General features: G+C 57.5%; 42 protein-coding genes and 1 pseudogene (2 of these 43 running past the window's edge). 20 read left to right on the top strand and 23 right to left on the bottom strand.

Annotation, left to right across the window (positions count from 1 at the left end):
• Window positions 1-813, bottom strand: partial view of an ABC transporter substrate-binding protein gene (locus tag EC836_RS15395; protein WP_123334618.1) — the 5' portion only. Its footprint begins 453 nt before the window's first position; only the first 813 of its 1,266 coding nucleotides appear in the window; it begins with the start codon at window positions 811-813; the stop codon falls past the left edge of the window.
• A gap of 120 nt (window positions 814-933) precedes the next feature.
• Here EC836_RS15395 and EC836_RS15390 point away from each other — a divergent pair, with 120 nt between their 5' ends.
• Window positions 934-1,869, top strand: coding sequence for a LysR family transcriptional regulator (locus EC836_RS15390; protein ID WP_123334720.1), 936 nt, complete (start codon window positions 934-936; stop codon window positions 1,867-1,869).
• Here EC836_RS15390 and EC836_RS15385 read toward each other — a convergent pair whose 3' ends face one another.
• Both EC836_RS15385 and yieH read right to left on the bottom strand, forming a co-directional pair.
• Window positions 1,870-2,139 carry a PTS transporter subunit EIIB gene (locus tag EC836_RS15385; protein WP_123334616.1) on the bottom strand — a complete coding sequence of 90 codons (270 nt, stop codon included), beginning with the start codon at window positions 2,137-2,139 and terminating at the stop codon, window positions 1,870-1,872.
• Between the two features lie 117 nt (window positions 2,140-2,256).
• Window positions 2,257-2,919: a 6-phosphogluconate phosphatase gene (yieH, locus tag EC836_RS15380; protein ID WP_123334614.1), complete on the bottom strand. Its 663-nt coding sequence runs from the start codon at window positions 2,917-2,919 to the stop codon at window positions 2,257-2,259.
• 209 nt (window positions 2,920-3,128) lie between these two features.
• On the opposite strand from yieH, the gene EC836_RS15375 reads away from it, so the two are divergent.
• Entirely contained in the window at window positions 3,129-4,442 is a 1,314-nt protein-coding gene (locus tag EC836_RS15375; protein ID WP_123334612.1) for an NCS2 family permease, read from the top strand.
• Between the two features lie 44 nt (window positions 4,443-4,486).
• Here the strand turns inward: EC836_RS15375 and EC836_RS15370 are convergent, their stop codons facing one another.
• Complete coding sequence (locus EC836_RS15370) at window positions 4,487-5,230, bottom strand: 4'-phosphopantetheinyl transferase superfamily protein (RefSeq protein WP_123334610.1); 744 nt, start codon at window positions 5,228-5,230, stop codon at window positions 4,487-4,489.
• Window positions 5,231-5,716: 486 nt separating this feature from the next.
• On the opposite strand from EC836_RS15370, the gene EC836_RS15365 reads away from it, so the two are divergent.
• The 8 genes from EC836_RS15365 (at window position 5,717) to EC836_RS15330 (ending at window position 13,701) form a co-directional block, all read left to right on the top strand.
• The gene (locus tag EC836_RS15365) at window positions 5,717-6,595 is read left to right on the top strand and encodes an ABC transporter ATP-binding protein (RefSeq protein ID WP_123334608.1); all 879 of its coding nucleotides are present in this window, start codon (window positions 5,717-5,719) and stop codon (window positions 6,593-6,595) included.
• Window positions 6,592-7,485: a branched-chain amino acid ABC transporter permease gene (locus EC836_RS15360; RefSeq protein WP_123334606.1), complete on the top strand. Its 894-nt coding sequence runs from the start codon at window positions 6,592-6,594 to the stop codon at window positions 7,483-7,485. Before EC836_RS15365 ends, EC836_RS15360 begins: the two co-directional genes overlap by 4 nt.
• Window positions 7,486-7,487: 2 nt before the next feature.
• On the top strand, window positions 7,488-8,510 hold the full coding sequence (locus tag EC836_RS15355) for a branched-chain amino acid ABC transporter permease (protein ID WP_123334604.1): 1,023 nt from the start codon (window positions 7,488-7,490) through the stop codon (window positions 8,508-8,510).
• The gene (locus EC836_RS15350; protein ID WP_123334602.1) at window positions 8,507-9,259 is read left to right on the top strand and encodes an ABC transporter ATP-binding protein; all 753 of its coding nucleotides are present in this window, start codon (window positions 8,507-8,509) and stop codon (window positions 9,257-9,259) included. Before EC836_RS15355 ends, EC836_RS15350 begins: the two co-directional genes overlap by 4 nt.
• 21 nt (window positions 9,260-9,280) lie before the next feature.
• Window positions 9,281-10,558, top strand: a complete 1,278-nt coding sequence (locus EC836_RS15345; protein WP_123334600.1) for an SfnB family sulfur acquisition oxidoreductase — start codon at window positions 9,281-9,283, stop codon at window positions 10,556-10,558.
• A gap of 45 nt (window positions 10,559-10,603) precedes the next feature.
• A complete protein-coding gene (locus tag EC836_RS15340) occupies window positions 10,604-11,932 on the top strand; it encodes an ABC transporter substrate-binding protein (protein ID WP_233599342.1) in 1,329 nt (442 codons plus the stop codon).
• A 180-nt stretch (window positions 11,933-12,112) separates the two neighbouring features.
• Window positions 12,113-12,382, top strand: coding sequence for a helix-turn-helix domain-containing protein (locus EC836_RS15335; RefSeq protein WP_123334598.1), 270 nt, complete (start codon window positions 12,113-12,115; stop codon window positions 12,380-12,382).
• Window positions 12,382-13,701: a type II toxin-antitoxin system HipA family toxin gene (locus tag EC836_RS15330; RefSeq protein ID WP_123334716.1), complete on the top strand. Its 1,320-nt coding sequence runs from the start codon at window positions 12,382-12,384 to the stop codon at window positions 13,699-13,701. The genes EC836_RS15335 and EC836_RS15330 overlap by 1 nt, the downstream gene beginning before the upstream one ends.
• A 26-nt stretch (window positions 13,702-13,727) precedes the next feature.
• Here EC836_RS15330 and mnmE read toward each other — a convergent pair whose 3' ends face one another.
• From mnmE to rpmH, 5 genes and pseudogenes are all read right to left on the bottom strand, one after another.
• Window positions 13,728-15,092 carry a tRNA uridine-5-carboxymethylaminomethyl(34) synthesis GTPase MnmE gene (gene mnmE, locus EC836_RS15325; protein ID WP_123334596.1) on the bottom strand — a complete coding sequence of 455 codons (1,365 nt, stop codon included), beginning with the start codon at window positions 15,090-15,092 and terminating at the stop codon, window positions 13,728-13,730.
• A gap of 117 nt (window positions 15,093-15,209) precedes the next feature.
• A complete protein-coding gene (gene yidC, locus EC836_RS15320) occupies window positions 15,210-16,853 on the bottom strand; it encodes a membrane protein insertase YidC (protein ID WP_123334594.1) in 1,644 nt (547 codons plus the stop codon).
• A 2-nt stretch (window positions 16,854-16,855) separates the two neighbouring features.
• Window positions 16,856-17,114, bottom strand: a pseudogene (yidD, locus tag EC836_RS15315) (membrane protein insertion efficiency factor YidD).
• On the bottom strand, window positions 17,078-17,437 hold the full coding sequence (gene rnpA, locus EC836_RS15310; protein ID WP_105595320.1) for a ribonuclease P protein component: 360 nt from the start codon (window positions 17,435-17,437) through the stop codon (window positions 17,078-17,080). Before rnpA ends, yidD begins: the two are co-directional and overlap by 37 nt.
• Window positions 17,438-17,454: 17 nt before the next feature.
• Window positions 17,455-17,595: a 50S ribosomal protein L34 gene (gene rpmH / locus EC836_RS15305; protein WP_003023858.1), complete on the bottom strand. Its 141-nt coding sequence runs from the start codon at window positions 17,593-17,595 to the stop codon at window positions 17,455-17,457.
• 638 nt (window positions 17,596-18,233) lie between these two features.
• Here rpmH and dnaA point away from each other — a divergent pair.
• The 6 genes from dnaA (at window position 18,234) to EC836_RS15270 (ending at window position 26,777) form a co-directional block, all read left to right on the top strand.
• Window positions 18,234-19,625 (top strand): chromosomal replication initiator protein DnaA, encoded by a 1,392-nt coding sequence (gene dnaA / locus EC836_RS15300; protein WP_123334590.1) that lies wholly within the window; start codon window positions 18,234-18,236, stop codon window positions 19,623-19,625.
• Window positions 19,626-19,627: 2 nt separating this feature from the next.
• Window positions 19,628-20,728: a DNA polymerase III subunit beta gene (gene dnaN, locus EC836_RS15295; RefSeq protein ID WP_123334588.1), complete on the top strand. Its 1,101-nt coding sequence runs from the start codon at window positions 19,628-19,630 to the stop codon at window positions 20,726-20,728.
• A 170-nt stretch (window positions 20,729-20,898) separates the two neighbouring features.
• Complete coding sequence (recF, locus tag EC836_RS15285; protein WP_123334584.1) at window positions 20,899-21,984, top strand: DNA replication/repair protein RecF; 1,086 nt, start codon at window positions 20,899-20,901, stop codon at window positions 21,982-21,984.
• Between the two features lie 17 nt (window positions 21,985-22,001).
• The gene (gene gyrB, locus EC836_RS15280) at window positions 22,002-24,410 is read left to right on the top strand and encodes a DNA topoisomerase (ATP-hydrolyzing) subunit B (protein ID WP_123334582.1); all 2,409 of its coding nucleotides are present in this window, start codon (window positions 22,002-22,004) and stop codon (window positions 24,408-24,410) included.
• 279 nt (window positions 24,411-24,689) lie between these two features.
• Window positions 24,690-25,499, top strand: a complete 810-nt coding sequence (gene yidA / locus EC836_RS15275; RefSeq protein ID WP_123334580.1) for a sugar-phosphatase — start codon at window positions 24,690-24,692, stop codon at window positions 25,497-25,499.
• A gap of 12 nt (window positions 25,500-25,511) precedes the next feature.
• Window positions 25,512-26,777: a DUF3748 domain-containing protein gene (locus tag EC836_RS15270; RefSeq protein ID WP_123334579.1), complete on the top strand. Its 1,266-nt coding sequence runs from the start codon at window positions 25,512-25,514 to the stop codon at window positions 26,775-26,777.
• On the opposite strand, the gene EC836_RS15265 is transcribed toward EC836_RS15270, so the two are convergent.
• Complete coding sequence (locus EC836_RS15265; protein WP_123334714.1) at window positions 26,758-27,117, bottom strand: YceK/YidQ family lipoprotein; 360 nt, start codon at window positions 27,115-27,117, stop codon at window positions 26,758-26,760. The genes EC836_RS15270 and EC836_RS15265 overlap by 20 nt on opposite strands.
• A gap of 301 nt (window positions 27,118-27,418) precedes the next feature.
• On the opposite strand from EC836_RS15265, the gene ibpA reads away from it, so the two are divergent.
• Window positions 27,419-27,838 carry a small heat shock chaperone IbpA gene (gene ibpA, locus EC836_RS15260; protein WP_123334577.1) on the top strand — a complete coding sequence of 140 codons (420 nt, stop codon included), beginning with the start codon at window positions 27,419-27,421 and terminating at the stop codon, window positions 27,836-27,838.
• A 38-nt stretch (window positions 27,839-27,876) separates the two neighbouring features.
• On the opposite strand, the gene EC836_RS15255 is transcribed toward ibpA, so the two are convergent.
• On the bottom strand, window positions 27,877-29,127 hold the full coding sequence (locus EC836_RS15255; protein WP_123334575.1) for a valine--pyruvate transaminase: 1,251 nt from the start codon (window positions 29,125-29,127) through the stop codon (window positions 27,877-27,879).
• Window positions 29,128-29,490: 363 nt separating this feature from the next.
• Between EC836_RS15255 and EC836_RS15250 the strand changes: the two genes are divergently transcribed.
• Window positions 29,491-30,699, top strand: coding sequence for an aldose 1-epimerase family protein (locus EC836_RS15250; protein WP_123334573.1), 1,209 nt, complete (start codon window positions 29,491-29,493; stop codon window positions 30,697-30,699).
• A gap of 940 nt (window positions 30,700-31,639) precedes the next feature.
• On the opposite strand, the gene mgtA is transcribed toward EC836_RS15250, so the two are convergent.
• On the bottom strand, window positions 31,640-34,351 hold the full coding sequence (gene mgtA, locus EC836_RS15245) for a magnesium-translocating P-type ATPase (protein WP_255416846.1): 2,712 nt from the start codon (window positions 34,349-34,351) through the stop codon (window positions 31,640-31,642).
• 578 nt (window positions 34,352-34,929) lie between these two features.
• A complete protein-coding gene (locus EC836_RS15240) occupies window positions 34,930-36,453 on the bottom strand; it encodes a DUF2235 domain-containing protein (protein WP_123334569.1) in 1,524 nt (507 codons plus the stop codon).
• Window positions 36,454-36,865: 412 nt separating this feature from the next.
• Between EC836_RS15240 and EC836_RS15235 the strand changes: the two genes are divergently transcribed.
• Window positions 36,866-38,191: an MFS transporter gene (locus EC836_RS15235; protein ID WP_123334567.1), complete on the top strand. Its 1,326-nt coding sequence runs from the start codon at window positions 36,866-36,868 to the stop codon at window positions 38,189-38,191.
• A 135-nt stretch (window positions 38,192-38,326) separates the two neighbouring features.
• On the opposite strand, the gene EC836_RS15230 is transcribed toward EC836_RS15235, so the two are convergent.
• A complete protein-coding gene (locus tag EC836_RS15230; protein ID WP_123334565.1) occupies window positions 38,327-40,384 on the bottom strand; it encodes an AsmA family protein in 2,058 nt (685 codons plus the stop codon).
• 196 nt (window positions 40,385-40,580) lie between these two features.
• Between EC836_RS15230 and EC836_RS15225 the strand changes: the two genes are divergently transcribed.
• Window positions 40,581-41,513, top strand: a complete 933-nt coding sequence (locus EC836_RS15225) for a sugar kinase (protein WP_123334563.1) — start codon at window positions 40,581-40,583, stop codon at window positions 41,511-41,513.
• Window positions 41,514-41,625: 112 nt separating this feature from the next.
• On the opposite strand, the gene EC836_RS15220 is transcribed toward EC836_RS15225, so the two are convergent.
• The 9 genes from EC836_RS15220 to bcsA form a co-directional block, all read right to left on the bottom strand.
• Window positions 41,626-42,927 (bottom strand): alginate lyase family protein, encoded by a 1,302-nt coding sequence (locus EC836_RS15220; protein ID WP_123334561.1) that lies wholly within the window; start codon window positions 42,925-42,927, stop codon window positions 41,626-41,628.
• Entirely contained in the window at window positions 42,911-44,401 is a 1,491-nt protein-coding gene (locus tag EC836_RS15215; RefSeq protein WP_123334559.1) for a pitrilysin family protein, read from the bottom strand. Before EC836_RS15215 ends, EC836_RS15220 begins: the two co-directional genes overlap by 17 nt.
• A 255-nt stretch (window positions 44,402-44,656) precedes the next feature.
• Window positions 44,657-45,943 (bottom strand): dicarboxylate/amino acid:cation symporter, encoded by a 1,287-nt coding sequence (locus EC836_RS15210; protein ID WP_123334557.1) that lies wholly within the window; start codon window positions 45,941-45,943, stop codon window positions 44,657-44,659.
• A 149-nt stretch (window positions 45,944-46,092) separates the two neighbouring features.
• Window positions 46,093-48,117 (bottom strand): biofilm formation regulator HmsP, encoded by a 2,025-nt coding sequence (gene hmsP / locus EC836_RS15205; protein ID WP_123334555.1) that lies wholly within the window; start codon window positions 48,115-48,117, stop codon window positions 46,093-46,095.
• 176 nt (window positions 48,118-48,293) lie between these two features.
• Entirely contained in the window at window positions 48,294-49,301 is a 1,008-nt protein-coding gene (locus EC836_RS15200; protein ID WP_123334553.1) for a glycosyl hydrolase family 8, read from the bottom strand.
• An 8-nt stretch (window positions 49,302-49,309) separates the two neighbouring features.
• Complete coding sequence (bcsD, locus tag EC836_RS15195) at window positions 49,310-49,774, bottom strand: cellulose biosynthesis protein BcsD (RefSeq protein ID WP_123334551.1); 465 nt, start codon at window positions 49,772-49,774, stop codon at window positions 49,310-49,312.
• Between the two features lie 2 nt (window positions 49,775-49,776).
• The gene (locus EC836_RS15190; RefSeq protein ID WP_123334712.1) at window positions 49,777-53,820 is read right to left on the bottom strand and encodes a cellulose biosynthesis protein BcsC; all 4,044 of its coding nucleotides are present in this window, start codon (window positions 53,818-53,820) and stop codon (window positions 49,777-49,779) included.
• The gene (bcsB, locus tag EC836_RS15185) at window positions 53,820-56,309 is read right to left on the bottom strand and encodes a cellulose biosynthesis cyclic di-GMP-binding regulatory protein BcsB (RefSeq protein WP_123334549.1); all 2,490 of its coding nucleotides are present in this window, start codon (window positions 56,307-56,309) and stop codon (window positions 53,820-53,822) included. Before bcsB ends, EC836_RS15190 begins: the two co-directional genes overlap by 1 nt.
• Window positions 56,306-57,671 carry the 3' portion of a UDP-forming cellulose synthase catalytic subunit gene (bcsA, locus tag EC836_RS15180; protein ID WP_123334547.1) on the bottom strand. Its footprint extends 734 nt past the window's final position, so only the last 1,366 of its 2,100 coding nucleotides appear in the window; the start codon falls outside the window, past its right edge — the gene reads right to left on this strand; its stop codon occupies window positions 56,306-56,308. The genes bcsB and bcsA overlap by 4 nt, the downstream gene beginning before the upstream one ends.

Genomic DNA, 57,671 nt, shown 5'->3' with positions numbered 1-57,671 from the left:
AGTCAGAACCCAGGCGTACAGCCAGTTGCGCATAAACAGCGCATCACCGTTCTGGAATACCGCGCGTGACTCCTCTTCCATATAGCCCAACGCACCACGCGGCACGATGGTGCCAATCCAGCCCGCGGCTTTATCCAGCGCCTGCGCCGCCTGCGGATTATTGATGGTGATCGCTCCATCCTGAGTAATGAAATCGCCGCCGCGCTGCGAAGCCACCCACTCCAGCGCGTTGCAGGTCAGCCCCTCGTAGGATTTACCCTGAAACACCAGACCCCAGAAGTTTTTATGCCCGGCCTCGCGTTCCTGCTGCTGAATGCGCGCGCTGATGCGAGCCATCTCATCCCAGGTTTTTGGCGGCTGTTCGCCGTAGCGCTCCAGCAGGTCTTTGCGGTAGTAGAGCGCGCCGGTATCCAGAAAAGCGGGAACGGCTTTCACCCGGCCGTTAACGACGTTGTTCTGCCAGGCGGAAGGGAAAAAATCGTCGCGCATCGAACCGACGCGATCGGTGAGGTCCAGCAGGTGCTTGTTCAGTACGCCGATCCACACGGTATCCGCCTGAAACAGGTCGATGGCGCTGCTGTCTTTGGCTGCAAACAGCTGCTGAAACAGCGACAGCTTTTCATCCGAGGCGCGGGGGAGATCGATAAACTCCAGCGTATGGCCGGTCTGCGCTTCAAAGCGCTGCTTGATGTCATGACAGAACTGGCGGCCTTCCCTGCTGGGTGGGCACTCCATGCGCAGGGTATCGGCAAGGGTGGAAGCGGACAGCAGCGCCGCCGCACAGACAAGCAGGCTCGGAATCACTTTTCTCATGACGTCCTCTCAGTTAGCGGCCGGGTGCCGATACCGGACAAACTAACGAAAGCGGATCATTGAAGGAAATCGATTTAATTGGCTATGCTATAGAAAATATCTATGTCACTTGCGGAAAATATGATCGTGGACAAAATTTTACGTCAGTTTATCGAAGTCGCGATGTTGGGAAATGTGAGCCATGCGGCAAACAAACTTTGCCTGAGCCAGCCCACGTTGACCCATAACATGAAGAAACTGGAAGAGAATTTAGGCGTACAGCTGCTGGAACGCACCTCAACCGGAGTGAATACCACAGAATTTGGTGAGCTGCTGCTGGAGCAGGCTCAAATGATGCAGCGTATCTACGATAACACCCTGATTAAGCTGGCTTCGATAAAAGCCCGGCAGGGGCAGAGCCTGCGTATGGGTGCCGGACATGCCTGGTGGTATATGTTCGTGCGCGACAGCTTTAACGCCTATCGCACCCTGCACCCGACAGTCAATATTCATATCGATCTTGGCAACCATTTACGCCTGATGGATCTGCTATTAGGTGGCGATATCGATCTGTTTATCGGACATGAAATCAAAGGATTGAATCCGAAGGCGGGCATCAGTTTCCTGCCGCTGTTCAGCACACGCGACAGCATGTTTGTCCGCAGTGGGCATCCGCTGCTGGGCAGGCCGGTGGAGGAGTACGAGCTGCTGGGATTCCCCTATGTCGAGCTGACGCCGGACGAGAGCCGCTACCAGCATATGATGGATGATATGCAGCACAAAAGGCAGGCGCGGAATCGTCTGCACCTGGCCGAACGGGTGATTTGGTCCACCAGCTCGATGATGTCGGCGGTGGATATGATTAATGATTCTGACGCGATGATGCTGAACTACCCCTCATGCATGGCGGGATATTTTGCGCAATATGGGCTGGAACCGTTGCAGCTGGCGGAGGAAAGCCAGCCGTGTACGGTCGGGATCTACCTGATGCGGGAAAAGGCCGATGCGCCCCACGTCGTGCAAATGCAGGAACTGTTAAATCAGTACCTTGAGCCGGTTCGCCACCGGGTATCGTAGCTACTTCTTGCCGACGAGCTCGACCAGCGCCTGATACAGTGGGCGGGCCTGGCCGGGCCCCATCACCAGCTGAAGCTCAGTCAGCTGCGGGGCGACGGTGACCTCGAGCAGCGCTCTGACCGAGGGCTGTTGTTCAATAAGCTGCCTGTCTAACTGTGCGCTATCATGCAGTCGGATGCGAACGCGGCTGGCGCAGTAGCGCAATGTGGCGAGGTTATCCGCGCCGCCCAGTGCCGCCAGAACGGCGGTAGCAAGTCGTTGGTGTTCCATGATCTCTCCTGACCGGTGCCTGTGCTGTAGCAGCATAGGGTCAGGGAGGGGGCGAAGTGAAATCGATTTATTCCCGCCGGATATAGACCGTTTCTATACCCGGCGCTGGCCGGGCAGTTATCGCGTCAGCCGCCAGCCTTTTTCCTGCCACAGCGCGGGCAGCTGCGCCATATCGGTAAACGCGGTGACCAGCGGATGGTCGATCGCGGGGTTGTGCGCGTCCGCGCAGTAGTAAAATACCGGGATACCGGCGGCGATCCCCGCTTTGGCACCGGCTTCGGAGTCATCGACCAGGATGCAGCGATCGATCGGGATGCCCATCTGCTGCGCGGCGTGGTACATCAGCTCCGGCTCGGGTTTCCAGTGCTGGATATCGTAGCCGCTATAGAGGCGATCGTTAAAAAACGGCAGCATCCCGGTCAGGCCCAGCGAGTGTTGCATTTTCGGTACCGTGCCGTTGGATACCACGCACATCGGCACCTGAAGGCTTGCCACCAGCGCGTTAGCGCCGGGAATTGCCTTCAGCTCCAGATCGAACAGTCTTGCCACTTCCGCCCGGTAGGCCGGTTCCAGCACCTCGACCGGGGTGGTCAGGCCGTGCTGTTCACAGACATCGGCCACGATGTCATACAGTTTTACGCCCTTATATTTCTCAAACATCTCCTGCAGCGACAGCGTGACGCCGAACTGCGCGAAGGTATTGACATAGCCCTGGGTACAGAGCACTTCGCTGTCGACCAGCGTTCCATCACAATCAAAAAATACACACTCCACTGACATCTGCGCGTCCTTCAGGTTGGTTAATTTTTTTCCACTTTGCGTAACTGTAACAGGATTGCGGTCGGGAAATGTCAATTACTGTTAACAGCCGGGATAACAGGGCGAAAACAGCGCAATCGGTTGCGAAAAAACCGGGTGATCCACATCGCAAAATGACAATTATGGGTTAGGATATCCACCGACTATTTTCTCCGCTCTGGAACCCCATAATGACTAATCCCGGTTTGTTACAACGGATTTTTAAACTGCAGGAGCATGGCACCACCGTCCGTACCGAGGTGATTGCTGGTTTCACCACGTTTCTGACGATGGTGTACATCGTTTTCGTTAACCCACAGATCCTCGGCGTGGCCGGTATGGATACGCAGGCGGTCTTTGTTACCACCTGCCTGATCGCGGCTGGCGGCAGCATCCTGATGGGGCTGGTAGCGAACCTGCCGGTGGCGCTGGCTCCGGCGATGGGTCTGAACGCCTTCTTTGCCTTCGTGGTCGTGGGAGCGATGGGCATCTCCTGGCAGGTAGGCATGGGGGCGATCTTCTGGGGCGCGACCGGGCTGCTGCTGTTGACCATTTTCCGCGTGCGCTACTGGATGATCTCGAATATCCCGGTTAGCCTGCGGGTGGGCATCACCGCCGGTATCGGGCTGTTTATTGCGATGATGGGGCTGAAAAACGCCGGGATCATCGTGGCGAACGAAGCCACGCTGGTCAGCGTGGGTAACCTGACCTCGCACAGCGTGCTGCTGGGTGCGCTGGGCTTCTTTATCATCGCGATTCTGGCCTCCCGCAATATTCACGCGGCGGTGCTGGTGTCCATCGTGGTGACCACCGGGATTGGCCTGGCAATCGGTGATGTGAAATTTACCGGCATTTTCTCCGCGCCGCCCCCGGTGACCTCCGTGCTGGGCCAGGTGGATCTCGCTGGTTCGCTGAATATTGGTATGGCCGGGATTATTTTCTCCTTCATGCTGGTTAACCTGTTTGACTCCTCCGGCACGCTGATTGGCGTCACCGACAAGGCCGGTCTGACCGATGAGAAAGGCAAGTTCCCGCGCATGAAGCAGGCGCTGTACGTTGACAGCATCAGCTCGGTGGCCGGTTCATTTATCGGAACCTCTTCCGTGACCGCTTATATCGAAAGTTCGTCCGGCGTGTCTGTCGGTGGTCGTACAGGGCTGATGGCGGTGGTCACCGGCATCCTGTTCCTGCTGGTGATGTTCCTGTCGCCGCTGGCCGGTATGGTCCCCGCGTATGCGGCAGCCGGTGCGCTGATTTACGTCGGCGTGCTGATGACCTCCAGCCTTGCCCGCGTGAAATGGGACGATCTGACCGAAGCCGTTCCGGCCTTTGTCACCGCGGCGATGATGCCGTTCAGCTTCTCGATTACCGAAGGGATCGCGCTGGGCTTTATCTCTTACTGCGTGATGAAGCTGGGCACCGGCCGCTGGCGTGAAATCAGCCCGTGCGTGGTGGTCGTTGCACTGCTGTTCGTGCTGAAGATCGTGTTTGTCGATGCACACTAACCGCAGTGCTTGAGGCATCAGGGTGGCCTTGCGCCACCCTGATCTCAGGAATAGTGGTGCTGCTTCTCGGCAGGCAGGCTGGTTAAACGCAGCGCGCGTGGCCCCATATTCAACGAAAAAACGTTAATACTCTGCAGTGAATTCCACCCTTCTGCTTCGTCATACTCCCACAGCTGTAGCCGATCGGTTCCCGGCGAGAGCGCGCAGGACCACACCATCAGTGCTTCCACATCGCAGATAGCCTGAATATCCGCCAGCGTTGAAGAACGCAGCCTTCCCGAAGCGGGATGCAGACGCAGGGCATCAAAACCGCCGCTCCCTTCCCCGGTCATTTTCAGAATGCTTTGTCGAAGAGTCCAGATCTGGGTGCAGGCTTCTGACGGATCGTTCTGGGCGTTGATCCAGGCTTTCTCACCGGAGGAAAAAGAGTGCAGGTACTGCTCTAAAGTCTGACGGCTGTGCGCGCGAACGATTTCCATATCCAGGCCAGCGCGGCAGCCCTCTTCCGCCAGCAGCACGCCCACCATATTACCGGCGTAGGAAATGCTGAAATCAGGCAGCTCGGGATCGGAAAAAACGGGGCGTCCGCCGTCAGTAAGGCGGATATCGGGGAGCTGAGGGATGCCATACACCCTCAGCATCATTTCCGCCAGCAGCGTTCTGGCTGCAAGATAGCGGCGGCGGCGCTTCTCCGCAAGACTGGCCGAATGTTCTACCAGCTGTAGCGGAAGTCGGTGAACCTGCGCTTTCGTCTGGACAAGAGTCCAGCGTGCAAAATGACTTGCCATCTGTCACTCCATGAAAATGGTCGGGTAATCATCAATGCTATTGTAAGAATAATCTTACGACTTTTCACCCGTGATCCCCTCAATGGGGTGAAATTCGGATTAATATCATTTCCTCTGTGGTTAAACCGAACAGAAGCGCACCGGATAAGAAAAAATCCAGATAACCCTCGTTTTTGATGTCCTTTATACAGCATAAAATCCATAAATAAGCTGAATATTGTTCATTCCCCACTATATCGTCCCGTTAATAGTGTGATGCTGCATTTGCAGCATCACAACAACATTCCTGCTGCAAATGAAGCATATTCAATCATTGATTATCAGCGCAATTCACTGAATTAAAAAGAAAATAACCTTTATCAACATTGGCACACATTCTGCTTACGTTCTTATAACCTAAGTGTTGGTTTCTTTATTTATAAATCGCAAATAGTTATATGAGAAAGCGGCAAAACAACCTGAAACGCTGCTGACCAGGAGAGAATTATGTCGTTATCAGAAGCATCCCCGGCCTCGCTGGCGGCACTGCGGCATGCGTGGATCGCGGAACGATCGGCCGAAGCCGTTAAGCCTGGCGCATCGCTACAGCTTTCGGGCATCGCGCTCTCATTCGGCGGGGTAAAGGCCCTAAGCGACGTCTCGCTGGTGGCGGAGCCGTCATCGCTGCTGGCGATTATTGGTCCGAACGGCGCGGGAAAAAGCACCCTGCTGAATGTGATCTCCGGCCTCTACCGCCCCGATCGCGGCGAGATCGCCCTCGACGATCGTCGCTATCGCGCTCTCCGTCCGCAGCATCTGGCCCGCGCCGGTGTGGCACGCACCTTCCAGAATCTGGCGCTGTTTAGCGGTCTGTCGGTGACGGATAACGTCCTGCAGGGTCTGGCATACAGCCGGAAAACGTCGCTGCTGGGTGAGATATTCGGCCTGCCGCGTGCGCGGCATGAAACGGCAGGTCAGCTGCAGCAGGCGCGCGCGGTCATCAATTTCTTTGGCCTGGATGCAGTCGCGTCCAGCCTGACTTCCAGCCTGTCATACGGCATGCAAAAGCGCGTTGAGCTGGCGAGAGCGCTGGTTGCCCGTCCTCGCCTGCTGCTGCTCGACGAACCGATGGCGGGGATGACGCTGGCGGATAAACAGCAGCTTAGCGATCTTATCCGCGAGATACGCCGCCATTTCGGCACCACCATTTTGCTGATCGAGCACGATATTGCCGTGGTGATGAGCCTGTCCGATCGCGTTGTGGTGCTTGAGTACGGGCGCAATATCGCCACGGGAACCCCGAATGAAATCCGGCGAAACCCGGCGGTGATTGCGGCCTATCTGGGTTCATCGGCGGACACCGCCGCACCGGAGGCCAGAGGATGAACATTGACTGGCTGTTCCTGATTGAAGTCAGCGTCGGCGGCCTGCTGTCGGGCGTGATGTATTCGCTGGTCGCGCTGGGTTTTGTGCTGGTTTACAAAAGCTCCGGGGTCTTCAACTTTGCCCAGGGCTCAATGCTGCTGTTCTCGGCACTCACCTTCGTTTGCCTGGTCGAACGCGGCTGGTCGGTGTGGGCCGTGCTCCCCGTTACCCTGGTGGCGATTTCGCTGCTGGGCATGCTGATTGAGTTCTCCGTGCTGCGGCCGTTGGTGAATCAGCCGCCGATCGTACTGTTCGTTGCCACGCTGGGCGTGTCCTACATCATCGAAGGTGCCGCCCAACTGCTGTGGGGTACACAGGTTCACGCGCTGGATCTGGGCATCGACGACACACCGTTTGAAGTCGGCGGCGTGCTGATCAGCCAGTTCGATCTGTTTGCCGCAGGCGTTGCCGGGCTGATGGTGCTGCTGCTGAGCCTGTTCTTCCGCTATACGCACACCGGGCTGGCGTTCCGCGCGGTGGCGGATGATACCTTTGCTGGTCTGGCGGTGGGTCTGAATATCGGGCGCCTGTGGGCGGTAGTCTGGGCGGCGGCAGGGATTGTCGCGCTGGTCGCCGGGCTGCTGTGGGGGGCAAGGCTGGGCGTACAGTTCTCGCTGTCTCTGGTGGTGCTGAAGGCGCTGCCGGTGCTGGTGCTCGGCGGGTTTGATTCGGTGGCCGGGGTGATTGTTGCCGGACTGCTGGTTGGGCTGATCGAAAAGCTGGGATCGGTGTATCTCGGCCCGCTGCTGGGCGGCGGGATCGACAGCTGGATCGCCTACGCCGTGGCGCTGCTGTTCCTGCTGATTCGCCCTGCGGGCCTGTTTGGCTCCCACCGTTTATCGAGGCTGTAACCATGTCGACTCTCTCTACGACCGCCCTGCCTCGCCGCAATATAGGATGGCTTATTCTGCCCGTCGTGGCATTTATTCTGCTGCCGCTGGTCGGTAACGAATACCTGTTTGATGCGGTGCTGACGCCGTTCCTGGCACTGTCGCTGGCGGCGCTGGGGCTGAACGTGCTGGCAGGCTATACCGGGCAGATCTCCCTCGGCAGCGCCGCCTTTATGGCGGTGGGTGCCTATGCCGCGCTGAACCTGATTGGTCGCCTGGACCTGCCGCTGCCGCTGGTTTTACTGCTGGCGGGCGGCATCAGTGCGCTGCTGGGGCTGATCTTCGGCCTGCCGAGCCTGCGGCTCAGCAGTTTTTATCTGGCGATTTCTACGCTGGCGACGCAGTTCTTTGTCCAGTGGGCGCTGAACAACTTCAGCTGGTTTTCGATGAACAGTGCGTCCGGCGTGGTCTCGGTGGCTCCGCTGCATCTGGGCGCGTGGATCGTCGACAGCTCCGAGCGGCGCTATCTGTTCACTCTGACGGTGGTCAGCCTGCTGACCTGGCTGGTCTGGCGGTTGGTTAACAGCTCGGCCGGACGCAACTTTATCGCCGTGCGCGACAATCCGCTGGCGGCCCGGGTCATCGGCGTACCGGTGTTGCGTACCCGGATGATCGCCTTCGGCTTCTCCTCTTTCATTATCGGTATTGCCGGGGTGCTGTGGTCGTTCACCTATCTGCGCAATGTTGAACCGGCGGGGTTCAATCTGGACCGGTCCTTCCAACTGCTGTTCATTATCATCATCGGAGGATTAGGTACGGTCCGCGGCGCGTTTCTTGGCGCGGCGCTGCTGACGCTGTTCCCGCTGCTGCTCTCCCGCCTCGGAGGATGGCTGTTTGGCCAGCAGGTGGATTCCGGCGTGCTGGAGCTGGTGCAGAACATCATCGTCGGCGTTTTGCTGATCGGGTTCCTGATTGCCGAGCCGAAAGGGCTGGCGGCGCTGACGCAGCGGCTGGCGTCGTTTTTCACCTCGCGGAGAACATCATGACTGACCGTAACGCGCTGCTTGAGGTATCGCATCTCAGCGCCCGCTATCAGCGCCATATCGTCGCGCTGGAGGATATTTCGCTCACCGTGGGCGAAGGCGAAATTGTGGCGCTGCTTGGGCGCAACGGCGCGGGGAAATCCACCACCCTGCAGGCGATCTCACACCTGCTGCCCGCCCGTCGCGGTGAGGTCAGCGCGGGCCGCGTGCTGTGGCGCGGCACGGATATTACCGCCGAAGCCCCGCACCGTCTGGTGAAGCGCGGCATTGTCCCGGTGCTGGAGGGACGGCACTGCTTTGTGTCGCTGACCCTGGAGGAAAACCTGATAGCCGGTGCGCTGGCGCGTTCGGCCTCCCGGGCGGAGATACGTCAGGGGCTGGAGGAGATCTATCAGATTTTCCCGCGGCTGAAGGACAAACGACAGCTGGCCGCCGGGCTGGCCTCCGGCGGCGAACAGCAGATGGCGGCCATCGGCCGCGCGCTGATGGCGAAACCCCAGCTGCTGCTGCTGGACGAACCCTCAATGGGCCTGGCCCCGCTGATTGTTGAAGAGATTTTTGCGGTGCTGACCCGTCTTAACCAGCAGAAAAAGCTATCGATTCTGGTAGCAGAACAGAATTCCACGGTGGCACTACGCCACGCCCATCGCGCTTACGTGCTGGATACCGGCAGCGTGGCGCTTTCCGGCAGTGCGCAGGCGCTGAGCCAGCAGGAAGACGTACAGAGAATTTATCTGGGCTTTGCAGCATAACTTTTACACAGGAGAATACCGATGAGTACGCTTCATACCGACGATGCAGTCACCGCACCTCAGCCACATTCCACCAGCACCGCTCCGCGCGGCGTGCCCGGCTATCCACGCCCGGCGCAGCCCGCGCATGTTATCCAGAGCGATGAAGAGGCTATCCGCGTGGCCACCGAACTGGCCGCGCAGTTCGTTCTCACCGCCGCCGAGCGCGATCGCGATCGCATCCTGCCGATTACCGAGCTGGACGCGTTCTCACAAAGCGGGCTGTGGTCAATCAACGTGCCGAAACGCTTTGGTGGCCCGGAAGTGTCTTATGCCACTCTGGCGAAGGTGGTGCAGATCGTTGCCGCCGCCGATCCGTCCATTTCGCAGATCTCCCAGAACCATCTGGGCGTGGTGGCGGCAATCCGCACGGTCAGCGATGAAGCACAACAACGTGCGCTGTTTGCTCAGGTACTCAGCGGCGTGCGCTTCGGCAATGCCTTTTCCGAGTTCGGCAGCAGGCGCGCGGCGGATTTCGAAACCCGTTTTGTCGACGACGGCGATCATGTTCTGGTCAGCGGCAAAAAATTCTATTCCAGCGGCGCGCTGCTGGCGCATCTGGTGCCGATCGTGGCGCTGGATGACCAGGGGCGGGCATGGTACGCGATTGCCGACCGCGACGCGCCGGGACTGACGGTGATCGACGACTGGTCTGCCTTCGGCCAGCGCACCACCGCCAGCGGCACCGTGCTGCTGGATAACGTGCGGGTGCCGAAAACCCATCTGGTTCCCGGCTATAAGGGCTATGAAGCCCCCAGCGCCGACGGCGCGATTTTCCAGATTGTGCAGGTGGCGATTGATTCCGGCATCGCCGAAGCGGCCATCAACGAAACCATCCGCTTCGTACGTGAGAAATCGCGTCCCTGGGTGGACAGCGGGCTGGACCGCGCGTCCGACGATCCTTATACCATTCAGCGCGTGGGCGATCTGACGCTGCGGCTGCATGCTGCTGAAGCGCTGCAGGAAAAAGCGGGCCTGTGGATCGATCGCGCGGTGGCAGAACCGACGGCGGAGAACGTGGCAAAAGCGCAAATTGCCGTGGCGGAAGCCAAGGTGCTGAGCACGGAAATCGCCATTGAGGCGACCAACCGCCTGTTCGAACTGGCGGGCACCCGTTCCACCCTCGCCGAGCACAATCTCGATCGCCACTGGCGCAACGCCCGTACCCATACGCTGCACGATCCGGTGCGCTGGAAGTACGCCATCCTCGGCAACTACGCGCTGAACGGGGTCAATCCCCCGCTGCACGCCTGGAGCTGACGGCTTCGCCGGGCAAAATAATTCTACTAATAACAGGGCATGAAAATGGTAAAAATGAAGGTGATAACGCTTACCCGGCTTCTCGTCGGGGTTACGCTGCTGCTGGCGCAGCTCTCGCTCAGCGCCAGGGCGGATGAACAGTATTTCCCGCTACAGAGCTATCGCGTCGGCCCCTATGCCGCCGCCGGCAGCGGCTTCTTCGGCGGGTTTATTGACTACTTACAGCTGATTAATCAGCGTGACGGCGGAGTCAACGGCGTCAAGCTCACCTGGGATGAGTGTGAAACCCAGTATGAAGTGGAGCGCGGCGTGGAGTGTTACAAACGCCAGAAAAGTAAGCCCGGCGTTGCCGCGTGGAACCCGCTTTCCGTGGGGATTGCCTATGCGATGATCGATGACGTCACCCGCGATAAAACGCCGCTAATCACTATCGATCATGGCCGTACCGATTCGACCGACGGCCGCGTCTTCCCGTATGTCTTCCCGCTGCTGCTTAACCCGTACAGCGAAACGTCGGGGATCATCAAATTTATCGGTACCCGTCTGGGCGGTCTGGACAAGCTGCAGGGGAAAAAAATTGTCGTGCTGTACCACGGTTCGCCGTACGGCAAGGAAACCATCCCGATCTTTGAGCTGCTGGCGAAAAAATACGGCTTTGAAGTGCAGCAGATTGAAGTGCCGCATCCGGGCAACGAACAGCAGTCGCAGTGGCTGACCATTCGCCGGGCAAAACCGGATTACGTGGTGCTGCGCGGCTTTGGCGTGATGAACCCGGTGGCGCTGAAAACCGCGCAGAAGGTCGGTTACCCGGCGGATCATATTATCGGTAACGTCTGGTCTAACTCCGAAGAGGACGTGATCCCGGCGGGTAACGCGGCGAAAGGCTATATTGCGCTGACCACCCAGGCTTCCGGCTCGGTTTACCCGGTAGTGAAAGAGATTATTGATAAGGTCTACGGTGCCGGTAAGGGTAATCTGCAGGATCGGAAACGCATCGGCAGCGTCTATCATAACCTCGGCATTGTTAACGGCATTCTGAACGTTGAGGCGATTCGCATCGCGCAGCAGAAGTTTGGCCACCGCACGCTGACCGGCGACGAAATCCGCTGGGGCTTCGAGCATCTGCAGCTTGACGCCGCCCGCGTCGAAGCGCTGGGCGCCAAAGGCCTGTTCCACTCGATTAACGTGACCTGCGAAGACCACGAAGGCCAGGGCCGCGTGACCTTCCAGCAGTGGGACGGCAGCCAGTGGAAAGTGATCAGCGACTGGATTTCACCGGACTGGGCATTGTTGCGCCCGATCATTGAAAAATCCGCCAGCGCCTACGCGAAGGAAAATAATATTACGCCGCGTAACTGCCAGACTGAGAATTAATCTTTGATAAAAACCTGCATTAACAGGCCGTTAATGCAGGTCAGTAAATGCTCACTTATGTGCAGGTCTACACGCTATAGCCGGTAATAATCATGCTAACGGCTATAGCGTGTAAATATTGTTTCACCGGCTAAAGCGTGTAATATTCATCTTACCGCCCACAACCGGTAAGGTGCCAAAATGAAGGTTACTAACAGCAAACAGCTGAGTAGTTATCTGAAAGATGTCCGTATCACGCAGAAGCTTTCACAGGGCAAAGTGGCCAATAAGGTGGGTATTCGCCAGGATACCGTATCCAGCTTCGAACAACATCCTGATTCCACCAAGCTGGAAACCTTCTTTAAGATCCTTTCGGCATTGAATTTAGAGTTGACCGTCACGCCCAGGAAAAGCGATGCCGACAGCAATGAGGCTTCCGGGGCAGCATCTTCATGGAAAGAGGAATGGTAATGGCAGCGCTTGATGTTTATATGAATGGCTATCATGTAGGGGTATTAACAAAAACGGGGAGTGGAGCACATCATTTTACCTATGATGCGAACTGGATTGAGCTGCCGGGCAGTCGTCCTGTCTCACTCTCTATGCCGCTGCGCCATCAGCCCTATCAAGGTGATGAAGTTTATAATTTCTTCGACAATCTGTTGCCTGATAACCCGGATATCAGAAGACGAATTGTTACCCGGCATCAGGCAGATTCTACCCAGCCGTTTGATCTGCTGGCCAAAGTGGGCCAGGACAGCGTTGGTGCGTTGCAACTGGTACCCCAGGGAAAATCCGTCAGCGATATAAAACAGATCGAATATAAGTCCCTGTCCGAGCAGCAATTTGAAAGCATATTAACGGGATACCAGTCGGATGCTCCACTGGGGATGATTGACTCAGAAGATGATTTTCGTATCTCAATTGCCGGTGCCCAGGAAAAAACGGCACTGCTCTTTAAAGATGGTGGCTGGTGCCTGCCCATCAATGCCACGCCAACGACGCATATCCTCAAGTTACCGATTGGTAAGATCGAGAGTCACTCCTACTCGATTGATATGTCTGACAGCGTTGAGAATGAATATATATGTATGATTATTGCCCGGGAGTTCGGGCTGCCGGTACCGCAATGTTTTATGCTCAGAGCCGGAAAGATAAAAGCGCTGGCGGTAGAGCGGTTCGATCGTAAATATGCCTCGGACGGTCGCTGGATTATGCGACTGCCGCAGGAGGATTTTTGCCAGGTGTTGAGTGTCCCTCCCGCGCTGAAATATGAAAATCATGGTGGACCAGGGATTTCCGCCATAATGTCGTTTCTGTTAGGGGCGGTTGAGCCAGAAAGGGACCGCTATAGCTTTATGAAGGCTCAGGTGTTGTTTTGGCTATTGGCCGCCACGGATGGGCATGCAAAGAATTTTTCCGTTTTTATTGAATCCGAGGGACGATATCGTCTCACGCCTTACTATGACATTCTCTCAATGTACCCGGGGATTGGCGGCCGGGGTATTGACCACAGGGATGCCAAACTGGCCATGGGGCTGACTGGCTCAAAGGGCAAGAAATATGCCATTGAGCAGATTTTCCCTCGTCACTTTTTCCATACGGCTCAAACCGTTGGGTTTGCCAAAGAATCGATGGAAAGTATTCTGACTGAATTTGCACAGTCGATGGATGACGTTGTGGAGAAAGTCAGAAACCAGCTACCAGCAGAATTTCCTGCACTGATTAGTGATTCAATTCTGCAAGGCATGCAGTCCAGGGCAAGAAGATTAATGACTGGCTGGAGGTAGGCACCTTATCGGTGCCTCACAGTTAATCACTTACCAATACAGAAACTAGAGAATATCCGGCCCAGCAGGTCATCGGAGCTGAATTCGCCGGTGATCTCACTCAGGCTTTGCTGCGCCAGGCGCAGTTCTTCCGCCAGCAGTTCACCCGCCCAGGCGCCCAGCAGCTGATGTTTGCCCTGCTGCAGATGCTCTGCCGCCAGTTCCAGCGCCTGAAGGTGACGGCGACGGGCCAGGAACCCCCCTTCCATATTGCCCGAGAAGCCCATGCTGGCCTTGAGATGGTCGCGCAGGACGTCCACACCTTCGCCGGTGCGGGCGGAAAGGCGAATAAGTGAGTGACCGTTTACTTCCGTAATTCCCAGCGTCTCACCGGTCATATCGGCTTTATTACGCACCACGGTGATCGGCAGCGCTTCCGGCAGGCGGGCAATAAAGTCCGGCCAGATCTCCGCAGGCTCGGTTGCACCGGTGGTAGTGCCGTCGACCATAAACAGCACGCGGTCGGCCTGTTCGATCTCTTTCCACGCACGTTCAATGCCGATGCGCTCCACTTCGTCGCTGGCTTCACGCAGCCCGGCGGTATCAATGATATGCAACGGCATGCCGTCGATGTGAATGTGTTCACGCAGCACGTCACGCGTGGTGCCGGCAATATCGGTGACGATTGCGGCATCGCGCCCGGCCAGCGCGTTGAGCAGGCTGGATTTACCGGCGTTAGGGCGGCCGGCGATCACCACCTTCATCCCTTCGCGCAGCAGGCTGCCCTGGCGCGCTTCGGCACGCACGCCGTCAAGATCGGCAATCACCTTGTGCAGCAGGGCTTCAATTTTGCCGTCGGAGAGGAAGTCGATCTCCTCATCCGGGAAGTCGATGGCCGCTTCCACAAAGATTCGCAGGTGAGTAAGTGCTTCCACAAGGTTGTTAACGCGGGTGGAGAATACGCCCTGCAGCGAGTTGACGGCCGAGCGTGCCGCCTGTTCGGAGCTGGCGTCGATCAGGTCGGCAATCGCTTCCGCCTGGGCCAGGTCCAGCTTGTCGTTGAGGAAGGCGCGCTCGGAAAACTCGCCCGGGTTGGCGATGCGCAGCCCGGGAAGCGCCACGATGCGTTTCAGCAGCAGGTCGAGGATCACCGGGCCGCCGTGGCCCTGCAGTTCCAGCACATCTTCGCCGGTAAAGGAGTTAGGGCCGGGGAACCACAGCGCAATACCCTGATCGAGCGTGCTGCCGTCGGCGTCGCGGAACGGCAGGTAGTCGGCGTAGCGCGGCTTAGGCAGCTTGCCCAGCAGCAGCTGTGCCACTTCCGCCGCTTTGCTACCGGAAACGCGCAGAATCCCTACGCCGCCGCGTCCTGGCGGCGTCGCCTGGGCAACAATCGTATCGCTATGGCTCATGGTTAACTCTCTTTTGATGCAAAAAAATAAGGCGGTCTGCATGACCGCCTTAGTGTAAACACTGTGTACGATATTGACACGCGGCAACCGTAAAAAGGCTGCCGCGTGTTTTTAACCTTACGCTTTCTTCTTGTCGCGGCTGTGCAGGCCACGTTTTTCCAGGCCGCGATAAATCAGCTGCTGCTGGATAATGGTCACCAGGTTACTGACGATGTAGTACAGCACCAGGCCTGAAGGGAACCACAGGAAGAACACGGTGAAGATCACCGGCATAAAGGTCATGATCTTCTGCTGCATCGGGTCGGTCACGGTGGTCGGCGACATCTTCTGGATGAAGAACATCGTGATACCCATCAGGATCGGCAGGATGTAGTACGGGTCCTGCGCGGCCAGATCGTGGATCCACAGTGCGAACGGCGCGTGACGCAGTTCAACGGAGCCCATCAGCATGTAGTACAGCGCCAGGAAGATTGGCATCTGGATAACCAGAGGCAGACAGCCGCCCAGCGGGTTCACTTTCTCAGACTTATACAGCGCCATCATTTCCTGACTCATGCGCTGTTTGTCATCGCCTAAACGCTCACGCATCGCCTGAATCTTAGGCTGCAGCATGCGCATTTTCGCCATGGAGGTGTACTGCGCTTTGGTCAGCGGGTACATGATGCCACGAACGATAAAGGTGATAACGATAATTGAGAAGCCCCAGTTACCGATAAAGCTGTGCAGGAATTTCAGCAGCTTAAACAGCGGCTGAGAAATAAACCACAGCCAGCCGTAGTCGACGGTCAGGTCCAGGTGTGGGGCAATCGCCGCCATTTTGTCCTGGATTTCCGGGCCAACCCACAGGGTCGCCTTCAGCTCCTGCTGAGAACCTGGCGCAACCGTCACCGGTGCAGATTTATAACCGATAGCCGCAACGCCGTTACCCAGGTTACTGGTGTACAGCGTGTTGCTGCCTGCGGTCTGTGGGACCCAGGCGGTAGCGAAGTACTGCTGCAGCATCGCCACCCAACCGTTGGTGGTGGTGGTGCTCAGGTTTTCGTTATCGCTGATCTTATCGAATTTGTACTTCTCGTAGTTGGTCTCACTGCTGGAGTAAGCCGCGCCACGGAAGGTGTGCAACGCAAAGTTGTTGCTGCCGGTATCACGATGCTTAGGCAGGTCGATAGTCTGTTTCAGCTGACCGAACATCGACACTTCCAGCGGCTGCTGGGTGGCGTTGTTGATCTGATAATCGACGCCAATGGCGTATTCACCGCGCTTCAGTACGAAGGTTTTGGTGTAAACGGCGCCATTTTCAGCGGTAAAGGTCAGCGGGATACGCAGTTCGCTCTGACCATCGGCCAGCTCGAAGCTATCCTGAGAAGCAGTATAAAGAGGACGACCGCCGTTTGCCGGGTTGTCCGGGCCGTTACGACCGGTCAGGCCGCTCTGCGCCTGATACAGGAATGCCGGGGTATTTTCCAGCAGCAGGAAAGGCTTATCAGAACCCAGTGAGTCCGGATAGGTCAGCAGTTGTGCCTGGTCAATATCACCACCGCGAGTATTAATGTTTAAAGACAGGACATCGGTCTTAACGGTGATCGTTTTACCCTGGCCGCTGGCAGGAACACCCTGGTTAGCGACATCACCCGCTGCTGTCGTGGTCTGTGTGGTCTGAGTCTGCAATGGCTGAGGATTATTATCCGTCTGCCACGCTTGCCAGATCATAAAAGACACGAACAGAAAAGCGATGAGAAAGAGATTGCGTTGCGAATCCATCGTTAATGTTCTCTGGTATCAATGGTTGTTTGGCGGTACCGGATCGTCGCCACCTGGGTTCAAAGGATGGCATTTTAATATGCGTCTCATCGTCAACCAACTCCCTTTTATCACACCAAACCTGCGCAATGCCTCAATTCCGTATTGCGAACAGGTAGGATGAAACCGGCAGTGAGGTCCTAATAACGGGCTGATTACGCGTTGGTACACGCGAATCAGCCCGATCAGGAACCGCGAGCCAGGCGACAATGGCGACGCCATAATTTCTCCAACGCTTCCGTCAAGGCCTTGTTATCAAGGTCAGCGACCCCTTTCTTCGCCACAATGACAAAATCCATTGCGGGAAGTTCATGTTGACGCAGGCGAAAGCTTTCTCGGGTCAATCGCTTGATCCGATTGCGTTCATGCGCGCGTTTAACATGTTTTTTTGCGACGGTCAGACCGATGCGGGGATGCCCCAGCGTGTTCAGGCGGCCGAGAATGGTGATTTGCGGCGTGCCAGCCCGTTGTGGCTGCTGGAAGACGAAAGTGAAATGAGTGGGAGTTAACAAACGTAACTCCCTGGGAAATGCGAGCTTAACCACTCAGCGGTTAGCTTTTATTACTTAGAAACGGTCAGACGAGAACGGCCTTTAGCACGACGACGTGCCAGAACCTGACGACCATTTTTATTTGCCATACGAGCACGGAAACCGTGTGAACGGTTACGCTTCAGTACGGACGGTTGAAAAGTGCGTTTCATGGCGATTTCTACCTAAACTTGAATAATTTCACTTGGTGACGCGTTAACTGGCCAGAAAAACCGACCGACGCCTCAGTGTATCTTTAATAAAGAGGCGGGATTGTAATAATTGTACAGTCCAGAGTCAATTTACTTCGCGTGAAAACCGCGCCCTGATTGCCCGTTTTGACCCGCAAAAACAGCCATAAGGGCCACGGCGCAGCACGCCGGGGCAAGAATTATACGGCCTCTGCCAAAAAGCGCAAGGATCGTGCAGGATCTCTTGGCGATCCCGTTACATTGTTTTTGCGGCAATAACGTGATGGCACCATTAAATTTCACTGAATGCAGACGATCCTGAATGTCTTTTGCGCAGGGTGGCGTAAACTAATCTGCGTTGTATGCGCCTGTGGATAAATTGGATCAAAACTGTGTAGAAAGTGAAGATCTCTGCGGCGGTTTACGCTATGATCCGCCGTTCCGCTAACGATCCTCCGGGTCGTCTTGCTAACCGCATGCTTCCAGGATGCCGGGTTAGAGTGGAGTAACCGTAGATAACGGTTCGCATGCGTCTCATCGGCATGCGTCAACAATGATGAAATTATCGCTTCAGCGCCCTTATTATTTCTTATCGAATTTTTTTTCGAGTGGAGTCCGCCGTGTCACTTACGCTTTGGCAACAGTGTCTTGCCCGTTTGCAGGATGAGCTACCTGCCACCGAATTCAGCATGTGGATACGCCCCTTGCAGGCCGAACTGAATGACAACACGCTGGCATTATACGCACCAAATCGGTTTGTACTCGACTGGGTTCGGGATAAGTACCTGAATAATATCAATGCACTGCTGAATGACTTCTGCGGGCCAAACGTTCCGCTGCTGCGATTTGAAGTCGGCAGCAAGCCGGTGGCGCAGCCCGTCAGCCAGCCGGTGATGGCCAGCGCACACGCGAGTGCGCCGGGTTTTGGCACCCGTGCGGCACCGGTTCGCCCAAGCTGGGACAACCTGCCTGCGCCGGCGGAGCTGTCGTACCGCTCGAACGTTAACACCAAGCACAACTTTGACAACTTCGTTGAGGGTAAATCTAACCAGCTGGCGCGCGCGGCGGCGCGTCAGGTGGCCGATAACCCGGGCGGCGCATACAACCCGCTGTTTCTGTATGGCGGTACGGGCCTCGGTAAAACGCACCTGCTGCATGCGGTAGGCAACGGCATTATGGCGCGTAAGCCGAATGCGAAAGTGGTGTATATGCACTCTGAGCGTTTCGTGCAGGACATGGTCAAAGCCTTACAAAATAACGCTATCGAAGAATTTAAACGCTATTACCGTTCGGTCGATGCACTGCTGATCGATGACATCCAGTTCTTTGCTAATAAAGAGCGTTCTCAGGAAGAGTTCTTCCATACCTTTAATGCGCTGCTGGAAGGCAATCAACAGATCATTTTGACCTCGGATCGCTATCCAAAAGAGATCAACGGGGTTGAGGATCGTCTTAAATCTCGCTTTGGCTGGGGCCTGACGGTGGCGATCGAACCGCCCGAGCTGGAAACCCGCGTGGCGATCCTGATGAAAAAAGCGGATGAGAATGACATTCGCCTGCCGGGCGAAGTGGCCTTCTTTATTGCTAAGCGCCTGCGCTCAAACGTGCGCGAGCTGGAAGGGGCGCTGAACCGCGTGATTGCCAACGCCAACTTTACCGGCCGGGCCATTACCATCGATTTCGTTCGCGAAGCGCTGCGCGATCTGCTGGCACTGCAGGAAAAGCTGGTCACTATCGACAACATCCAAAAGACGGTTGCCGAATACTATAAAATTAAAGTGGCCGATCTGCTGTCGAAGCGGCGTTCCCGCTCCGTAGCCCGCCCGCGCCAGATGGCGATGGCGATGGCCAAAGAGCTGACCAACCACAGTCTGCCGGAAATCGGCGACGCTTTCGGGGGTCGTGACCATACCACCGTGCTACATGCCTGCCGCAAAATCGAGCAGCTGCGTGAAGAAAGTCACGACATTAAAGAAGATTTCTCCAATCTAATCAGAACATTATCTTCCTGACTATGAAATTTATTGTAGAACGTGAGCGTTTACTTAAGCCATTACAGCAGGTCAGCAGCCCGTTAGGCGGCCGCCCTACTCTGCCGATCCTCGGTAACCTGCTGCTGCAGGTCGATGAAGGCACCCTGCGGCTGACCGGTACCGATTTAGAGATGGAAATGGTCGCGCGCGTGGCGCTGACTCAGGACCATCAGCCTGGCGCCACGACGGTTCCGGCGCGTAAATTCTTTGATATCTGCCGTGGCCTGCCCGAAGGCGCTGAAATCACCGTGATTCTGGAAGGTGACAGAATGCTGGTGCGCTCCGGCCGCAGCCGTTTCTCGCTTTCCACCCTGCCCGCCACCGATTTCCCGAATCTGGACGACTGGCAGATCGATGTGGAATTCACCCTGCCGCAGGCAACCATGAAGCGCCTGATCGAAGCCACGCAGTTCTCGATGGCGCATCAGGACGTGCGTTATTACCTGAACGGCATGCTGTTTGAAACCGAAGGCGAAGAGCTGCGCACCGTCGCTACCGACGGGCACCGCCTGGCTGTCTGCTCGATGCCGGTGGGGCAGTCTCTGCCCAACCATTCGGTGATCGTGCCGCGTAAAGGGGTGATTGAGCTGGTCCGCCTGCTCGACGGTGGCGATACGCCGCTGCAGGTGCAGATCGGCAGCAACAACATCCGCGCGCACGTCGGTGATTTCATCTTCACCTCCAAGCTGGTTGACGGCCGTTTCCCTGATTATCGCCGCGTATTGCCGAAAAACCCGGATAAAACCCTCGATGCAAGCTGCGATCTGCTGAAGCAGGCGTTTTCCCGTGCGGCGATCCTGTCCAATGAGAAGTTCCGCGGCGTGCGGCTGTATATCAGCGAAAATCAGCTGAAAATCACCGCCAACAACCCGGAGCAGGAAGAAGCGGAAGAAATTCTGGACGTGAGCTACGGCGGTACCGATCTCGAAATCGGCTTCAACGTCAGCTACGTGCTGGACGTGCTGAACGCACTGAAGTGTGAAAACGTGCGTCTGCTGCTGACCGATTCGGTTTCCAGCGTGCAGATTGAAGATGCAGCCAGCCAGAATGCGGCCTACGTTGTTATGCCGATGAGATTATAGAGAATATCGGCCTGGCTTACTTGCCATTCTGGTCCCGGGCAGTGCTCGCCCTTGGTCACATACTTCAGTATGCTCCCAGGTTCTGTGCGCTGGCCGTAACCAGACTGGCTGCGCCGCCGACGGCCTGGATCGCATATGTCAGGTAAAATCCCCTTCACGCTGGATTCGTTATGGCTTTAACCCGCCTTCTTATTAAAGATTTTCGCAATATTGAAAATGCGGATCTGACGCTGGCCCCGGGGTTTAACTTCCTTGTGGGGCCCAACGGCAGCGGCAAAACCAGCGTGCTGGAAGCGATCTATACCCTCGGCCACGGGCGCGCATTCCGCAGCCTGCAGGCCGGTCGGGTGATCCGCCATGACCAGGATGCCTTTGTGCTGCATGGCCGTATTGGCGGTGCCGAGCGCGAGATCTCGGTTGGCCTGACCAAAAATCGCGCCGGCGACAGCAAAGTCCGCATCGACGGCAGCGACGGGCATAAAGTGGCCGAGCTGGCGCAGCTGCTGCCGATGCAGCTGATTACGCCGGAGGGGTTTACCCTGCTGAACGGCGGGCCGAAATTTCGCCGCGCCTACATCGACTGGGGCTGCTTCCACAACGAGCCGGGCTTTTTTAACGCCTGGAACAATCTGCGCAGGCTGTTGAAGCAGCGCAATGCCGCGCTGCGTCAGGTGACGCGCTACCAGCAGATCCAGGCATGGGATCGCGAACTGGCCCCGCTGGCCGAGCAGATAAGCGCCTGGCGCGCGGCCTACAGCGAAGCCATCGCCGCCGATATCAATACAACCTGTGCACAGTTTTTACCCGAGTTCGAGCTTAGTTTCTCCTTCCAGCGCGGCTGGGATAAAGAGAGCGACTACGCGGAGCTGCTTGAACGCCAGTTCGAACGCGATCGCGCACTGACCTATACCGCCACCGGCCCGCATAAAGCGGATTTCCGCATCCGGGCCGAGGGCACACCGGTAGAAGATTTACTGTCTCGCGGCCAACTTAAGCTGCTGATGTGCGCCCTGAGGCTGGCGCAGGGTGAGTTTCTCACCCGACAGAGCGGGCGACGTTGCCTGTATCTGATAGATGATTTTGCCTCTGAGCTGGATGAGACGCGTCGACAGCTGCTGGCGTCGCGTCTGAAAGCCACTCAGGCCCAGGTTTTCGTTAGTGCCATTGGAACTGAGCATGTGTTCGATATGGCTGACGAAAAGGGCAAGATGTTCCACGTGGAACAGGGTAAAATAGCGGTTCAACCTGAAGATTAAATGAGCGAGAAACGTTGATGTCGAATTCTTATGACTCCTCAAGTATCAAAGTTCTGAAAGGACTTGATGCTGTACGCAAGCGCCCTGGTATGTATATCGGCGATACGGATGACGGTACCGGTCTGCATCACATGGTCTTCGAGGTCGTGGATAACGCTATTGACGAAGCACTCGCCGGCTACTGCTCCGATATTGTTGTTACCATTCATGCCGATAACTCGGTTTCCGTGCAGGATGATGGCCGTGGTATCCCTACCGGTATTCACCCGGAAGAAGGGGTTTCCGCTGCCGAAGTGATCATGACCGTTCTGCACGCAGGCGGTAAGTTTGATGACAACTCGTATAAAGTTTCCGGCGGTCTTCACGGCGTGGGTGTTTCGGTGGTTAACGCTCTGTCTGAAAAGCTGGAGCTGACGATCCGTCGCGAAGGCAAAGTCCACCAGCAGATTTATGTGCACGGCGTGCCGCAGGCTCCGCTGAGCGTGACCGGCGAGACTGAACTTACCGGTACCCGCGTGCGCTTCTGGCCAAGCCACCAGACTTTTACCAATGTCATTGATTTCGAATATGAAATCCTGGCGAAACGCCTGCGCGAGCTCTCCTTCCTGAACTCCGGCGTGTCGATCAGGCTGGAAGATAAGCGTGACGATAAGAAAGATCACTACCATTACGACGGCGGCATCAAGGCGTTTGTCGAGTATCTGAACAAGAATAAAACCCCTATCCATCCAAATGTGTTCTATTTCTCTACCGAAAAAGACGGCATTGGCGTGGAAGTGGCGCTGCAGTGGAACGACGGCTTCCAGGAAAACATTTACTGCTTCACCAACAACATTCCTCAGCGCGACGGCGGTACGCACCTGGCCGGTTTCCGTGCGGCGATGACCCGTACGCTGAACGCCTACATGGACAAAGAAGGCTACAGCAAGAAAGCCAAAGTCAGCGCCACCGGTGACGATGCGCGTGAAGGCCTGATTGCCGTGGTGTCGGTGAAAGTGCCGGATCCTAAGTTCTCCTCGCAGACCAAAGACAAGCTGGTCTCCTCCGAGGTGAAAACGGCGGTTGAGCAGCAGATGAACGAACTGCTGAGCGATTACCTGCAGGAAAACCCGAGCGATGCGAAAATCGTCGTCGGTAAAATTATCGATGCCGCCCGTGCGCGTGAAGCCGCACGCCGTGCCCGCGAGATGACCCGTCGTAAAGGCGCGCTGGACCTGGCGGGCCTGCCGGGCAAGCTCGCCGACTGTCAGGAGCGCGACCCGGCGCTGTCTGAAATCTACCTGGTGGAGGGTGATTCTGCAGGCGGTTCAGCCAAGCAGGGTCGTAACCGTAAAAACCAGGCGATTCTGCCGCTGAAGGGTAAAATCCTTAACGTAGAAAAGGCGCGCTTCGACAAGATGCTCGCTTCGCAGGAAGTCGCGACGCTGATCACCGCGCTGGGCTGCGGCATTGGCCGTGACGAATACAACCCGGACAAACTGCGCTATCACAGCATCATCATCATGACCGATGCCGATGTCGATGGTTCGCATATCCGTACCCTGCTGCTGACCTTCTTCTACCGTCAGATGCCGGAAATCATCGAGCGCGGCCACGTGTATATCGCGCAGCCGCCGCTGTACAAGGTGAAAAAAGGCAAACAGGAACAGTACATCAAAGACGATGAGGCAATGGACCAGTACCAGATCGCTATCGCCCTTGATGGTGCCACGCTGCACACCAATGCCAGCGCCCCTGCGCTGGCCGGTGAGCCGCTGGAGTCACTGGTGGCTGAATTCAACAGCACGCGCAAAATGATCAAACGTATGGAGCGCCGCTATCCGGTGTCGCTGCTGAATGCGCTGATCTACAACCCAACGCTGAGCGATCTGTCTGCGGAAGCTGCGGTGCAAAGCTGGCTGGACACCCTGGTAGGCTGGTTGAACGAGAAAGAGCAGCACGGCAGCAGCTATGCCGGTGTGGTGCGTGAAAACCGTGAACTGCACATCTTTGAGCCGGTGCTTCGCATCCGCACCCACGGTGTGGATACCGACTATCCGCTGGATACGGAGTTTATGCTGGGCGCGGAATACCGCAAAATCTGTACGCTGGGTGAAAAACTTCGCGGCCTGATTGAAGAGGATGCCTACATTGAGCGCGGCGAACGCCGTCAGCCGATTGCCAGCTTCGAGCAGGCGATCGACTGGCTGGTGAAAGAGTCACGTCGTGGCCTGTCCGTTCAGCGCTACAAAGGTCTGGGTGAGATGAACCCGGATCAGCTGTGGGAAACCACCATGGATCCCGATAGCCGTCGCATGCTGCGCGTGACGGTGAAAGATGCGATTGCGGCCGATCAGCTGTTCACTACCCTGATGGGTGATGCGGTTGAGCCACGTCGTGCCTTTATCGAAGAAAACGCCCTGCGGGCGGCAAACATCGATATCTAAGACCCGATACAGGGGCGGCTTGTTTCAGGCCGCCCCTGAATTATCCTTTCTGCCTCTGCCTCTGCCTCTGCCTCTGCCTCTGCCTCTGCCTCTGCCTCTGCCTCTGCCTCTGCCTTTATTTCTGCCTTAATTCTGTCTCGGCTATTTCAGTTAATCCCCTGCACCATGAATCGCATTGCCACTTTTAGCGAATGCGGACTGGCAAACTGTCTAACCCGCTGGTGATCGCCCGCTGAATCGCGCTAGCATGGAGGAAAACATGAAGCTAAGGAGTGTGGCATGGCGATTAAATTAATAGCGATTGATATCGATGGGACGCTGCTTAACCCGCAGCATGAAGTGACCCCACGCGTAAAGGCGGCGATTGAAGCGGCACGCGATAAAGGTGTGGCGGTGGTGCTGGCAACCGGGCGGCCGTTCCTCGGCGTACAGCGCTACCTGCGCGAGCTGGGCCTGGAGAAAGAAGGCCAGTACTGCATCACCAACAACGGCGCGCTGGTGCAGAAAGCAAATGATGCCAGCTGCGTGGCCGAAGTGCCGGTGACCTTCGAAGACTATCTTTATTACGAGCAGATGTCCCGCGAGCTGGGCGTTAACTTCCAGGCGCTTACCCAGAGCCATCTTTATACCGCCAACAAAGATATCAGCCGCTACACCATCCACGAAGTGGGCCTGACCGGCATGCCGCTGCGCTACCGTACCGTTGAGGAAATGGACCCAACGCTTATCTTCCCGAAAATTATGATGATCGATGAGCCTGAGCGGCTGGACGCGGCCATCGCCCGCATTCCTGCTGAAGCTTACGAACGGAATACCATCATGAAAAGCGCCCCGTTCTTCCTGGAAATCCTCAATAAAGAGGTGAACAAAGGCGCCGGCGTTAAGCTGCTGGCGGAACGTCTTGGCCTGCAGCGCGACGAGCTGATGGCGCTGGGCGATCAGGAAAATGACCTGGCGATGCTGGAATTTGTCGGTACGGGCGTGGCGATGGGCAATGCGATTCCGGTGGTGAAAGAGGTCGCCCAGTTTGTGACGACATCCAATCGTGAAGACGGTGTCGCCGTGGCGATTGAGAAATTTGTTCTGTAAAAGGACTGCCCGATGAGTGAACAACAGATCACCTTCGCCCCCCGACATCATCAGCTGACCAACATTAACGTCTGGACCGCCGACAGCCAGTGGCTGGTCTATGACGTGCGCCCTTCCGGGGCGTCTTTTACCGGCCTGACTATTGAGCGGGTCAACGTCAGCAGCGGCGCGGTAGAGGTGCTGTATCAGGCGCGGGACGGTGCGCATGTTGGCGTGGTAACCGCCAGTCCGGATCTTCCGCCGCGCTATGTGTGTATCCACGGGCCGGAGCATCCTGACAGCCTGTGGAAATATGATTTTCACCACCGGCGCGGAGTGATTATTCAGCACGGCGTGGCTGAGAATCTGGACGCCTGCGATATTACGCCGCCCTTCACGCCGGGCGCGCTGCGCGGCGGTTCCCACGTTCATGTCTTCAGTCCGGACGGCAGTCGCTTAAGTTTTACCTACAACGATCATGTGATGCATGAGTGGGACAAAACTCAAGATTTACGCAATGTTGGCGTTGCCGTACCGCTGCATGCGGTGTGCCCGCCCAAAAGCCATCCGCGCGAATACGACGGCAGCCACTACTGCGTGCTGGTCAGTCAGACAACCGCAGCACCGCAGCCAGGCAGCGATGAGATCAATCGCGCTTACGAAGAGGGCTGGATTGGCACCCGGGGCTATCGGCGTGGCGCGCAGCGTCAGCGCTGGGCGCTGGCCTTTATCGGCGATACGCTGGCGACAAACGGCGAGAAGGTGGCGGAAGTTTTCGTGGTCGATCTGCCGGAGGACAATGCCGATTTTGCCGTTGCGGGCGTTTCTCCGCTGGAAGGTACGGCGACGCGGCTCCCTGCTCCACCTAAGAGTGTGCAGCAGCGGCGCATCACCTTTACCCATCAGCGGCGTTATCCAGGTCTGAGCAGCATGCCGCGGCACTGGCTGCGCAGCGCTCCGGACGGCAGTGCCATTGCCTTCCTGATGAAGGATGATAACGCGGTGGTTCAGCTGTGGACGGTGTCTCCGCTAGGCGGCGAACCGCGTCAGGTTACCCGGTCGGAGAGCGACATTCAGTCCGCCTTCAGCTGGCATCCTGACGGCGGCAGCCTGGCGTTTATCTGCGACAACAGCGTGACCCTCTGTACCCTGGAGACGGGAAAACTGCGCCGCATTACCCCACGCAGTGAAACCGCCCCCTCAGCGGATGCGGTGGTCTTTTCCCCCGATGGCCAGCACGTGGCCTACCTGCGCAGCCGTGACGGCTATCAGCAGATTTTTATGGCGTCGGTGAATTAGCGGCCATCGGCGCCGCCTGCGACAGTCCGTCGGCGGTCCGGTTTTGCTGCTCGCTACGGCGTACGCGCTCGCGTGGCGAGTCTGTATCATCGGTGCGATAGTAATCCCACGGCAGCAGCAGCGTATCCATCACCGCCGAGAACGGTAAATCAATCGCCGCCAGCGGTTTCATCGCCCAGCTGCTGTTTTCATCGGTCAGCACGCTGGCGCTGGCGCGCGTGCCTGGATAATAGCCCTGACTGGGGCCGGTATGGGTCATAACGCTTGAGCAGCCGCTGGTTGCGCCAAGTGAGGCGCAGGTGAGTAATCCTGCAGCGGTATACTTCTTTAATGCCTTCATCATTTACTATCCCTTCAGTCGTTGCAGCCTGCTGAGATCTGTCGTCAAACGCGGAAAAATCCCGGCCCACTCTACGGTGGCTGGCACTAAGGCCGACGAACTCATCCCTGAGTGTATGACATTCAGTGCGATCGGGTTAAAAAAATCACAATTTACCCTTGAAAGCGCCACTGCTGTCACCATTTTACTACTACGGTCAGTAAGGTGCCTGTGCCGACAGGGCAGCACCTACTGCGCCAGCGACTCGTCCATTGTGGAGAGTCGATATCCTAATAACTCGCTGAATATCAGGAGCTTAATAATGCGTAATTTCGACCTTGCCCCACTGTATCGTTCATCCATTGGCTTTGACCGTCTGATCAACCTGCTGGAATCTAATCAGGGCCAGGGGAACAACGGCGGCTACCCACCGTACAACGTGGAGCTGGTGGCTGAAAACCATTATCGTATTACAATTGCCGTGGCCGGTTTTGCAGAAAGCGAACTGGAAATTACCTCCCACGACAATTTGCTGACCGTTCGCGGCTCGCATCCTGAAGATCAGGAGCAGCGCACCTATCTGTATCAGGGCATCGCGGAACGTAACTTTGAGCGTAAATTCCAGCTGGCAGAGCACGTCCACGTACGCGATGCTCGCCTGGAAAATGGTCTGCTGTACATCGACCTGGAACGCGTGGTGCCGGAAGCCAATAAGCCGCGCCGCATTGAAATCCTGAAATAATGTTTATGCAGGGGCCGCCGCTAAGCGGCCCCTGTTGTTTATCCTTCGCTTCGTGCCCGCTCTAACTCTTCTGCCAGAATCGCCACACCCCGTTCGATCACTTCACTGTCCGGAACATAGTTCATGCGCATGCACTGATGCGTATGCGGCCACTCTGCCTCCAGTCCCGGGAAGAAGAAATGCCCCGGCACCATCAGCACGCCGCGCTGCTTCAGCCGCTGGTAGAGAATTTCCGTGGAAACCGGCAGGTCCTTAAACCACAGCCAGAGGAAAATCGCGCCTTCTGGTTTGTGGATCAGGCAGCGATCTTCCGGCAGATAGCGGCGAATAACCGCAATCGTCTGTTTAACGCGTTCCTGATAAAACGGCTTGATCACCTCTTCCGACAGCCGTAGCAGATCGCCACGCTGGATCATTTCATGGGCGATGGCCGGGCCGATACTGCCGGGAGCGAGGCTGATGATGCCGTTCATATTGCTGATGGCCGAAATCACCTTTTCATCGGCGATGATGATGCCGCAGCGTGAGCCGGGCAGCCCCAGCTTGGACAGGCTCATGCACAGAATGATGTTCGGATTCCACAGCGGGCGCGCCTCGCTAAAAATAATGCCCGGGAAGGGAACGCCGTAAGCATTATCAATCAGCAGAGGAATCTCGTGCTGCTGCGCCAGCGCGTCCAGCTTCAGCAGTTCATCATCGGTGATGACGTTGCCGGTGGGGTTGGTTGGTCGGGAGACGCAGATCAGGCCGGTATCTTCGCCGATATGCAGATGCTCAAAGTCCACGTGATACTTGAACTGGCCTTCCGGCAGCATTTCGATATTCGGTCGGGTGGAGACAAACAGATCTTCATCCAGCCCGGCATCGGCATAGCCAAGATATTCTGGAGCCAGCGGGAAAAGTACGCGCTTTTTCTGACCGTCAGCGCGATGCCCGGCATACAGGTTAAACAGGTAGAAAAAGGCGCTCTGGCTGCCGTTGGTCAGGGCAATATTCTTCGGCGAAATCTGCCAGCCCTGCTCTTTACTCAGCAGCTCCGCCAGGGAGTTCAGCAGCGTGCTTTTACCCTGCGGGCCGTCGTAGTTGCAAAGCGCATCCGTCAGCTTGCCTTCGTCGTGCATCTGCTGCAAAAGCTGATGGAAATAGTCATTCATTGCGGGGATCTGCGCCGGATTACCGCCGCCTAACATCACCGTACCCGGCGTGCGTAAACCCTCACCCATATCTTCCATCAGGCGCGTAATGCCCGAGTGGCGCGTAAATTTGTCACCGAAAGCCGAGAAGCTCATACCCTGTTAATCACTTGTTATTCACTGAGGGTGACCACCTTAACGCTGGCTCCGGTGTGATGCAATCTTCGTGCACCCGGGAACGCACGCGAGTGGGATAGCCTGCCTGGCAATCATGATTTTTCACTGGTCCTGATAAAAATAGCTGAATCGTTAAGTCTGCGGTGATGGGTAATCTGCTCTGTATCTCATTAAAAATGAGAAACCGATCGTTATATGCATTTTTTAGTGAGTAATAGCACGTTTATCAGACTAAAAATGGCCAAAAGTTCATCCGGTGATGACTGTCACATTTTTATCCCGTGCTGATTTGTAGTCTTGATGCCGTTAAAGCTAAATCAATTCAGCAAAAGGGATAGTGTGATGAAAAAAAGACTTCTGGCAGGGTTAATTACGGCATTCATTTGTGGTCAGGCATCGGCGCAAAGCTGGCTGCTGACGGATGCTGAAACCAGTGTGGAAAAGGGAAACTGGCAGGTAAACAGCCAGCAGCTGAAGCTTTCCGGTGAGAACTTCAGCATTCAGCAAAAGGTTCTGCACGGTGGTAAGCAGGAAGGCTCGAAAGTGCTGACCATCACCAGTAAAAACGGCCTGACCATCGCCCTTAGCCCAACGCGAGGCATGGATCTGCTGCATGTTAACGGCCACGGCGTGCGACTTGGCTGGGATTCTCCGGTCGATGAGGTCGTCAATCCGGCTTACATCAATCTGGAAAGCCGCAATGGCCTTGGCTGGCTGGAAGGTTTTAACGAAATGATGGTGCGCTGCGGCTTTGAGTGGACCGGCCATCCGGTGACCAAAGACGGCGTGATTTACACGCTGCACGGCAAAGCGGGCAATACCCCAGCGTCGAAAGTGGAAGTCATCGTCGATGAAAAAGCGCCGCATGAAATCCGTATTCGCGGCCTGCTGAAAGAAACCACCTTCAAAAAAGCGAAGCTCGAAACCTGGACCGAGCTGCGCTACGTGCCTGGCTCTGACTCCTTTACCGTGCACGATGTGCTGACCAACCACGCGGACTATCCGCACGATTACCAGATTATCTATCACAGCAACTTCGGTACGCCGATCCTTGAAAAAGACGCGCGCTTTATCGCGCCGCTGAAGTCGGTTTCACCATTTAACGATTACGCGAAGAAAGGCCTGAACGACTGGAATGTTTACGGCGCGCCGACTAAAGATTTCGACGAGATGGTGTTTAACCTCACGCCGAAAGCCGATGAAAACGGTAAAACTGTGGCCGCGGTGATCAACAGCAAGGGCGACAAAGGCGCATCAATTGAGTTCGATATCAAACAGCTGCCGCTGCTGACCATGTGGAAAAATACCGATACGCAGAAGCAGGGTTACGTGACCGGGATTGAGCCAGGCACGAACTATGCCTACCCGGTGACCATTGAGAAAGAACAGGGTCGCGTTAAGCAGCTCCAGCCGGGGAAGAGCACCGAGTTTACGCTGACTTATTCCCTGCTGAAGGATGCCAGCGCGGTGCAGCAGGTTGAGCAACGGGTGCAGAAAATCCAGGGTAATGAAACCGTGGCGGTTAGTGAGACACCGATTGCGAAGGAGTAATCCTTTCTAAAGCGTTATGGGGCAGGTCGCGGTGGGATCTGCGAAAAGGGGCGACCGTTACGGGCAGAACGCCGGGTCGCCGTGAACCCGGTCCCTGGGGGCTTGGCTGCGGCATCCCTGCCGCAGACACCCGGCTAACCTGTCCCGTAACGGTTCCCCTTTCAATTCATTGCGTTGCGGCCAGATAACGATCGTTAATCTGGTCGTTCAGAGATTATTCGCGGCAGGGGCTGTGAGCGGGGTGACCTTTACGGGGCAGGTCGCGGTGGGATCTGCGAAACGGGGCGACCGTTACGGGCAGAACGCCGGGTCGCCGTGAACCCGGTCCCTGGGGGCTTGGCTGCCGCATCCCTGCGGCAGACACCCGGCTTATCTGCCCCGTAACGTTCACCTTTCAAGCGAATTGATCGCTGCTTCCTCGTCACGTACACCGTTCAGGCTTTGGTGTTACTGCTTTCTCGTCACGTTTACCGTTAAGACTTTAAAGTGGTGCCGCAGCTTCTCATTGCATTCGCTTCGTCGCTTTAGAGTTCAGCACTCACTTTCTCTAATCTATGGACTTCCTTCTATCAGCCCATTTTATTGCGAGTGACCCCTGAGCAATTTCAATCCGGTAAACAAGAGTGTGAAGCCGGAAGAGACGGATTTTAAAAACAGCAACACCTTAGTTTACGGGCAATCGGGGATGGACGGGTTAACGGACCGTCCGAGCACAGGGAGGTGCGAGGCCGAGCGAACATGGACGTGGCAGCGGGTCCGTGTTCCGGATAGCCCCGATAAGCCAGTCACTTAAACGTGCAGCAACCCGAACCCACCCGCAACCCGTTTCCCCACCCCCTATTCGCTAAATATCATCAGTATCGCCCCGGAAAAAATCACCACCCCGACAAAAAACAACACGATCGCTATCGCTGAATTATCCTTCTTCATCTTATCCCCCTCAGAACCACTGGCCGAAACGGCGGATATAAAGACGCTTCATGCCCTGTGCAACCAGGCAGTAGCCGAGCAGCGTTGCCAGCAGCCACGGGAAGTAGCTCCACGGCAGCGGCACCAGCCCGACGGCGTGGCCCAGCGGCGAGAACGGGATTAGAATTCCGGCAATCATCACCAGCCCGGTTGCCAGCATCACCGGCAGCGCGGCGCGGCTCTGAATAAACGGAATCTTGCGGGTGCGCAGCATATGCACCACCAGCGTCTGCGACAGCAATCCTTCCACAAACCAGCCGGACTGGAACAGCGCCTGGCTTTCCACGCTGTTGGCGGCGAATACCGTCCACATCAGCCAGAAGGTGGTGATATCGAAAATGGACGATGTGGGGCCAATCCACAGCATAAAGCGCCCGATGTTCTTCGCATCCCAGCGGCGCGGTTTGCGCAGAAACTCTTTGTCCATTTTGTCCCACGGCAGCGCCAGCTGGGACAGGTCATACATCAGGTTTTGCAACAGCAGATGGATCGCCATCATCGGTAAAAACGGAATAAACGCGCTGGCCACCAGCACCGAAAAGACGTTGCCGAAGTTAGAGCTGGCGGTCATGTTCAGATACTTGATTATATTGCCGAAGGTTTCGCGCCCGGTCATCACGCCCTGCTCCAGCACCAGCAGGCTTTTTTCCAGCAGGATGATATCCGCGGATTCTTTAGCGATATCCGTAGCGCTATCAACGGAGATGCCAATGTCCGCCGCGCGCAGCGCCGGTGCATCGTTAATGCCGTCGCCGAGGAAGCCGACCGTATGTCCGTTGTGCTGCAATGCCTGCAACACGCGGGTTTTTTGCTGCGGCGTCAGGCGGCAGAACAGCGTGCGCTGCTCAACCAGCAGGCGGAGTTCGTCGTCACTAAGCTGCGCGATTGCACTGCCGCACAGCGGTTCACCCGGCTCCAGGCCCACGTCGCGGCACACTTTGGCGGTAATAATCGCGTTGTCGCCGGTCAGGACTTTTACCGTGACGCCGTTTTCATGCAGGGCCGCTATCGCCTCTGCCGCGCTCTCCTTCGGCGGATCGAGGAAGGTCAGCACGCCGCTGATAATCAGTTCACGCTCGTCATGAATGCTCAGCGGCAGCGAGAGCGGGCTGGCCTCGAGATCCCGCCAGCCCACAACCAGCACGCGGAATCCCTGCTGGTTGTAGCTCTCTGCCTGCTCACGCAGACGCTGACGCGCGGCATCATCCAGTGGGCGGATCTCATCGCCATCGCGCCAGAAGCGGGAAACCGCCAGCATTTCGTCCACCGCCCCTTTGCAGACCAGCATCTGCTGCTGGTTCTGGTCCGCCAGCAGAATTGACAGACGGCGGCGCTCAAAGTCAAAAGGCAGTTCGTCAATTTTGCGATAACGCCACAGATCGTTGACCGCCATATTGCCCTGGCTGAAGGCCAGTACGGCTTTATCCATCAGATTCTTCACGCCGGTCTGATGGCGGCTGTTCAGCCAGGCCAGCTGCAGTACGCGTTCGTCGCTGCGGTCGTGCAAATCTAGGTGGTGAGACAGAATGATGCGATCCTGAGTCAGCGTGCCGGTTTTATCGCTGCACAGCACGTCCATCGCGCCGAAGTTCTGAATGGCATTGAGCCTTTTCACCACCACTTTCCGCCGCGACAGGGCAATCGCACCCTTCGCGAGGTTGGAGCTGACGATCATCGGCAGCATTTCCGGGGTCAGCCCCACCGCGACCGCCAGCGCAAACAGTAGCGCATCGCTCCAGTCGCCTTTGCTGTAGCCGTTGAGCAGCAGAACGATCGGCACCATCACCAGCATAAAGCGGATCAGCAGCCAGCTGACGCTGTTCACGCCGCGATCGAACGCCGTCTGCGGGCGCTTACCCAGCAGTGAGGTGGCCAGTGAGCCGAACCAGGTGTGGCCACCGGTTGCCACCACCACTGCCGTCGCGCTGCCGCTGGCAACGCTGGTGCCCATCAGGCAGATACCCGGCAGGCTGAGCAGCTCCTGTTCGCTGACTGGCCCGGCAACATTTGGGCTGCTTTGCGTGTCATATTTTTCGATCGGCAGCGCTTCACCGCTCAGGGCTGCCTGGCTGACAAACAGATCGCGCGAGGCCAGCAGACGCACGTCCGCCGGGATCATATCCCCCGCCGACAGCCGCACGATATCGCCCGGCACGACCTGCTGCAGCGGGATTTCCATCTCCATCGCTTCACTGTGCGTGTGGCTGCGGCGTATGACCGTGGCGGTAGTACGCACCAGTGATTTCAGCGCTTCCGCCGCTTTGTTGGTGCGATATTCCTGCCAGAAACGCAGTAAACCGCTCAGGCTGACCATGATCATGACGATAATCACGCCGGTCAGATCGGTCTCCTCACCGCGCTTCAACGGCAGCAGGTAATCGGTAACAAAACTGATGGCCGCCAGTGCGGTCAGCACCCAGATAAACGGGTTATTAAACGCCTGAAGCAGCTGTACCGCGGCCGCCGGTGCTTTTTCGCTGGCGACCTGGTTGGTGCCGTAGTGTTCCAGGCGCTCAGCGGCATCTTCAAAAGTCAGCCCGTGGCGTTGAGTATTCAGCTGAGCGAGGGTGTGTTCCTGGCTCCGTGTGGCTGCGCTGGCGATCGCCAGTTCGCGCGCCTTTTTCAGGTTAGCGTGATGCATTTTCATCTGCCTGCTCCTTGAATGAAGTTTTTTTACGCGCAGGAGAACGGCTCCTGCAAACGAGGTTTTTTCAGTAAATTCAGGGAAGGAGGCGTGGCAGGCAGACGGAAAGGACGTGAAACGTTAGTGCGTTATCCTCCCGGGTTCATCCTGCCATCGCCTCTCTCGTGACGGAGGTTCTTTCATCGTGTGCTCCTTAGTGATGCTGGCGCGCAGCAAAAATCGCCCGACAGCAGAGGGATGCTCTGATGCCCGGCCATGCAGCAGCGCCGCTGGCGAAGACCAGATCGAATGAAATTGATTTACGGGATGAAACAGCTCGGAAGAGAGTTGCAGCATGGCCCGCCGTTTTTTACGGCAGGCACACAATAAACGGAGTGGACCTGCCTTCAGTAATGTTCAGGTAAAGGGTGACTGTCCAATGAAATGCAGGCTCCGTTAGTAATTTGCCGAGATTCTAATCGCCGGGCTACGCAATGTAAACCCGGAGATTAATGACGGGAAGTAATAAATATTATAAAAATAAGTAGTTGATTTTAATGCAAAAACTTCCAATCGCTGTTAAAAATGTCGAGAATCCTTTCCTAAACTGTTTATCAACGGATGTGCAAAACGTCCGTTTACGGCTTCGCTAAGGGGTAAATCGTCCGCGTCCAGCCCTCGTCCGGACGATCGGGATAGCTGAGAAACGTTTCTCGCCTGACCGACTTTGAAACGGTGGTCAGCCAGTTACCATCGCGCCAGACAAACGCTTCCTGCACCGCACTCCAGCTGGCTGAAAAATGCAGGTAGCGGCCGGCAATGTGCAGATCGTCCTGGCTGAAGGGCTGTGGCGTATTGCCGCTGCGCAGCCGTCTCCCCTGTTCGCGGGCAAAGTCGCACAGCGGCGCCAGTTCCGGTGGCAGGCTGAACTCAGGGCTGCCCTCATCGATTTTCGCCAGCATCACGCCGGCCTCCTGCGCGGCGTCCACCATCACCCGCAGCGCAATCTTCGCCCAGTCGTTGTTCAGGCTACGGCGAAATACCACTGCTGCCCCGACGCGTTTGCGTGCAAGCCCTTCCTGGCTGGGCGGCAGCCAGTCGTCATGCCAGCTCTCAACCTTCAGCTCACCACTGTTCAGCAGTGGTTCCAGGGCCGGATTGTTCTGCAGAACTCGCCTCTGTTCATGGGCCTGGCGTACGATCTCCGTCATTTCGTCCGGGGTATCGTCGGACGCGTAGGTGAACTGCGGCTGGCTGAGGAACAGATATTCGTCTTCCTGCGGATTGTAGCCGCCGCCGATATCCGAGTGCGCGCCGGGCAGAACCAGTTCGGGATAATCGGGGGCAACGCTTTGCAGGCAGAAGTTATAGCGATACTCGTGTGCTGCGGCAATTTGAAAGACCCGGCGCGCAATGCCAGATGGTAATGACAGATGCAGGCCGCTGCCGTGCGGGGAGTGGGGATCGAATCTGTTGGTCATATTCGCAATGCCCGCCACGCCGTCGAACAGTCCGAGAAAGCGGGTGCCGATCGTCGGCATATCGCGATAGGTTGCTTCCTGAAATCCCTCTGCAATCGCGGCTGCCAGCGCGGGGTCTTGCGCGAAAAGACGATTAGCAAAGTGGCGTGCTGCCGCTGCGCCGCGGCTGAAGCCGAAAAGGTCGAATGCCAGCCGGGTAATCTGCCCTTCACCATTCATCTGACGGATAACCTGCCGTAGGATTGCGGGCAGCGCGGCAATCGCCTCGTCCGTTTTGGCAATAATGCCACTCTTTCCTTCGCCGATGGCAAAACCGCTAATACTGTCCGCCTGGCCGGAATGCGTGCCAACGCCGCTGATATATAATCCCCGCTGGAATGGATTCCAGTTCCCCTCTTCCGCACGATAAAGCGTGAACAGCCGGTAAATATTGGTGTAATGCTTATCGTAACTACAGCGGGAAATATCGCCGGGCCTGGCCGCGTCAGCGCTGTCCGAAAGACGATCGCGTCCTTTTTCACCTGAACAGCACATTTCAAGACGTTTCAGTGTGTTATTGGCGTTGTTGCCGCTGCCGTCAAAAAAAATTCCAATCGATAGTACCCTGTTACGGGAGATATCGCCGCTGGCGGAATTATTCTCAAATAGGACGGTTTTATCACTGTGAGTCATTGTATCCATAATAACCTTTCCCTGGTGATTTTTGATATTTACGACTAATTTTTGATGTCTTCTGAGAGGGTATTTTAATTAAAAAAACATCGGCATTAATTGATTCATATTATAAATAAATTGCCTGCGTGGCGGAAAAAAGACGGTTGAAAGGTGGAAAGTAGTTAAAAACCCTGGTTGTGGGTTACTCTTTAACCAAAGATCGGCATTTATCACCGACTCCTAACTTTTATTTTCCATTTTTTAGTGATTAACTCCAAAAAACGCTTCGTTTTCCCTGCCATGTTCTCGCAAATATCACATATTAAAAATTATCCACTTTTCCAGAGGAATCCTTAAAAACAGTCCGCACTTTCGCCATTGAATGCGATTAAACCTCTGCGTAAGATTCTTTTTCGTTTATTAGAATAAAGAAACAATTATGCAAGCCTCCATCGCTCCATCTATCGCCGCTGAAGACGCTGCACCCGTAAACTCCCGTAGTAAAGTGGTGGTTGCTTCTCTGGTCGGTACGGCTATCGAATTCTTCGATTTCTATATTTATGCTACTGCGGCAGTGATCGTTTTCCCGCATATTTTCTTCCCGCAGGGTGATGCCACCGTCGCCACGCTACAGTCACTGGCGACCTTTGCTATCGCCTTTGTGGCCCGCCCGATCGGCTCTGCGCTCTTCGGTCACTTTGGCGACCGCGTTGGCCGTAAAGCCACGCTGGTGGCTTCGCTGCTGACCATGGGGATCTCGACCGTGATCATCGGCCTGCTGCCGAGCTATAACAGCATTGGCGTGTTTGCTCCGATGCTGCTGGCGCTGGCCCGTTTCGGTCAGGGCCTGGGTCTGGGCGGCGAATGGGGCGGTGCTGCTCTGCTGGCAACCGAAAATGCGCCCGCGAAGAAACGCGCGCTTTACGGTTCCTTCCCGCAGCTCGGCGCGCCGATCGGCTTCTTCTTTGCTAACGGCACCTTCCTGCTGCTCTCCTGGCTGCTGACCGATGAGCAGTTTATGAACTGGGGCTGGCGCGTACCGTTCGTGCTGTCTGCGGTGCTGGTGCTGATTGGTCTGTACGTTCGCGTCTCGCTGCACGAGTCACCGGTGTTTGCCAAAGTCCAGAAAGAGAAAAAACAGGTTAAGGTGCCGATTGGTACGCTGCTCAGCAAGCATCTGGGTGCCACGGTGCTCGGTACCTTTATCATGCTGGCGACCTACACCCTGTTCTACATTATGACCGTCTACTCCATGACCTTCGGAACGACCGCGGCACCCAACGGGCTGGGCATTCCACGCAATACTTTCCTGTGGATGCTGATGGTGGCGGTAATCGGTTTTGGCGTGATGGTGCCGATTGCCGGCATGCTGGCTGACCGCTTTGGTCGTCGTAAAACGATGATTGTCATCACCCTGATGATTATTGCCTTTGCGCTGATCTTCCCCTCCATGCTGGGTTCAGGCAATCAGGCGCTGGTGATGGCGTTCCTGCTGTGCGGGCTGAGCATTATGGGCCTGACCTTTGGCCCGATGGGTGCGCTGCTGCCAGAGCTGTTTCCGACCGAGGTGCGCTATACCGGTGCCTCGTTCTCCTACAATCTGTCGTCGATTCTGGGCGCGTCCGTGGCACCATATATCGCCACCTGGTTAGCGCACACTTACGGCCTGTTCTACGTCGGCGTCTACCTGGCTTCAATGGCGTTCCTGACGCTGCTCGCGCTGATTAAATGCCGCGAAACCCGTCACGAGTCACTGTTTGATTAATTATTCAGGCGGCCATGCCGCCTGAAGCACGCATTAACCCTCTTCGCCGCCACATGTCTGTGGCGGCGATTTTTTTTAGTTTTGAGTCCGCACGCTCCGCATTTCCACCCATCAAAACGTGCCACGTTTCATTGGCTATTTCCCCTTCATCTGTCCCAGAATCTTCGTACACTGATTCTGGTCATTTTCGCTGGGGGAAATCAGCGCCAGCAGGGCAGCAGCCGGAGCGACCACCGCACCCAGAGCCACCGCCGCCGCACCGCGGGCAATCAGCGGGCCGGCTTTCACCCCTGCATCGGGGTTTTTAAAGGTGCCGCGAACGTACAGCGGCGAGCGCAGGGTGATAATACGAATGCCTTTGCTTTCCGGGTCAATTGACAGGTCCAGGCGTTCGTTAGCGAAGTTGGTGGTGCCGGTAATATTGATCACCGCATTTTCCGTATCGAAGACAAACAGCCGCGATGAGGCCAGCCCGTTTTTGACCTGCAAATTCGCCGCCGCGCAGTTGATTTTCACCTCATCGTCGCCGAACAGTTTGCCCACCACGTAGTTGCCCACGTTAAGCCCGACGATTTCCATCAGGCTGCGGCTGATCAGCCCGTCGTTCATCAGCAGCTTCAGGTCGCCGTTGCTGGTGGCCAGCAGGTCGGCCACCGAATTTCCGCGCCCGCTCAGCGTGGCATCGCCGTTCAGCTGCCCCAGCGCGCTTTGCATCGCCTGCACGTCCGGGAACAGCTGGCGTAGCTTGAGGCTGCGTGCGTGTACATCGGCCCGCCCCTGTAGCGGCGTTTTATCCCCTTCCAGATGGATCGTCGAATTTATCGTGCCGCCCGCCATGCCGAAGCGCAGCGGATCGAGGCGCAGGTCGCCGTTTTTCAGCTTAAGATGGGTGGAAAGGTCGCTCAGCGGCAGAGAGCTGCCGTGTTCGATGCGTTTGCCGCTAAAGCGCACGTCCGCATCCATCACGCTCCAGCTTTTACTGTCGAACTTATCATGCGGCAGAACGCGATCGGCGGGCTGCGTGGAGGCGTCTCCGCGTTTCTTCTTCGCCTGCTCTGTCTTCTCACTGCCTTTACCCGAGTTCACGCCGATCAACGGACCGAGGTCGGCCATCCGCAGCTGGCGCGATTCCAGCTCGCCCTCCAGTTTTGGCCGGGGTTTTGTCTGGCTGTAGGTCAGGGAGCCGCGAATATCGCTGTCGCCAATATGGCCGTTAAAGTTCTGATAGCGGAACACCGCGCCCCCGGTCTCGCGGAAGCGGGCGCTGAGATGGCCGTCGGTTTCATACGGCGGGGTATCCGGCAGCAGCACGCCGGTCAGGCCGTAGAGGTTGGCCAGCGTGTCGCCGGAAAAACGCAGCCTCAGGTCAACGCCGCCGGGATCCATCGGGTTCTGGATGGTCCCCGCCAGTCGAACCCGGGTGGTTCCGCTGCGCACGTCGGCCTGCACAGGGAACGGCGTGGTCTGGCTGCGAAGGGAGAGCATGCCGCCGATCTTGCCTTCGCCGGTCAGTTTTTCTTTGTTATAGGTGCCGCTGGCCTGCCAGCCAAAGACAAAATCAGCCGCGCCCTTCTGTTTATCATCGCCCCCCGCCAGCTGGGCATAGGGCACCGGTTTACCCAGCGGGTCGACCGTTACCTTCACATCGGCCTTATTAATCGCGTCGCGGTAACCAATCGTCCCCTGGTCAAAGACGATATTGTCCAGGCGGAATGACCAGGCGGAAGGCGGCTGATTGGGGTCTTTGCTTTCGCTACCGGCCAGATTAAAGGTCCAGTTGTTTTTGCCATCGGCGGTTTGTACCAGCTTCGCCTGCGGCTGCTGTAGCTTAATCCACGGCAACCACACTTCTTTGCCCAGCAGCGCCAACGGCGAAATCGAGGCATCCACGCGCTCAAGGTGCGCCATGGTCAGATCGGGGATCTCCGGCGGGTTGCCCAGCATAATGTCCTGAGCATGAATGTGCGGCCACGGCACCCAGCTGCGCCAGCCCGGCTCGCTGCGGTTACGTTCCCAGGCCACGCCCAGATCGCCACGGATGGCAAACGGACGGTTAATTTCCTGCGAAACCTTGCGGTTGATCGTCGGCTTTAAACGGTTCCAGTCGAACGTGGCAATCAGCACCACCAAAGCCACCAGCAGCAGCACCAACACACCGATGGTCCAGCTGATTGTTTTCCCGGTACGCGACATTCGCTTCTCCTTACCCTTTTTACGCTTATGTAAAGATAGTCCAGGGGGGAGGATCTGGCATCCGTAAAGGCGGCGGCATCCGCTTACGTAATAAGTGAACTGACATCACGATAAAAATAAAACATCGTTTTAAATATTGACTGGGCACCGCCGGGCGGCGAGACTGGTGAAAAAAATTTCCCACGGGCCGAGAAAAATGACGCAACAGAAAATTGCCGTAATAGGCGAATGCATGATCGAACTTTCCCAACGCGGCAGCGATATGAGCCGGGGTTTCGGCGGCGATACGCTGAATACGGCAGTTTATGTCGCTCGCCAGGTACAGCCGGAGGCGCTGCGCGTGGATTACGTCACCGCGTTAGGCAAAGACAGCTTCAGCAACGAGATGATTAGCGCCTGGCAGAGTGAAGGGCTGCACACCGATCTGATCCAGCGGCTGGAAAACAAGCTGCCGGGCCTGTACGTGATTGAAACCGATGCCAGGGGCGAGCGCACCTTCTGGTACTGGCGCAACGATGCCGCCGCCCGCTTCTGGCTGGATGGCGAGCAGGCTGAGGCGATCTGCCAGCAGCTGGCGCACTACGACTATCTGTACCTGAGCGGCATCAGTCTGGCGATCCTCAGCCCGCAGAGCCGCGAAAAGCTGTACACCCTGCTGGCCGCCTGCCGCGCTAACGGCGGAAAAATCATCTTTGATAACAACTATCGTCCGCGCCTCTGGCCAAGCCGTGAAGAGGCGCAGTCGGCCTATCAGGCGATGCTGGGCTATACCGATATCGCCTTCCTGACGCTGGACGACGAAACGCTGCTGTGGGGCGAAGCCGAGAGTGCCGAGGTGATTCGCCGTACGCGCGCGGCCGGAGTGCAGGAAATCGTGATTAAACGCGGGGCCGATGCCTGCCTGGTGGATACGGGCGCGGAGCCGCTGCTGGAGATCCCGGCTATACGGCTGTCTGCCGACAGCGTGGTGGATACCACCGCCGCCGGGGATTCGTTCAGCGCGGGCTATCTGGCGGTGCGCCTGACCGGCGGCAGCGCGGAAGAGGCCGCAAAGCGCGGGCATCTGACGGCCAGCACGGTGATCCAGCATCGCGGCGCGATTATTCCGCGTGAGGCAATGCCGGTATAGGACCGCAGGGTAATTAACTAAACCGGCTGCCCACCATTAAGCGGGCAATATCGACGGGGTTATCACCTGAACAGTCGGGTGTGGAAGGCGATCTCGATTGCAGCGAAGCCTGTCAGCGGCTGTAGATCGGCACCGTCAGCAGCCAGCTGGCGCGCTGCGCATCAAGCGTGGCGCCGCGAGCAGATCCGGCCTCGGGTAGCGTCCAGTCGGCCCGTTCGATTTTCTGCCGGTAGCGCTGGCTCTTCAGCTGGTTGTCGGCCTGCACCAGCAAGGGAATCAGCCTGACGCCAACATGGTCGAGGCTGGGGTAAGGCCAGCGCTTCGCGCCGTCGCTCCAGGGTGCCATAAAGTCCAGCGCGGTTAACAGCCCGGCACCCTGCGGCGTTCGGAAATGCCATAAATCCCCTTTTCCGCTGTGGCCAACAACCGTCGCCAGCGCAGTCAGCGCCTGTAGGTTAAACCAGCTGTAGTGAAACGAACGGGTTCGCGCCAGCTCCAGCGGCTGGCGGCCATCGGCGGTCAGCTGACCCGCCATCCGCCGCTGCGCCTGCTGCAGCATCTGGTGGATAACCTCGGGGCGCTGAACGTACCAGGCAATCCCCGCCACCTGCGCGCTGTACCAGCTGCCGTGGTTATTCTTCGCGGCGGCCTCACCCTTACCTTCACGGCTGGTCAGCAGCCACGCCAGATAGTCCTTCATCCACTGCTGCATCTGCTGTTCGTCCTCCGCCCGCCATCCCGGCGCCTGTCGCAGCATCACCAGCGAGTCGACAACGCGGGTGGCAAAGTAGCGGCCGTCCAGCACGCCGGTATGCCGCCCGTCGGCAATGCCCGGCACGCCCTGGGCATACTTCAGGTTGGGGTTCATGCGTGTGGCCGGGTTGATAAACCAGTGACGGATTAGCGCGATGGCTTTATCCGCATAGCGCCGGTCGCCGGAGAAATACCAGGCGAGGGTTAACGTTTGAACGTTGGCGGTAAACGACGCCAGGCGCACGCCGTCGCTTTGGTTATTTTTGCTTGCCGGATTAACGTGACCGTCGCGCTTCACCCACGGTAAGCCGTCCGGTTGATGGCTGTCGGGCCACCAGTAGGCGCTGAGGCTGAGGTAGTCATGTTTTGAACCGCCGGGCGGGGTCATCCCTTTATCGGTGACGCTGAGCAGCGGCTGCTTCAGGGTTTTATCCGCTGCACGATGCAGCGTCTGCCAGGCGGCAAGCGTCAGTTCCGGTGCCTGCTGCTGCGTCAGGCGCTGGCGGTTCAGTGTCAGGTCGCTGGCGTTGAGGAAAGCATAATCCTGCGCGTAAAGCGCGGGAGAGAAGGCTGAGAGGATCAGCAGCAGGAAGGGAATCACCCTGCTGAAAGAAGAAGGGCGGCCCCGAAAGGCCGCCCTGCGTTTACTGCGCTGGCGCATCCGTTGCTACCGCCGGGTCGGCCGGGGTGGCGGGAGCCTGTGGCGCGGCTTCAACCGGCTTCATAATTTTCTCCCAGCTTGCCTGCAGCTGCCCGGCGTTAATTTCCGGCTCGCCCTGCGGCTGCATCAGCATCATGGTGATATCCTGGGTCAGCTGCTGGCGCAGCTCCTGGTTCAGCATGTCCAGCGTCAGGCCGGAAAGAAACGCCTGGCGCAGCTTCTGGTACTGTTCCGGAGCGATATCCACCACCGCATTCTGCTGCGAACGCAGGCGCTGGCTCATCAGCACGTCGGTATCGGTACGGGCATAGGTGGCAAACAGCTTGTTCAGCTCGGTATTTTTCTGCGCCATCAGCGTATCAAATTCCTGCTGTGTCAGGCCCTTGTCGCGCACGCTGGCCATCTCTTTCGCGATCAGATCCAGGTTGGCGCTGAGCGCCGCGTTGTCCGAATCAATATTGATGGCACACTGGGCGCGCTGATACAGCACGCGGCAGTCAAAGCCAACCTGTACGCCCTGGGCTTTATTCTCGCTCAGCACGCGCTGAACGTGCCAGAACAGCGCTTCGCGCGCCAGATCGCCCTGCCAGTAGCGCTGCAGATTTTGTGATTCGCGGATCGGCATCCAGGGGTTGTCCCAGACCAGCGCAAGACGGTCCTGGCCGAGTGCCGGATTCACCAGGTTTACCGGCTGCGGTGGCAGCGGTGATAGGGTGGGCACCGGCGCAGGCTGTTCGCGCTTGCCTTCCAGCGGCGAGAAGACTTTGTTGATCTGCTCGGCCAGGCTGCGGCTGTCGACGTTGCCGACGACAAACAGGGTCATCGCATCAGGCGTGTACCACTGTTTATAAAAGGCGTTGAGCTGTGCCAGGTCGACCGGCACCTTCACCGCAGAGGCCGGGTCGTGGCCAAGCAGCGTCGAGCCTTTCAGCCGGTAGCGCCACCAGACATCCTGAGTATTGCCGGGCCAGGTACCGATGGGGTCGTCGGCGTTGAGCGCCGTGTTGACCACCTCGGTGTTGATGGTCATTTTATCCACGGTCGCCGCCAGCCAGGTCAGGGCTTCTTTGACCACTTCCGGGCGGTTGTTGGGCAGACTCAGGTTATAGACCGTGTAGTTATAGGAGGTGATCGCGGGAGGCAGCGGATGCTGCGGGTCGATGCTCTGCTGCCAGAGTGAACGCTGCTGCGCGGGTTCGAGCGCGGCGTTGTGCACCAGCGCCAGGCGCGGTAAAAGATGGCTGTAGCCGATCTGCTGAGCGCTTTCGACCAGCGATCCGGTATTCACCAACAGGCGAACTTCAATGCGGTCGCTCGGTCGCTGGGGTGTGGTTAACAGCTGCCAGCTGAAACCGTTATCCAGTTTTCCCTGCTGCCAGGCAGGATCGGGTTGGAGGGTTTCAGCCTGTACCGTGCAGCTGGCCGCTGCCAGTACTACCCCACCAATCAAAAGACGAATTCTGGTGCCCTGCATGTGAACCCCTACTCAATCACAAACCAAAAAGAATCACTGGTGATCTGTTACCTGCTGCCCGCGACATTTCAGCCGGTCAAAAACCCTGGGAAGCCGCTGTATTTTAAAGGAACAGCTTGTTAGACCACGCATCGGCGAGGATGTCACACAGCGGAGTAAAAAATCATTAAAAAGTGTTGGATGTTATTATGCAAATGCCCGCCGCGAGGGCAAGTCGCGGCGGGCATTTCTGTGCAATTTTAATGAATTAAGTGCTTAATGCGCGCTATCAGAGAGCTTTTTTTGGTTTTTTCCGGCATTCAGCGTCGATTTTAGCTGGTTTTCATCCAGCTGGCCGACCCACTTCGCGACGACCACGGTGGCCACGCCGTTGCCCACCAGGTTGGTTAACGCGCGGGCTTCTGACATAAAGCGGTCAATACCGAGGATCAGCGCCAGGCCGGCAACCGGCAGGTGTCCCACGGCGGAGAGCGTTGCCGCCAGCACAATAAAGCCACTGCCGGTCACACCCGCCGCGCCTTTGGAGGAAAGCAGCAGTACCACCAGCAGGGTGATCTGGTGGAAAATATCCATGTGGCTGTTCGTCGCCTGGGCAATAAATACCGCGGCCATGGTCAGATAAATCGACGTTCCGTCCAGATTGAACGAGTAGCCGGTGGGGATCACCAGCCCGACCACGGATTTTTTACAGCCGAGCTTCTCCATTTTATCCAGCATGCGCGGCAGCGCGGATTCAGATGAGGAGGTGCCCAGCACGATCAGCAGTTCTTCTTTGATGTAGGCAATAAACTTAAAGATATTGAAGCCGACCACGCGGGCAATTAATCCCAGCACGACCACCACGAACAGCACGCAGGTGATATAGAAACACACGATCAGCTGGCCGAGCTGCACCAGTGAACCGACGCCATATTTACCGATCGTAAAGGCCATGGCGCCGAATGCGCCAATCGGTGCCAGGCGCATAATCATATTGATGATGCCGAAAATCACCCGTGAGAAGCTGTCAATAAAGTTGAAGATCAGCGTGCCTTTATCGCCGAGGCGATGCAGGGCAAAACCAAACAGTACGGCGAACAGCAGCACCTGCAGAATATTACCGCTGGCAAAGGCCCCGATCACGCTGCCGGGGATGACATCGAGCAGGAAGGCAACAATGCCCTGTTGTTCGGCCTGCTGGGCATAAATCGCCACGGCTTTGGCATCCAGCGTCGCGGGGTCGACGTTCATTCCCGCCCCGGGCTGCAGCACGTTGACCACAATCAGACCGATAATTAGCGCAATCGTGCTGACCACTTCAAAATAGAGAAGCGCCACCGCGCCGGTGCGTCCGACGGCCTTCATGCTCTCCATACCGGCAATACCGGTGACCACGGTACAGAAGATTACCGGGGCAATAATCATTTTGATCAGCTTAACGAAGCCGTCGCCCAGCGGTTTCATCTGCGCGCCCAGTTCCGGGTAGAAGTGGCCCAGCAGTACGCCAATAGCGATGGCGGTCAGCACCTGAAAATACAGGCTCTTAAACAGGGAAAGTTTCATAAAATATCCGTTCACGGCGGGGAATCGATAGCGCGAAAATAACATCCGGGTAACGGGATTGATATAACCAGAGGGAATACGGGGTCAGCCATAACGCAAATTTATGAACTGAATCACTTCAGCAGAAAATTCCTATAACCACAGGTAAATTAACATTCTTCACGCTCATTTAGCGCATTTCCGAGGGAAAAATAATAGCGATCAAACCGGTCCCGCGGTAAGGGTTCTGAATAGAGATAGCCCTGGCCAATATAGATATCCCGCGCCAGAAGCCAGTCGCGCTGCGCCTCGGTTTCTATCCCTTCCGCCACCACGTCCAGTTTACTTATCGCGGCTATCGAGGCCACAATGAGCACCATGGTGTCATCATCCGGCAGCGCAGAAACAAAGCTGCGGTCTATTTTAATCTTGCTGATCGGCAGGGACTTAAACTGGTTAAGCCAGTTCAGGTTGGCATAGCCCATGCCGAAGTCGTCCAGCGCCACGGAAATTCCCGCCTCGTGCAGCGCCTGAAGCAGGTGCAGCGCACGATCGGACTCACCCACCTGGGCCGTCTCGGTAATTTCCAGCACCAGGCTGCCGGGCGTAATGTTATGCCGATCGATATGTTCACGCAGATGGGTGACCATATCGGCATCGCGCAGCTGAATCGGTGACAGATTGACGCTCAGCGTCAGCGCAATCCCGCGCTGCTGCCAGTCTGCCAGCAGGCGGCAGGACTCTTCGAAGACCCAGCGCCCCAGGGCGTTAATCACGCCGATCTCTTCGGCATTCACAATCAGGTCGCTCGGCAGGCACCAGCTGCCGTCCGGCTGCTGCATGCGCAGCAGGGCTTCCGCACCGATGACCTCTCCACTGCGCATATCCACCTGCGGCTGCAGCCAGAGGGCAAATTTCCCCTCTTCGATGCCCTGCAGAATGTCGAACTCCTGGGTCAGGCGCTTCTCGGCTTTTTCGGCCAGCTCCGAGTCGAAGAACAGAATTTGATTTTTGCCCTCATGGCGGGCGGACATCATCGCGGAGACGGCACGCGCCAGCAGCTCAGCGGCGTTCTGCTGGCCTTCCGCACGCTGTGCCATACCGATGCTGACCGTTGGCCGTAGCTGCATATGCTGCAGGCTGACCGGCTGATTGAGCGTCTGCAGCAGGGTATTTGCCAGCCGCAGCGCGCGGAACGGGTTATCGGCCTGCCTGACCAGCAGCGCGAAGTCGCAGTTGGACAGCTGCGCCAGCACCGTTTGTTCATCGATGCAGCCGCGGATTTTCTCCACCAGCGTCAGCGTTAACGCATCACGCTCGCTGTCGCTGACGATGCCGTTGGCATCCAGCAGCGTCTCAATACGCAGCACCAGCACCGTGAAGACGCCGCCGCCTTTCACCGTGCGCAAATGCTGTTCCAGCAGCGCCAGGAACAGGGTTTTATTCGGCAGATCGGTCAGCAAGTAATGTGTGCTGAGGCGGCTGATATCCTCGTTCATCGCGCCCAGCGTCAGCTGATTGCGGTTGTAATTGCGGATCAGCAGGCCAATTTCATCATTGCGGTGGTAGCGCGGCAGCGCCAGCTGATGGTTCAGCAGTTCCTGCGGCGCGAGGTCCTGCAAATCCTGGGCGATTTTACGCACCGGGCGGACGATCAGCCGGTTGATGCACCAGCTGATGGCGATAGAAAGGATCAGCGCCAGCAGCAGGAAGGTGGTCACCATGGTGGAAACGGCGCTGAGGATAAACTGGTATACCCGCCAGGAATCGGCCTGCAGGATCAGCAGCGCCAGCGGCTTAGGGTTGGCGGGTTCTATGGAATAGAGCGGTACGGTGATCTGTACCGGCAGTTCAAACAGGGTGGCAATAAACTTCGGCACCGGCTTTTCCGGCTCGAAATCGGTATGCAGCGCCTGCAGGCCGTTAGGCAGCACCACTTCGGCCCGCGCCAGGATCCCGGCCGGGCGCAGAGAGTTCAGGATGAATTCAGCCTGCGGAATGTCCGCCTTCAGCACCGCCTGAGACAGCGGCTGGCGCACCGTATGGGCAACATTCTCCATTTGCTGGGCGTAGTCGATTCTGCGCTGCTGCACAAAGTGGAAAAGCTGAATAACGATAAAGATGCAGATGGTGACGACCGCAACGCCCGACACCGTCGCCATTTGCTTAATCGTGAGTGAACGACTGACGCGCAAGCCTGTTCTCCAAAGCCTGAATCCCCGGATTCATGGCGCATAAGGCAAAAACTGCCCTGAGTATATCCTATGGCAACCGCTTGTTAAGCTATGACGCTCTGCGACTCTTGGTTTAAGCGTTTTCCGATCGTTTTCCTTGCCGTCGGCAAGACGGGGGACGGGCTCCGTAGAGCCCGCTACGGGGACTGTTGCAGAAACGCCAGCCAGGTCAGCAGATGCAGGCTGGATGAGTAGTAATCTTCGTTACTGCTCAGCGCATCGTTAAGATAGCCGGTTTCATTCAGCGTCAGATCGCGCACCGACAGCAGGCCACCGGCCATATTGTACGGGGCCTTTTCGCCGCTTAATACATCTATCCATGCCGGCGTCTGCAGGCGCGAATAGCCGCCCCAGAAACGCTGGAACGGGACCAGCTGAGGGTTCTGCGCGTCGTACCAGTGCAGATACAGCGGGATGCGGATCGCATCGTAGCTGAAGCGCGGCGGCCAGGCGGCGGCCGGAGCAAAGGTGCCGTCGGCGTTGAGCGCTACCCAGTCCAGCGGCAGGTTCGTGTCGCCAAAGTGCATCTGCGCCAGCAGCTCCATTCCGTCACTAATCAGCTGATTCCACACCTGCAGATGGCTGCGCCGGGCAAAGTCACGCCAGGCGGGGAAGACAAAATAGGAAGGATTCAGGATAACGTAGCTGTTCTTATTAAATCCCTGAGCACCCGGCAGCATTACCGTATAGCCGCCAAACGGCACCACGTTTTCTGCCAGAATGGCCCGCTGGATAGCATCTGACGCCTTCAGATACGACTGCACGTGCCATTTTTCCCCGGCCTGCTGTAGCGCCCAGGCGATTAGCACATCGCCATCGGAGGCGTTGTTTTTGTCCGCCACCGGATCGGCCTGAGTCGGGATATAACGCCAGTAGAACAGGCCGTTACTCGGGTTTTTCAGCGTGTTTTGCGTCCAGTTCCACAGCTTGTCGAAACTGGTGCGGTCGTTGTATTGCACAGCCATCAGCATGGCATAGCCCTGCCCTTCCGTATGGCTGACGTTTTTATTACCGGTGTCCTGAATGCGACCATCGCTGGTCATAAAGCGCGTTTTAAAACTGCCCCAGCCGTCAGCAGCCATGGCCTGGGTACATCCCAGCGCCAGTGTCAGCATTAATACAGTCGCCCTCAACATCGCAATCATCGTTTCACTCAGGCCTTATAGCGGAAGCGGAGTGACGCATCGCCGGTCGCTTCCGCACTCAGCGAAACGCGGTCGTATCCACCCTGCTCGCGCAGCCAGCGGGCGTACAATCCGGTCAGAACGGCGCTCAGGGCCAGATGCCACTGATGCAGCGGCAGTGCGGCATCGGCCACAGGCAGCGCCAGATGCTCGATGACCATTGCGCTGTCGGAAGGCTGAATGTCGATAAAGCCCCAGTTAAACCGTGCCAGTACCTGGTTAATCTGCGTTTCCAAATCACCAACGGTCGCCGCTTTAGCCAGTGGGTAACGACCCGCAAGGCTGTCACCCATCTGCTGCAGGAAAGCCTGGCTTTCACGCTCGCCAGCATTGCCCATCATGCCGCCGATCATCACGCTGAGCAGGTCAAACCAGCCTGGCTGACACTGCTGCTGACGATAATATTGCAGGGTACGATCCTGTAACTGGCTCATGCTTATTGACTACCTCCCAGCATGTAACGGAAATAAAGTTGCGCCGTGCTTTCGTTATATTCACCGAAGGTGTCATAACCCAGCTGACCACCAACGGTGATGTTTTTATTAATCTTGTAATCCGCACCCGCATGCAGATTATAGCCAATTCCGCTCTTGCTGCCGCCGGAATAGTAGGCTTCTTTCGCAAAACCAGCAGTAACTGCCGATTCCAGCGCGGATTGCCACTCAGGATTGTTCGGATAATAGGCGCTGCGATCCTGCGTGTAGGCCTGATAACCTGCCGATCCGCCGATGCGTACGCTCAGGTCGTCATAGCTCTGCGAATAGTCGATCGGGAATGCCACGCTGACGAAGTTTTGCGGGCTGAAGTAGCCGCCCTGACCGTAGCTGTAGTAGCTGAGGTTCTTTTTGAAGTCCATCCAGCTCAGGCTGATACCGGTTTTCAGTTCGCGGTCGTCGTAGTGGTACGGACGCACGTAGGCACCCGCGTTAGCGACCAGGCTCTGGTTGCTTGCCACGTTCTCACCCAGATAGCTGTACGCGCCCGCGCCGACGTAGAATCCGGCATCGCCGTCATCATAGCTCAGCAGGGCGTTACCGCCGTTCTTGGTCACCCGGCCCCAGTTGCTGCCGGAGAGCTTATCCTGCACGCCGACGTAGGAGAGCAGGCTGTCGGTCACCGCACGACGTTCGCCGGTGAGGATCAGCGTCAGGTAATCGGTCAGCTTCGGTGCCCACTTCACGCCACCGACCATGGTGCTCAAGTCCTGACCCAACGGCGTGCTACCGAGGTCGATCTTGTAGCTGGTCCCGGTCAGCGCCAGGTTCAGCTCAACGCCGCTGGCACTCTGTGAGTCGCTGGTGCCGGCACTGGCACTGTCGACGCTTGGCTTACGCGTGGAGGCGACCAGATAGTTTTTCAGCGCCGTGTTGTTGTTCAGGCTGGTGAGGTTTTTCAACCCGGTGGCGGTCAGCGGGTTTAAATCTTCAAAGCTAATACCGTCCAGCGCGGTCAGCGCGGTCGCTACCCCCGGATTGGTGGTGTTGAAGGTCGCCAGATCGGTCGCGTTCAAGCCGCTGAGGTAGGTCTGCTCGCTTTCGATGGTACTGACCAGGTTTCCGATAGCCTGTTCGGTTGCGCCCGAACCCAGGCGGCGATAGGCATCGCCGGTGGCGCTGCCTGCGCTGAGATTAATCGGCGTAACGGTAAAGTCAAAGTGCGCGTCGCCCAGCGGTGAACTGGTCCAGGTCAGCGGCGCTTTGGCTTCGGTCAGTTTACTGAGGCCATTTTCACCGTCGCGGCTGCGGATCTGTACCCCAGCCTGCATCCAGGTTCCCGTGTCTTTTTCCAGATCGGCCATCATGGTATCAATCTGGGCCAGCGTCTGGTTCTCACGCACCAGCGGGGCATTGCCCATGGTGAAAGTGGCGCCCGGAATATCGCGGTAATCACGATAGGTCGGCGACAGCTGCCACGGCATGGTTTTGCCGTAGGTTGACGGTGAAGGACGCGGCGAGAGTGTGGTGCGGTTGATAAACGGGTTATCTGACATTGCCAGCCCGCCGATCCCCGCGCTGCTGCCGGTGTCTGCACCCGAAAGACCGATCACCTTGCCGCGCGCCGTGCGCAGGTAGCTCAGCGCTTCGTTGTGGTCGCCGTCGGCATTCGCCACGCGTGCCAGCAGCAGCAGGCGCTCCGGCGACTGCTGTCCGCGCAGGCCGGTACTCAGCGAGCGCGCACGTGGCACGTCGTTCAAGGCCAGCGCCACGTTGATGGCACCTTCACGCGCGTCCTGATTCGGCGTATCGCGCGTCATCAGGTAGTCGTAGACCACGCCCGCTTCTTTGTTCATTTTGCCGGACTGATAGAGCCGCGCCATCGCGAACATCAGGTCGGTGTTCTGCGGATCTTTCTGCAGGGCGGTAATCAATTTGTCGTAGGCGGCCGCGTACTGTTTCTGCTCGCGCAGGCGGTCAACTTCATTGATTACGCCACCGTTACGGATCCCGGCCAGCTGAGTTGGCGTACTGCGCGACTGGATTTCCGGGCTGCTGAGGAAGCTTTGTGCTTCGGCGCCAAGCCCCGCCTGCTCAAGCACGGATGCCTGGGCAGCATAGTCACCGGCGTTACCCTGCACGCCACGGCGCATGTTGCCGCGCACGACCGATACGGCGGTGCTCATATCGCCTGCCTGGGCCAGCGCTTTCGCCAGATTACCGGCGTCGGACGGACTGGACGGTGGATTCGCCGCCAGCACTTTCAGCGTGTTGGCCGCAGCCGCACTGTTGCCCTGTGCCAGGTACTGCTTCGCTACATCCATCTGCTGATTAAAGCTGGCGCGCTGTGCCAGCGTGCGCATATCGGCGTTCTGGCTGCGGGCCGGAATACGCGACAGCAGGCTGTTGGCCTGCGCCCAGGATCCCGTTTCGCTGGCGAACAGCGCGGCGGCGTAAACTTCATTGCTGGAGGCGCCGTTGCGATAGGCGGGTTGCATCACGCCAGCGGCCTGAGCCGCATTGCCCTGCTGCTGATAAATTCGTGCCAGATCGAGGCGCAGCCACGGATCCGACGGGAAGCGCTGCATCCCCTGCTGCAGGATCGACACCGCGCGCTGCGGGTTACCCGCCGCCAGCGCCTGTTTCGCTTCGTTACGTACCGGATCGCTGGTGGCGACCGGACGCGGAGTGACCGCGGCGCGCACGCTGGCAGGCAGCGAAGCCAATAGCGTATTGGCTTCCGCCGTCCGATTCTGCTGACGCAGCACGTAGAACAACCCTTCTTTGGCAGGGCGGTTGTCTGCATCGGTTGCCAGCACGCTGCGGAAGGTCTGCTCTGCCTGATCGAGCTGATTGCTGCGGCGCAGCACGTCGCCACGGAACAGTTTGGCGGAGACGCCTTTTTCACCGGCGGCCTGAGTCAGTGGCTCACTGAGCGCGAGCGCCTGGGCGGTATTACCGGATTTCAGCGCCTGCTGCGCGGTGGCGAGCTGGCCGTAGAAACGGGCATCTTCCGCCTGCTGCTGGCGCTGCTGGCTGTTGTTGCCGCCCAGTTTGGCCGCACGTTCAAGGTAGTCGGCGGCCTGCGTATAATTGCCGTTGCGCTGGGCAACGTAGCCCAGGCCGGCCAGCGCATCCGCGTCTTCCGGGTTAACCTGCAGCACCTGGTCGAAGGCGTTTTGCGCGCTGGAAACGTCACCGCTGTTCAGCGCGTTAAAGCCCTGACCCTTGGTTTCGCCACCGACGTTTTTACGGTAATAGGCCATCACCGCCGTATCCTGCGGATGGCGCTGCTGGTAGTTCTGATACAGCGCATCGTCGGTCGGTTTTGGGCCCAGCCACAGCAGCGCCTGGCGCAGCGAGCGGTCGGCGTCCGGGTTGGCCGGAGCCATCCCTTCCAGCGACTGCAGGCCTTCACGACGGGTAGATTCCTGGTAGGTCAGTGCCTTGGCCAGCGCCAGCTTCGCGGCGTTGTCCTGTGGATTTTGGGCGCTGAACTGGCGCAGGTTATCGATCGCCTGCGGCAGCATGTTACGGTCACCGGCCATCGTCAGATAGTATTCCGCCGCCACGCTGGCAGGCGGTTGGTTGCCGCTGAAGGTGTTGCGCCAGGTTTGCAGCGCGGCGGCGGTGTTGCCGGTGCGCGCCTGCTGGCGGGCCAGCGACAGCTGTGCTGCCGGAATTGACTGCATCTGGCGAGCGTTGTCCAGCTCGACCAGACGCGGATCCTGTGGCGACACTTCGCTCAGCCGGGTGCGCCATTTGGTCATGCCTGCGGTGTCGCCGTTCTGCTGCGACCACAGCGCCATCAGATACATGGCCTGGGTGTTATTGCCGTCCACCATCAGCACTTTCTGTAACGCTTCACGCGCCAGATTGTCATGCGATTTCTGATGCCAGTAGTTTGCCTGGTCAAAAAGCGCCTGAACGGCCGGGTTGTTATCAGCCGCCATCAGCGGGAAGGACATCGCCGACAGCACAAGGCTGCCGCCGATCATCCAGCTATGGCGAATTCTGGCGCTTAACTGTGTGAGTTGTGTTTTCATCATTCTTTTTTCTCGCCAGAGGAACGGGACGGTTTCGGCGGATGCAGACGACGCCATGAGTGGCGCTTCAGCAGCACATAGGTACTTAATCCCACTAATGTCGAACACAGCAGCGCTACCAGGGCCATCAGAACGGAGTGCTGGTTGGCATACCACACCACCATCATGTACCACGGCATTTGCCCGCTCGGGAACTGAGCGCCGACGCGGAAGCTGCGAACGCCGGTTTCATCGGTAATGATAGCCGTATCGCCACGAATACCGGCGTTGATGCGCTGCAGGGTTAAATCGTTGCTCAGTCGGGCCAGCTGATCGTCGTCGGTGGCGATGGTCATCACCACCAGACGGCTGCCGTTCCACGGCGAGCGATAGCTGACGAAGCCGCGCCAGTCTTCGTTAGAAGACAGATAACGGTCGGCATCCAGCGACTGCCGTGACCAGTCACCGGTCAGCCAGCTGCGCAGTTTTTCCACCGTCCCCTGCACTTTCACGCCCAGCGTATGACCGTGAACTTCATACGGTGAAGCGGCCAGAATCGACTCGTTGAACGCAGTCTGACCGAGCGTGGAGACCGCCAGCACGTCGCTGTTTTCCAGACGTTCGCGCATGGCGCCGCCACCCGGTACGCCGAACACCACGTTGTTGTAGGCCAGCGCGACGCCGGTCGCATTACCGGAACGTCCTGCCATGTTCAGCAGCGTGCTAATTTCAGCATTGGCCGGCTTCTCAGGCAGCATCAGCACGGTCTGAGAATAGTCAGCCAGACGCGAGAACGGGAACGAGGCGCCGACGAAGTAGGACAGATTCGGCAGCATCGAGAAGTGACGCGTGTGGCTCAGGTCGATAGAGGAGTCTTCTTCGATCCGGCTCTTGATATTATTGTTGGTCAGGACGCTGCAGGGCGCGCTGGCCTTCGGTTTGATGTTGAAATAGAGCTGCAGCTGGTTATCACCATAAATCAGATACGGATCCAGCTTCAGGGTGTATTTCTCCTGACGCGCGTCGCCGCCCAGGCGGTGCCAGACATTTTCCAGCAGTCCGAGCTTATTCACCGTCAGGTTACGCAGGAAGGTGCCGTTCAGGGTGACGTTGAGGACGGAGTTATCTTCATCAATCCAGTTTTCAGACGGGAAACGATAGTTCAGCTGCAGCGGCAGCGTATCGCCGTCCCACAGGAACAGATCCGGTGCCGCACGGAAGTTAACCCGCAGGGCGTCATGCCAGATGCCGTTAGCGGTCAGGTTCTGATCCTGGCGCAGCAACTCGCTGAGGCGAACCGGGCGTTCGGTGTTGATCCAGCGCGGTGCGTCATAAGGTTTACGCAGCGGCAGCGTCTGCTGCCCGACTTCGAGCTGGGCGTTGTCGACCTTCATTGGCTGTAACAGGCGGGTTGCCGCCTGGCGCAGCTGCAGATCGTCTTTACCGACCACCAGCAGCAGCTTGTAGACCGGGTTATCCGGGTTATCGACGATTTTCAACAGCGGTACGCTGGTTTCCGGCAGCGTCAGGCTGGAGATCACTTCACCCGGATGGCCGAACACCACGCCGTTTTTCTCCGGCAGCTGGCCGCGCAGCACCGGGAAGGTAATCCCGCGGTAGTCTGCCTGAATCCCCAGCCACGAGGCCAGGATTGCGGCCGCGCTGACCTCGCCCGGCTGAATATTCTCACCAAACGCCATGGTGACGCTGGAAGAATTCATCCGCAGCGGGTCGAGGAACGGCCGTGGGAAATTGCTCAGGCTGGTACCGATATTCAGCTGCTGGCCTTCCAGCGACAGCGTGGTCGTTGGCAGGATGGTCACCTGATACTGATCTTCGCTGTCGCGCTCGCACAGGAGCTGGTCGGCATCGTTGATTTTGAAGCTCAGGTTGTTGCTGGAAACCACCATCGCCGCCGGAATATCCAGCTGATAATCTTCACTTTCTTTATCCGACGCGCTCAGCGGCAGCGTACCCAGAGGCTGACCGTTCATCATCAACTGCAGCGAGGTATTGCGCGCGGCCAGCGCGGAAGAGACCTTCAACGACAGATTCATACGCGCATTGGTGATCACTTCATCGCTCGGCAGCGTAAAGGTGATGCCTGACTGCAGCTGACCACCGGTCAGCAGCACGCCCTGCGGTTGCCCCATCTGCGCCACGGTCACCGTACTGGAGAGCGGCTGATTCAGGGACACCATCGCAGGCGCGGTGTCAGCGGGCGGTGCAGGCAGCGGAGGCAGGCCAGGCAGCTCGGCCACCGACCCCGGCGGCAGCGCCGGTTCGTTACCCGCAGGCAGGCCGTTATCTGTGCCCGAACCAGGGGCATCATTTTCTGATGCCGCCGCCGGCTGATCGTTCTCTTCTGCCTCGTTACCCTGATTCGCCGGCATAAAGTTATTTAATAAGCTGCCAACCTGCGAATTGTTGTTTGCCGTATCGGCGGCGTTCAGATTGCTTAGCGTCAGCGCCGTACTCAGGCACAGTGCGCGAAGTAGTAATTGCTTCATGCCACTCCATCCTTCTCAGCACGCATACGGCGCTTTTTATTCGCGCGACGATCTTTCCAGGTCAGCCAGAACAGTTCAAATACCGTACGAATGATATTCACCAGCGAGCGCAGTGGGTTATCTTTCGGCCCTTCCGGCTTCAGCCAGGCATCGGCACGGGACAGCACCACGCGCACCAGCTCGCGGCGGCGCGACAGGGGGATATCCTTGAACTGGAAGCGCAGCACGCCGGAGTCGGCGCTGATCAGCTGTACCGGAATTGAGATCGCACCGGAGTGCAGCATCAGCTCAATCGCTTCAATTTCATCGTTTTCATAGCGCTGGTCCGGTGCGGTCAACTGCGCGCCACCCATCGACAGGTTGATGGTATGGCAGCGTGAGGAGATCCCGCTGGCATAGTGGACAATCGCCGGGATATTCACATCGATACGAATGGTTTTACGGACCTGTTTGGTTTCACGCGCCACGGCAATCGCCGCCATCAGAATAATCAGGCTGAAGGTGGCCCAGCCGACGTTCAGCGCAATAACGTACGGGTCCACGCCGAAGTAGTCGTGAGCGGTGGCGCGCACGATACCGCTGATCACCCCGGCTGCCAGCAGCAGGGCGCAGATCACGTGCGGACGAACGATGTTGAAGTCGAAGAAGCCCACGTCCAGCAGGCCGCCTTTATCCGTCACGTTAAACTTACCGTGCTTCGGCGAAATCATCGTCAGCAGCGTAGGAATAACCAGGTGGAAGGCCATCACCGTTTCGTAAATTTCACCCCAGAAGGTGGCGCGGAAACGGCCATTCATGCGGGAGTTGACGTACAGCGACAGCACCAGGTGCGGCAGCACGTAGGCGAAAATCAGGCTGGCCGATGAATGAATAATATTCAGGTTAAACAGCAGGTAAGCCAGCGGTGCCGTCAGGAACACCACGCGCGGCAGACCGAACTGGAAGTGCAGCATGGCGTTGAGGTAGCACAGGCGCTGCTGCCATTTCAGACCACGGCCCAGCAGCGGGTTGTCGACGCGGAAAATCTGCGTCATGCCGCGCGCCCAGCGGGTACGCTGAACGATGTGCAGGCCCAGACGCTCGGTAGCCAGACCGGCAGCCAGCGGGATCGCCAGAAACGCGGAACCCCAGCCCAGACGCTGCATTTTTAAGGCGGTGTGTGCATCTTCGGTAACGGTTTCTACCGCAAAACCATTGATCTCTTCCAGCGCGGAACGGCGAATAACGGCGCAGGAGCCGCAGAAGAACGTCGCGTTCCAGTTATCGTTACCCTGCTGTACCGGGCCGTAGAACAGTGCGCCTTCGTTAGGGATTTCACGCGCGGCTTTCAGGTTGCGTTCAAACGGGTCCGGCGAGTAGAAA

This window comes from Erwinia sp. JUb26, assembly GCF_003751505.1.
Classification (GTDB): Bacteria; Pseudomonadota; Gammaproteobacteria; order Enterobacterales; family Enterobacteriaceae; genus Erwinia.
The sequence above is the reverse complement of the archived record's forward strand: the minus strand, read 5'-3'. Positions and strand labels throughout refer to the sequence as shown.

What these genes read in the sequence shown, in the direction of transcription:
- EC836_RS15390 (WP_123334720.1), top strand. Translation starts at nt 934, where the DNA reads ATGATCGTGGACAAAATTTTACGTCAGTTTATCGAAGTCGCGATGTTG.
- EC836_RS15385 (WP_123334616.1), bottom strand. Translation starts at nt 2,139, where the DNA reads ATGGAACACCAACGACTTGCTACCGCCGTTCTGGCGGCACTGGGCGGC.
- yieH (WP_123334614.1), bottom strand. Translation starts at nt 2,919, where the DNA reads ATGTCAGTGGAGTGTGTATTTTTTGATTGTGATGGAACGCTGGTCGAC.
- EC836_RS15375 (WP_123334612.1), top strand. Translation starts at nt 3,129, where the DNA reads ATGACTAATCCCGGTTTGTTACAACGGATTTTTAAACTGCAGGAGCAT.
- EC836_RS15370 (WP_123334610.1), bottom strand. Translation starts at nt 5,230, where the DNA reads ATGGCAAGTCATTTTGCACGCTGGACTCTTGTCCAGACGAAAGCGCAG.
- EC836_RS15365 (WP_123334608.1), top strand. Translation starts at nt 5,717, where the DNA reads ATGTCGTTATCAGAAGCATCCCCGGCCTCGCTGGCGGCACTGCGGCAT.
- EC836_RS15360 (WP_123334606.1), top strand. Translation starts at nt 6,592, where the DNA reads ATGAACATTGACTGGCTGTTCCTGATTGAAGTCAGCGTCGGCGGCCTG.
- EC836_RS15355 (WP_123334604.1), top strand. Translation starts at nt 7,488, where the DNA reads ATGTCGACTCTCTCTACGACCGCCCTGCCTCGCCGCAATATAGGATGG.
- EC836_RS15350 (WP_123334602.1), top strand. Translation starts at nt 8,507, where the DNA reads ATGACTGACCGTAACGCGCTGCTTGAGGTATCGCATCTCAGCGCCCGC.
- EC836_RS15345 (WP_123334600.1), top strand. Translation starts at nt 9,281, where the DNA reads ATGAGTACGCTTCATACCGACGATGCAGTCACCGCACCTCAGCCACAT.
- EC836_RS15340 (WP_233599342.1), top strand. Translation starts at nt 10,604, where the DNA reads ATGGTAAAAATGAAGGTGATAACGCTTACCCGGCTTCTCGTCGGGGTT.
- EC836_RS15335 (WP_123334598.1), top strand. Translation starts at nt 12,113, where the DNA reads ATGAAGGTTACTAACAGCAAACAGCTGAGTAGTTATCTGAAAGATGTC.
- EC836_RS15330 (WP_123334716.1), top strand. Translation starts at nt 12,382, where the DNA reads ATGGCAGCGCTTGATGTTTATATGAATGGCTATCATGTAGGGGTATTA.
- mnmE (WP_123334596.1), bottom strand. Translation starts at nt 15,092, where the DNA reads ATGAGCCATAGCGATACGATTGTTGCCCAGGCGACGCCGCCAGGACGC.
- yidC (WP_123334594.1), bottom strand. Translation starts at nt 16,853, where the DNA reads ATGGATTCGCAACGCAATCTCTTTCTCATCGCTTTTCTGTTCGTGTCT.
- rpmH (WP_003023858.1), bottom strand. Translation starts at nt 17,595, where the DNA reads ATGAAACGCACTTTTCAACCGTCCGTACTGAAGCGTAACCGTTCACAC.
- dnaN (WP_123334588.1), top strand. Translation starts at nt 19,628, where the DNA reads ATGAAATTTATTGTAGAACGTGAGCGTTTACTTAAGCCATTACAGCAG.
- recF (WP_123334584.1), top strand. Translation starts at nt 20,899, where the DNA reads ATGGCTTTAACCCGCCTTCTTATTAAAGATTTTCGCAATATTGAAAAT.
- gyrB (WP_123334582.1), top strand. Translation starts at nt 22,002, where the DNA reads ATGTCGAATTCTTATGACTCCTCAAGTATCAAAGTTCTGAAAGGACTT.
- yidA (WP_123334580.1), top strand. Translation starts at nt 24,690, where the DNA reads ATGGCGATTAAATTAATAGCGATTGATATCGATGGGACGCTGCTTAAC.
- EC836_RS15270 (WP_123334579.1), top strand. Translation starts at nt 25,512, where the DNA reads ATGAGTGAACAACAGATCACCTTCGCCCCCCGACATCATCAGCTGACC.
- EC836_RS15265 (WP_123334714.1), bottom strand. Translation starts at nt 27,117, where the DNA reads ATGAAGGCATTAAAGAAGTATACCGCTGCAGGATTACTCACCTGCGCC.
- ibpA (WP_123334577.1), top strand. Translation starts at nt 27,419, where the DNA reads ATGCGTAATTTCGACCTTGCCCCACTGTATCGTTCATCCATTGGCTTT.
- EC836_RS15255 (WP_123334575.1), bottom strand. Translation starts at nt 29,127, where the DNA reads ATGAGCTTCTCGGCTTTCGGTGACAAATTTACGCGCCACTCGGGCATT.
- EC836_RS15250 (WP_123334573.1), top strand. Translation starts at nt 29,491, where the DNA reads ATGAAAAAAAGACTTCTGGCAGGGTTAATTACGGCATTCATTTGTGGT.
- EC836_RS15240 (WP_123334569.1), bottom strand. Translation starts at nt 36,453, where the DNA reads ATGGATACAATGACTCACAGTGATAAAACCGTCCTATTTGAGAATAAT.
- EC836_RS15235 (WP_123334567.1), top strand. Translation starts at nt 36,866, where the DNA reads ATGCAAGCCTCCATCGCTCCATCTATCGCCGCTGAAGACGCTGCACCC.
- EC836_RS15230 (WP_123334565.1), bottom strand. Translation starts at nt 40,384, where the DNA reads ATGTCGCGTACCGGGAAAACAATCAGCTGGACCATCGGTGTGTTGGTG.
- EC836_RS15225 (WP_123334563.1), top strand. Translation starts at nt 40,581, where the DNA reads ATGACGCAACAGAAAATTGCCGTAATAGGCGAATGCATGATCGAACTT.
- EC836_RS15220 (WP_123334561.1), bottom strand. Translation starts at nt 42,927, where the DNA reads ATGCGCCAGCGCAGTAAACGCAGGGCGGCCTTTCGGGGCCGCCCTTCT.
- EC836_RS15215 (WP_123334559.1), bottom strand. Translation starts at nt 44,401, where the DNA reads ATGCAGGGCACCAGAATTCGTCTTTTGATTGGTGGGGTAGTACTGGCA.
- EC836_RS15210 (WP_123334557.1), bottom strand. Translation starts at nt 45,943, where the DNA reads ATGAAACTTTCCCTGTTTAAGAGCCTGTATTTTCAGGTGCTGACCGCC.
- EC836_RS15200 (WP_123334553.1), bottom strand. Translation starts at nt 49,301, where the DNA reads ATGATTGCGATGTTGAGGGCGACTGTATTAATGCTGACACTGGCGCTG.
- bcsD (WP_123334551.1), bottom strand. Translation starts at nt 49,774, where the DNA reads ATGAGCCAGTTACAGGATCGTACCCTGCAATATTATCGTCAGCAGCAG.
- EC836_RS15190 (WP_123334712.1), bottom strand. Translation starts at nt 53,820, where the DNA reads ATGAAAACACAACTCACACAGTTAAGCGCCAGAATTCGCCATAGCTGG.
- bcsB (WP_123334549.1), bottom strand. Translation starts at nt 56,309, where the DNA reads ATGAAGCAATTACTACTTCGCGCACTGTGCCTGAGTACGGCGCTGACG.